This is a genomic window from Scytonema sp. UIC 10036 (genome assembly GCF_009725235.1).
In genome coordinates this window covers 1-57,671 of sequence record NZ_WJFC01000028.1, presented here as the reverse complement: position 1 = coordinate 57,671, position 57,671 = coordinate 1, and the positions used below count along the sequence as shown (strand labels likewise).

53 protein-coding genes and 4 pseudogenes (1 of these 57 running past the window's edge) are annotated in these 57,671 nt (G+C 41.1%); 28 read left to right on the top strand and 29 right to left on the bottom strand.

The window, feature by feature from the left end:
* On the top strand, positions 1–129 hold the 3' portion of the coding sequence (locus F7734_RS15645) for an AAA family ATPase (protein ID WP_279239723.1). The gene continues 66 nt to the left of window position 1, outside the view; only the last 129 of its 195 coding nucleotides appear in the window; its start codon lies off the left edge, out of view; the stop codon is at positions 127–129.
* Positions 130–173: 44 nt separating this feature from the next.
* Here F7734_RS15645 and F7734_RS15640 read toward each other — a convergent pair whose 3' ends face one another.
* From F7734_RS15640 to F7734_RS15630, 3 genes are all read right to left on the bottom strand, one after another.
* Positions 174–737, bottom strand: a complete 564-nt coding sequence (locus tag F7734_RS15640) for a Gfo/Idh/MocA family oxidoreductase (protein ID WP_347566209.1) — start codon at positions 735–737, stop codon at positions 174–176.
* A 340-nt stretch (positions 738–1,077) separates the two neighbouring features.
* Positions 1,078–2,433: a hypothetical protein gene (locus F7734_RS15635; RefSeq protein WP_155745581.1), complete on the bottom strand. Its 1,356-nt coding sequence runs from the start codon at positions 2,431–2,433 to the stop codon at positions 1,078–1,080.
* Positions 2,434–2,886: 453 nt separating this feature from the next.
* The gene (locus F7734_RS15630) at positions 2,887–3,057 is read right to left on the bottom strand and encodes a Mo-dependent nitrogenase C-terminal domain-containing protein (protein ID WP_155745580.1); all 171 of its coding nucleotides are present in this window, start codon (positions 3,055–3,057) and stop codon (positions 2,887–2,889) included.
* Between the two features lie 137 nt (positions 3,058–3,194).
* On the opposite strand from F7734_RS15630, the gene F7734_RS15625 reads away from it, so the two are divergent.
* Positions 3,195–3,491 carry a hypothetical protein gene (locus F7734_RS15625; protein WP_155745579.1) on the top strand — a complete coding sequence of 99 codons (297 nt, stop codon included), beginning with the start codon at positions 3,195–3,197 and terminating at the stop codon, positions 3,489–3,491.
* 148 nt (positions 3,492–3,639) lie between these two features.
* Here the strand turns inward: F7734_RS15625 and F7734_RS15620 are convergent, their stop codons facing one another.
* A complete protein-coding gene (locus F7734_RS15620; protein WP_155745578.1) occupies positions 3,640–4,011 on the bottom strand; it encodes a hypothetical protein in 372 nt (123 codons plus the stop codon).
* Between the two features lie 172 nt (positions 4,012–4,183).
* Between F7734_RS15620 and F7734_RS15615 the strand changes: the two genes are divergently transcribed.
* Both F7734_RS15615 and F7734_RS15610 read left to right on the top strand, forming a co-directional pair.
* Entirely contained in the window at positions 4,184–4,636 is a 453-nt protein-coding gene (locus F7734_RS15615; RefSeq protein ID WP_347566208.1) for a methyltransferase domain-containing protein, read from the top strand.
* 232 nt (positions 4,637–4,868) lie between these two features.
* On the top strand, positions 4,869–5,024 hold the full coding sequence (locus tag F7734_RS15610) for a hypothetical protein (protein WP_166481930.1): 156 nt from the start codon (positions 4,869–4,871) through the stop codon (positions 5,022–5,024).
* Here the strand turns inward: F7734_RS15610 and xisF (F7734_RS15605) are convergent.
* A complete protein-coding gene (xisF, locus tag F7734_RS15605; RefSeq protein WP_155745575.1) occupies positions 5,008–6,378 on the bottom strand; it encodes a fdxN element excision recombinase XisF in 1,371 nt (456 codons plus the stop codon). The genes F7734_RS15610 and xisF (F7734_RS15605) overlap by 17 nt on opposite strands.
* Before the next feature lie 39 nt (positions 6,379–6,417).
* On the opposite strand from xisF (F7734_RS15605), the pseudogene F7734_RS15600 reads away from it, so the two are divergent.
* The 4 genes and pseudogenes from F7734_RS15600 to F7734_RS15585 all read left to right on the top strand — a co-directional run.
* A pseudogene (locus tag F7734_RS15600) lies at positions 6,418–7,167 on the top strand (nitrogenase iron protein); the annotation flags it as partial.
* A gap of 207 nt (positions 7,168–7,374) precedes the next feature.
* Entirely contained in the window at positions 7,375–8,802 is a 1,428-nt protein-coding gene (gene nifD / locus F7734_RS15595; RefSeq protein WP_155745574.1) for a nitrogenase molybdenum-iron protein alpha chain, read from the top strand.
* A 333-nt stretch (positions 8,803–9,135) separates the two neighbouring features.
* Entirely contained in the window at positions 9,136–9,567 is a 432-nt protein-coding gene (locus tag F7734_RS15590) for a GNAT family N-acetyltransferase (RefSeq protein ID WP_155745573.1), read from the top strand.
* A gap of 12 nt (positions 9,568–9,579) precedes the next feature.
* A complete protein-coding gene (locus F7734_RS15585) occupies positions 9,580–9,840 on the top strand; it encodes a hypothetical protein (protein WP_155745572.1) in 261 nt (86 codons plus the stop codon).
* Positions 9,841–10,122: 282 nt separating this feature from the next.
* On the opposite strand, the gene F7734_RS15580 is transcribed toward F7734_RS15585, so the two are convergent.
* On the bottom strand, positions 10,123–10,332 hold the full coding sequence (locus tag F7734_RS15580; protein ID WP_155745571.1) for a hypothetical protein: 210 nt from the start codon (positions 10,330–10,332) through the stop codon (positions 10,123–10,125).
* A gap of 385 nt (positions 10,333–10,717) precedes the next feature.
* Positions 10,718–11,449 (bottom strand): zinc-binding dehydrogenase, encoded by a 732-nt coding sequence (locus F7734_RS66120; protein ID WP_347566206.1) that lies wholly within the window; start codon positions 11,447–11,449, stop codon positions 10,718–10,720.
* A gap of 196 nt (positions 11,450–11,645) precedes the next feature.
* Between F7734_RS66120 and F7734_RS15570 the strand changes: the two genes are divergently transcribed.
* Entirely contained in the window at positions 11,646–11,996 is a 351-nt protein-coding gene (locus F7734_RS15570) for a helix-turn-helix domain-containing protein (RefSeq protein WP_155745569.1), read from the top strand.
* A 237-nt stretch (positions 11,997–12,233) separates the two neighbouring features.
* A complete protein-coding gene (locus F7734_RS15565; RefSeq protein WP_155745568.1) occupies positions 12,234–12,515 on the top strand; it encodes a hypothetical protein in 282 nt (93 codons plus the stop codon).
* 99 nt (positions 12,516–12,614) lie between these two features.
* Here the strand turns inward: F7734_RS15565 and F7734_RS15560 are convergent, their stop codons facing one another.
* Positions 12,615–14,096 carry an amidase gene (locus tag F7734_RS15560; RefSeq protein WP_155745567.1) on the bottom strand — a complete coding sequence of 494 codons (1,482 nt, stop codon included), beginning with the start codon at positions 14,094–14,096 and terminating at the stop codon, positions 12,615–12,617.
* A gap of 92 nt (positions 14,097–14,188) precedes the next feature.
* On the opposite strand from F7734_RS15560, the gene F7734_RS15555 reads away from it, so the two are divergent.
* The 8 genes from F7734_RS15555 (at position 14,189) to F7734_RS15515 (ending at position 21,557) form a co-directional block, all read left to right on the top strand.
* Positions 14,189–14,782, top strand: coding sequence for a TetR-like C-terminal domain-containing protein (locus F7734_RS15555; protein ID WP_155745566.1), 594 nt, complete (start codon positions 14,189–14,191; stop codon positions 14,780–14,782).
* A complete protein-coding gene (locus F7734_RS15550; protein WP_155745565.1) occupies positions 14,772–15,443 on the top strand; it encodes a hypothetical protein in 672 nt (223 codons plus the stop codon). Before F7734_RS15555 ends, F7734_RS15550 begins: the two co-directional genes overlap by 11 nt.
* A 124-nt stretch (positions 15,444–15,567) precedes the next feature.
* Positions 15,568–15,960: a hypothetical protein gene (locus tag F7734_RS15545; protein ID WP_243146902.1), complete on the top strand. Its 393-nt coding sequence runs from the start codon at positions 15,568–15,570 to the stop codon at positions 15,958–15,960.
* 113 nt (positions 15,961–16,073) lie between these two features.
* The gene (locus F7734_RS15540) at positions 16,074–16,910 is read left to right on the top strand and encodes an Rpn family recombination-promoting nuclease/putative transposase (protein ID WP_155745564.1); all 837 of its coding nucleotides are present in this window, start codon (positions 16,074–16,076) and stop codon (positions 16,908–16,910) included.
* A 726-nt stretch (positions 16,911–17,636) separates the two neighbouring features.
* The gene (gene ppsA / locus F7734_RS15530) at positions 17,637–20,261 is read left to right on the top strand and encodes a phosphoenolpyruvate synthase (RefSeq protein WP_155745563.1); all 2,625 of its coding nucleotides are present in this window, start codon (positions 17,637–17,639) and stop codon (positions 20,259–20,261) included.
* Between the two features lie 207 nt (positions 20,262–20,468).
* Complete coding sequence (locus tag F7734_RS15525; RefSeq protein ID WP_243146901.1) at positions 20,469–20,735, top strand: hypothetical protein; 267 nt, start codon at positions 20,469–20,471, stop codon at positions 20,733–20,735.
* A gap of 9 nt (positions 20,736–20,744) precedes the next feature.
* Positions 20,745–21,197, top strand: a complete 453-nt coding sequence (locus F7734_RS15520; RefSeq protein ID WP_155745561.1) for an HNH endonuclease — start codon at positions 20,745–20,747, stop codon at positions 21,195–21,197.
* A gap of 69 nt (positions 21,198–21,266) precedes the next feature.
* Complete coding sequence (locus tag F7734_RS15515) at positions 21,267–21,557, top strand: DUF3303 family protein (RefSeq protein WP_155745560.1); 291 nt, start codon at positions 21,267–21,269, stop codon at positions 21,555–21,557.
* Here the strand turns inward: F7734_RS15515 and F7734_RS15510 are convergent.
* Both F7734_RS15510 and F7734_RS65305 read right to left on the bottom strand, forming a co-directional pair.
* Positions 21,554–22,132, bottom strand: a complete 579-nt coding sequence (locus F7734_RS15510) for a hypothetical protein (RefSeq protein WP_155745559.1) — start codon at positions 22,130–22,132, stop codon at positions 21,554–21,556. The two genes, F7734_RS15515 and F7734_RS15510, sit on opposite strands and share 4 nt — an antisense overlap.
* The gene (locus tag F7734_RS65305; RefSeq protein ID WP_279239722.1) at positions 22,105–22,236 is read right to left on the bottom strand and encodes a hypothetical protein; all 132 of its coding nucleotides are present in this window, start codon (positions 22,234–22,236) and stop codon (positions 22,105–22,107) included. Before F7734_RS65305 ends, F7734_RS15510 begins: the two co-directional genes overlap by 28 nt.
* A 135-nt stretch (positions 22,237–22,371) precedes the next feature.
* Between F7734_RS65305 and F7734_RS15505 the strand changes: the two genes are divergently transcribed.
* A complete protein-coding gene (locus F7734_RS15505) occupies positions 22,372–22,518 on the top strand; it encodes a hypothetical protein (RefSeq protein ID WP_155745558.1) in 147 nt (48 codons plus the stop codon).
* A 1-nt stretch (position 22,519) separates the two neighbouring features.
* Positions 22,520–22,780, top strand: coding sequence for a prolyl oligopeptidase family serine peptidase (locus F7734_RS15500; protein WP_155745557.1), 261 nt, complete (start codon positions 22,520–22,522; stop codon positions 22,778–22,780).
* Here the strand turns inward: F7734_RS15500 and F7734_RS15495 are convergent.
* Entirely contained in the window at positions 22,727–24,028 is a 1,302-nt protein-coding gene (locus tag F7734_RS15495; protein WP_155745556.1) for a site-specific integrase, read from the bottom strand. The genes F7734_RS15500 and F7734_RS15495 overlap by 54 nt on opposite strands.
* A 607-nt stretch (positions 24,029–24,635) precedes the next feature.
* On the opposite strand from F7734_RS15495, the gene nifK reads away from it, so the two are divergent.
* From nifK to xisF (F7734_RS15475), 4 genes and pseudogenes are all read left to right on the top strand, one after another.
* A complete protein-coding gene (gene nifK / locus F7734_RS15490; RefSeq protein WP_155745555.1) occupies positions 24,636–26,174 on the top strand; it encodes a nitrogenase molybdenum-iron protein subunit beta in 1,539 nt (512 codons plus the stop codon).
* Between the two features lie 194 nt (positions 26,175–26,368).
* A complete protein-coding gene (locus F7734_RS15485) occupies positions 26,369–26,692 on the top strand; it encodes a Mo-dependent nitrogenase C-terminal domain-containing protein (protein ID WP_155745554.1) in 324 nt (107 codons plus the stop codon).
* 169 nt (positions 26,693–26,861) lie between these two features.
* A pseudogene (locus F7734_RS15480) lies at positions 26,862–27,431 on the top strand (nitrogenase component 1); the annotation flags it as partial.
* A gap of 53 nt (positions 27,432–27,484) precedes the next feature.
* The gene (gene xisF, locus F7734_RS15475; protein WP_155745552.1) at positions 27,485–28,888 is read left to right on the top strand and encodes a fdxN element excision recombinase XisF; all 1,404 of its coding nucleotides are present in this window, start codon (positions 27,485–27,487) and stop codon (positions 28,886–28,888) included.
* 173 nt (positions 28,889–29,061) lie between these two features.
* Here the strand turns inward: xisF (F7734_RS15475) and F7734_RS15470 are convergent, their stop codons facing one another.
* From F7734_RS15470 to F7734_RS15450, 5 genes are all read right to left on the bottom strand, one after another.
* Positions 29,062–29,328, bottom strand: coding sequence for a hypothetical protein (locus F7734_RS15470; protein WP_155745551.1), 267 nt, complete (start codon positions 29,326–29,328; stop codon positions 29,062–29,064).
* Positions 29,329–29,434: 106 nt separating this feature from the next.
* A complete protein-coding gene (locus F7734_RS15465; RefSeq protein ID WP_155745550.1) occupies positions 29,435–30,409 on the bottom strand; it encodes an SDR family oxidoreductase in 975 nt (324 codons plus the stop codon).
* A 69-nt stretch (positions 30,410–30,478) separates the two neighbouring features.
* Positions 30,479–31,384, bottom strand: a complete 906-nt coding sequence (locus F7734_RS15460; protein ID WP_166481929.1) for an AraC family transcriptional regulator — start codon at positions 31,382–31,384, stop codon at positions 30,479–30,481.
* Positions 31,385–31,513: 129 nt separating this feature from the next.
* On the bottom strand, positions 31,514–31,759 hold the full coding sequence (locus F7734_RS15455) for a hypothetical protein (protein WP_155745548.1): 246 nt from the start codon (positions 31,757–31,759) through the stop codon (positions 31,514–31,516).
* 280 nt (positions 31,760–32,039) lie between these two features.
* A complete protein-coding gene (locus F7734_RS15450) occupies positions 32,040–32,327 on the bottom strand; it encodes a hypothetical protein (protein WP_155745547.1) in 288 nt (95 codons plus the stop codon).
* Positions 32,328–32,698: 371 nt separating this feature from the next.
* Here F7734_RS15450 and F7734_RS15445 point away from each other — a divergent pair, with 371 nt between their 5' ends.
* On the top strand, positions 32,699–34,804 hold the full coding sequence (locus F7734_RS15445) for a CHASE2 domain-containing serine/threonine-protein kinase (RefSeq protein WP_155745546.1): 2,106 nt from the start codon (positions 32,699–32,701) through the stop codon (positions 34,802–34,804).
* Here F7734_RS15445 and F7734_RS15440 read toward each other — a convergent pair.
* From F7734_RS15440 to F7734_RS15430, 3 genes are all read right to left on the bottom strand, one after another.
* The gene (locus tag F7734_RS15440) at positions 34,801–38,712 is read right to left on the bottom strand and encodes a filamentous hemagglutinin N-terminal domain-containing protein (RefSeq protein ID WP_155745545.1); all 3,912 of its coding nucleotides are present in this window, start codon (positions 38,710–38,712) and stop codon (positions 34,801–34,803) included. The genes F7734_RS15445 and F7734_RS15440 overlap by 4 nt on opposite strands.
* 115 nt (positions 38,713–38,827) lie before the next feature.
* On the bottom strand, positions 38,828–42,043 hold the full coding sequence (locus F7734_RS15435; protein WP_155745544.1) for an S-layer family protein: 3,216 nt from the start codon (positions 42,041–42,043) through the stop codon (positions 38,828–38,830).
* Between the two features lie 379 nt (positions 42,044–42,422).
* Positions 42,423–42,590, bottom strand: coding sequence for a hypothetical protein (locus tag F7734_RS15430; RefSeq protein ID WP_155745543.1), 168 nt, complete (start codon positions 42,588–42,590; stop codon positions 42,423–42,425).
* 596 nt (positions 42,591–43,186) lie between these two features.
* Between F7734_RS15430 and F7734_RS62015 the strand changes: the two genes are divergently transcribed.
* Positions 43,187–43,939 (top strand): PEP-CTERM sorting domain-containing protein, encoded by a 753-nt coding sequence (locus F7734_RS62015; RefSeq protein WP_207714108.1) that lies wholly within the window; start codon positions 43,187–43,189, stop codon positions 43,937–43,939.
* A 155-nt stretch (positions 43,940–44,094) separates the two neighbouring features.
* Here the strand turns inward: F7734_RS62015 and F7734_RS15420 are convergent, their stop codons facing one another.
* The 7 genes and pseudogenes from F7734_RS15420 to F7734_RS15390 all read right to left on the bottom strand — a co-directional run bounded on the left by F7734_RS15420 (position 44,095) and on the right by F7734_RS15390 (position 53,736).
* Positions 44,095–46,905 (bottom strand): CHAT domain-containing protein, encoded by a 2,811-nt coding sequence (locus tag F7734_RS15420; protein WP_155745542.1) that lies wholly within the window; start codon positions 46,903–46,905, stop codon positions 44,095–44,097.
* 10 nt (positions 46,906–46,915) lie between these two features.
* A complete protein-coding gene (locus F7734_RS15415; RefSeq protein ID WP_155745541.1) occupies positions 46,916–48,685 on the bottom strand; it encodes a ShlB/FhaC/HecB family hemolysin secretion/activation protein in 1,770 nt (589 codons plus the stop codon).
* A gap of 220 nt (positions 48,686–48,905) precedes the next feature.
* The gene (locus tag F7734_RS62010) at positions 48,906–49,106 is read right to left on the bottom strand and encodes a hypothetical protein (RefSeq protein ID WP_155745540.1); all 201 of its coding nucleotides are present in this window, start codon (positions 49,104–49,106) and stop codon (positions 48,906–48,908) included.
* Between the two features lie 123 nt (positions 49,107–49,229).
* Positions 49,230–50,147, bottom strand: a complete 918-nt coding sequence (locus tag F7734_RS15405; protein ID WP_155745539.1) for a DUF928 domain-containing protein — start codon at positions 50,145–50,147, stop codon at positions 49,230–49,232.
* A gap of 404 nt (positions 50,148–50,551) precedes the next feature.
* Positions 50,552–50,728 (bottom strand): annotated as a pseudogene (locus F7734_RS63480) (HNH endonuclease signature motif containing protein); the annotation flags it as partial.
* A gap of 32 nt (positions 50,729–50,760) precedes the next feature.
* The gene (locus tag F7734_RS15395; protein ID WP_155745538.1) at positions 50,761–52,536 is read right to left on the bottom strand and encodes a hypothetical protein; all 1,776 of its coding nucleotides are present in this window, start codon (positions 52,534–52,536) and stop codon (positions 50,761–50,763) included.
* A 453-nt stretch (positions 52,537–52,989) separates the two neighbouring features.
* A complete protein-coding gene (locus tag F7734_RS15390; RefSeq protein ID WP_155745537.1) occupies positions 52,990–53,736 on the bottom strand; it encodes a hypothetical protein in 747 nt (248 codons plus the stop codon).
* 193 nt (positions 53,737–53,929) lie between these two features.
* Here F7734_RS15390 and F7734_RS15385 point away from each other — a divergent pair, with 193 nt between their 5' ends.
* A complete protein-coding gene (locus tag F7734_RS15385) occupies positions 53,930–54,355 on the top strand; it encodes an AAA family ATPase (protein WP_207714110.1) in 426 nt (141 codons plus the stop codon).
* A gap of 165 nt (positions 54,356–54,520) precedes the next feature.
* Here F7734_RS15385 and F7734_RS15380 read toward each other — a convergent pair whose 3' ends face one another.
* From F7734_RS15380 to F7734_RS15375, 3 genes are all read right to left on the bottom strand, one after another.
* Positions 54,521–54,793 carry an S-layer family protein gene (locus F7734_RS15380; protein ID WP_155745536.1) on the bottom strand — a complete coding sequence of 91 codons (273 nt, stop codon included), beginning with the start codon at positions 54,791–54,793 and terminating at the stop codon, positions 54,521–54,523.
* 123 nt (positions 54,794–54,916) lie between these two features.
* Positions 54,917–55,048: a hypothetical protein gene (locus F7734_RS65300; protein ID WP_279239721.1), complete on the bottom strand. Its 132-nt coding sequence runs from the start codon at positions 55,046–55,048 to the stop codon at positions 54,917–54,919.
* 393 nt (positions 55,049–55,441) lie between these two features.
* On the bottom strand, positions 55,442–56,578 hold the full coding sequence (locus F7734_RS15375) for a patatin-like phospholipase family protein (RefSeq protein WP_155745535.1): 1,137 nt from the start codon (positions 56,576–56,578) through the stop codon (positions 55,442–55,444).
* A gap of 274 nt (positions 56,579–56,852) precedes the next feature.
* On the opposite strand from F7734_RS15375, the pseudogene F7734_RS15370 reads away from it, so the two are divergent.
* Positions 56,853–57,671, top strand: a pseudogene (locus tag F7734_RS15370) (nitrogenase component 1); the annotation flags it as partial.

Genomic DNA, 57,671 nt, shown 5'->3' with positions numbered 1-57,671 from the left:
TCTCAAAATACCCTTGCCGCTATGGCAGAAATGGGTCAGCGCATTATGATTGTAGGTTGTGACCCCAAAGCTGACTCCTGTGGTTTTTACAAAATAAACATAAATGCCACTGTTACGTACCGTTTTTAGGGTAGGGGTGAGGGGCAACCCTCAAACCTGACCCACTCTACTTATCAAGACTTGCCTGATGGATCGGCTGCGTGAATTAGTTCTGGCTCTTGTTCAACAGGTGGACGCTTGATAGACTGATTCATATCAGGGCGTCGATCGCGCTGAATAGGTTGAAGTTTCACAAAGCCACCAGTCTCGATTGACTTATATAGTGCTTGAATAATGCGAACATCAATCAAGCCTTCTTGACCTGATGGTTCCGGTTGTTTGTTCTGCAAAATGCAATTTGAAAAGTAAACAAACTCAGCCGCAAGCTGATCTCGTCCGGCAAACGATTGCTCCTGAGTTTTACCGTCAATCGTCAAATAATGCTTAATTTCACCGTCTCCAGCATAAGCAGGATTGACTCGCAAATCGCCTTTCGTTCCCACTACTTGATAGGTGGAGACTTTTGCAGCACCAAAGCTCAATGAAAATGCTGCTAGTCGATCGTTGGGAAAGCGAAGAATTGCACTCGTCATTTCTGCCACTTCACGAAAGCGGGGTTGATTTTTGCTAGCACTAGTGGCAAAGACTTCAATCGGCTCATCTTGAAACAAATAACGAGCAGCGTTAATGCAGTAGATACCGATGATTTTTTGTGACCAGTCCTATCGGTTTGCAAATATGACTCGTGCCAGGGCTTGAGTATTGAATTCTTGTGGTGAGAGTTTTAGCATACAGTTGAGGACTCATGCCTTCATAAAAATCTCCTTCCTAAGTGCCACTTAGTAACGTTTTTATTCATAGATTTGACCCTAAAATAAACAACATGAGCAGGACAAAAATAAGCGTAATCTACGGGTTCAAGCATACTTTAACCAGCAAGATTATTTCTTTCCTCTTACTCATGAAAGATTCCATCATCCACATAGACGTAAATTGCCAACTGAGCGGTGATAGTCATTTTACTTTCACTCCAATTGACTAAAAGCCAACAACTTGAAAGTCTTCTCTATCAATGACCTCAATTATGTGTTGGGTGGGGCTGATAAAAATCCACACTTCATCTGAGTCATTGCCAAAGTCTGCAACACTAACAAATTGACAGCCACTAACCCAAGGTGCGCTCAATCCCTCTTGGATATCCCTAACTTTAAAGGATAAATTTTTGAAGGCTTTTTCTAAAGACGGGAGTGGTACCCAATCATGCTGATGCAATCGAAGTGCTTCAGAATTAGTTTCTAGACAAGCTGTTAAGTGCTTTACTAGTACCTGCTTTTCCTCGATGCTCCAATCCTTTACCGCCTCGGCGAAACGATTGCGATCGCATTCCGTAAGCTGCTCAATCTCTTGCCAGTTAACTGCCTTTTTGAGTGAATCGGAAAGGCTAGCGTCATCTATCTCTGGCTTAGCTATATGGTTATTTAGTTTTGCTTGTGCGACCGCCTGTTCGTTTGCAGGCCTTTCAAGTTGGCTTTCGCTAACTGCATCATTGCTGGAAAACATTTCATCTATCTGCTGTAAGGGAGTATCAGAGCTTGCGGGAATATTGAGTGCAGCAGTTGTTGCGATCGCCTGTTCTTCAATGTTCAACTTTGTATGAGTATTAGCTTGCTTATCATCAGCAATAGAGACGAGAGGAGAGGGAATAGCGATCGTTTCTTGAGAAGTAGAAGTTTCTGGTGCGATCTCATTCTTTTTGATATGAACGTTTGGTTCTGCTAGAGGTTCAGTATTGCTAGTCGCAATCGGCTGGTTTGTCCTTTGAGCTTGATATTGGGAAACAGCTTCACGCAAAAATTGCGTCTGCGATACTCCATCTTCCACAAAAATGCGCTCTAAGTTCGCGATCAGTTCTTGGTCATGAATTTTAGCGAGCTGACCATATCGCTTCCCACCCCCTTTTTCTCGTTTCAAAATTGAGCGGGGATCGGATGCAGGCTTTGATGCTTTAGCTGTTTGACGTACTTCTTTTTGGAGGGCGGATAGTGTAACTTGGGTTAACTCTTCCACATTTTTCATTGCTTCCCATACCAGAGCATTGCTTGGAGTGGTCAACGAGAACATCATTGTCCCCAGTTCCGCCAAATCTTCAGCACTGAAGCCGTGGGTCTTAGCTAGTTTTGCCAGCTTAATGAGCTTATCTGCTTCTTTTTTCTCCTTTCCATGCTCTCCTAGCAACGCCCTATATTCTTTTGCACTGAGACTCTCTTTGCGTTCTAAAAGGAAAAAGGCATATTTTAGCTCGGCAAATCCCGCCAACTCAGAATATTCAAAACCTTCACATTCAACAATGAACTTTTTCTCTTGGGAGGGAGCATTCGCGTGGAGTACTTGCATATGTTACTGTGGTAGTAGTTTTGATTAGTTGCGCTTCCCAATCGGGTTGCGCGTTTTCATTACATTTATTATAAGTATTGGGTGTTACTCATTTTTTGTTGACCTATTAGATTTTATCGAAAAAATTGTTATGAGAGACGACGTGACTCTATGTACCAAGAAGAAGGCTGGCAGGAAGTCAGTGCTTGGGATCAAACATGGTGAACACCCCATAACCTTAAAATTACCAAGCTGGTTAAAGGATGTTCTTACGGAAAATGTTCCCAACAAATCCAAATTTATGCGCGATGCCATAATCGAGAAACTGCAAAGAGAGGGAATCCTGGAATCGGAAAACCCTCCGAAGGCGGGGTAACTATGGTTGTTGGTGGTGTAGTATGCGATCGCTTCAGTAACTGACATATCAAAATCTTTTACGCTTTTATTAGCAAGAAGGCAACTTTTCACTTTTCTTCAGTGGCTAGAGAGATACTGAAGAGCGCGAAATCGTAAGCCCATCAATCGGTTGTAAAGAGGATTAATGCTGCATAAAGAGGGAATGTTGATGGCATATCCCATCAATACCAACCAGATGCGACAAAATCTTCTGGGTTCTATTGCTTCTGTGGGCAAGTTATTTTGCATGATTTACCTTTAATGTGAAAACTGTACATATTAAAAGATAGCACTTTTTTCATTTTTAGCATGACTTGCATTATTAAAATTTTTAATGTAGTAAGTGCTAAAGAAGGATCGCGTGCTAAAGACGATAAAGTAGAAAAATGGCTAATTCTCCGACCCGAACTACGCTCAACCTATCAGACCTAAGCGATCGCATAGAACGTCTTCGCTCTGATTCTGCTTGGAAAATTCTTCCTCTATCAAAAAAGGTGATAGTTCTTTTAACCGAGTATTTAAACTTACTAGAATCTGAAAAATCCTTACAAAAGAAAGACAGTACCGACGATTCAAACAGCCAGCGACCAAGCGATGCTGATTACATTAGCGCGGCTCGTGAGGTAGGAATATCAGAAGAACTAGCATTGAAACTGCGCGATCGCCTATTTAACGCAAAGTAAGATATGCCAAATTTTTAGCATTTTACCAGCTTTCAGTTATCTAGTAGATGATAATGCATCGCGTGATGCATTATCATCTTTTCTGAGAATCGTCATCATTACTCTATCCACATGAAAAAACTTACTTGATAGCTGCCACATTGATGATTTATACAGTAATTGAGTGAGACTGTATTTGCGCTATTTCCAAAACCCTTGCTAACCAATCCTCTGCTTGCTGGATGACTTTAGTTTTTTCTACGGAATCAAGCCAAATTTTGTCCCAATGAAATAGCCAGCGTGTCACAACACGTCCTAAATCAACCAATTCAGCAGCTTGGTCAATATCCACCTGTACCATGTCTGGAACCGTCCACTCGATAAAATACCTACTTTCCTTGGCAAGATTAAGTATCGATTCCTGATGCCCAACTCCTGCAAATAAGTTTTTAATTTGAGCTAAATTTTCCGCCAACTGATTTAGGCGGGTAGGTATATCATTTTTGATAAAACTTTGTTGCTTTAAGGTAAAGTCTGTCATAAATTTCCCAAGAACTTGATAATTATTTGAGTGACCCTTTCTCTAATATTAGGATCTATTATTTCCAGCTCAATCTCTTGCCATGCGAGACATCGGGTTACGCGGACACCCTAATCCAGAACCACCAGTGCTACGAGAGCGATCGCTGTTTACCCGGTAGAAGCGGTCAAAAATCCTCCCTAGCTCGCACGATCAAGCTAACAATAGTTCTGCCGCTGCACTATCCAATGCTGTAACTGAAGGTGTGACAGAGCGTGTTGAAGTCAAAACAGCCGATATGCGTCAGTTGCCTTTTCCGGAAAACTACTTTGATGTTGTGCTCTCAAGTTGGGCGATTCATAACTTGGAAGCAGAAACCGATCGCAAAAAAGCACTAGATGAAATTATTAGAGTTCTCAAGCCTATTGGTCTGGTCGTCCTGGCAGATATCGTTTATCAGGTTGAGTATGCAAAATATTTTAAGCTTCATGGCATGACAAACATCCAACTTCATAACAATGCAATCCAAGATGTAATTCTTAAAGCACTGACGCTTATCCACTATTCGCTTTTTGTTGTCGGCTATTTTGGCGAAATTGGTAATTTACTGAAAATATACTCAGCAGAGTGCAGAAGATCTTTCTAGCCAAGCTAAATCAAAAAACGGCTTGCTCATTCTCATTTAGCGATCGCGTTAATATATACAGTTGGCTTGCGACGAACAAATAATTTTTTAGTCTTTGCTATTCTCAAAGTAATGCTCGGTGGAGTTCATGCCATAGAAAACTTAGTTAATAGGATAACATAAACAGACTACTAGAATCCACCTGGGCTGTTCCCAAGCAGAAACTAAAGATAAATCCAAACGCTTCATGATTATGCAGCAAGAAACAGCAGCACAGATACTACTCCGCACTGCTCAAAGATGGTACACAATTCGCCACTTAGACTCAGCTACAAGAAAACAACTTATGGCGATGACGAAAGAAGAGTTTGAAGCCGAATTTGAGAACTTAGCTAAACCAGTAGCTTGATTTCCAGTATCTTACCATTAAAAACTTTTACAAAATCAACTAATTCTTTGTAGATTGGTTGTTTATCTGCCCAAGATAATTCGTTCCAATAACCAATGTTTTCAAAGCAGGTAGTTAGCGTTTTTACCAATTCAATGCTTACCTGCTTTGCTGTAACCTCTTTTTGCTTCAGTACTTGTATCTCTAGCAAAGTTTGTTCAATTGCATTTTGAATAATTGGATTTTGTGGCAATAACTTCAGTGCTTTTAATTGCTCTTGCCTAGCGATCGCGTCTGGATCGTCCTCTTCTTTTAACGATAAATTTGCTACTGTGTATTTTTTGATTTCTTCATATCTTGTCGCTAGTGCAATGTCAACAGCTGAAATAATATCTGGTAGATAAGCGCTAATCTTATTACTACAGAAAGCGTCTCCTAGATTATCGTGTTTTTTACACCGAATTCTGTAAGTCTTCCACTTATGCTTCAAACAAAAACATTTATACCCGCAGTTATTACAAATGATTTGACCTACCAAGGGTAATGGCTCTTTAGTACTATTCTTATTGTTGCCGTAACTGTACTTGTGTCGATTGTCTTCCAATTTTTTCTGTATAAATTTAAATTTATCATTAGAGAGTAGCGGTTCATGAGTATCTTGATATACCTCCCACTTTTCAGGATTGCCTAGATTGCCTCGCATGTTGTAAGCAGTATGTCCTCGCAATACTGGACTAGTTATCCAATACCTCAACCCAGCTGCTGTCCATGAAATTCCGTAAGTTTCTAGTACATATTGTGCGGTACTTCTTAATGTGGCGTTGCCAGATAAAAAATAGTCAACGATCTCAGATGCGATCGCCCAGTTAGTTTTACCAGACTCATGCAGCGTCATGTCTGGTGCATATTTCTCGTCAACCCGCTTATACCCAAAAGGAGGACGAGGGGCTGCTTTCTTTTGTTCCCGGAAATAGTTCAACCCGTGCCTAATCCGATCCGAAAGTAACCTCGATTCAAATTCTGCCAAACCTGCCATTTGGTTAACACTGAACCACCCAAAAGGCGATGATGGGTCAACTGGAGCATCCAAGACAACTAATTTAACTTTATACTCTTCGAGGGTTACAAGCGTTCGATGAATGGTAATTACGCTTCTTGCCAATCTGTCAATACGAGTGATAACAACCTCACTTATTTTTCCTTGCTTGCACATAGCAAGCATTTTGTTAAATTCCTTACGCTTATCTGACCGTCCACTCTCAATATCTGAGAATATCAAAACAGCACCCGCCTTCTCGATACGGGCTGTCTGTTGTTCCAACGCATTTCCCTCATCCTGTTCTCTGGTACTAACTCTGACGTAACCTACTCGCATAAACGATCGTTAATAAACTGTTTCTTTTGTTAATCATACTCCACCCGTTTGATGCTACACAGCAAAGCTCAAACCACCGTATTACACCTTGCTGCTGAGCGCGGCGCAGTAGAAGATTTAGAAATCGAAGAAGTAATGCTCACTGGCTTCCGTGGTGTTCGTTGTGTAGAATCTGGTGGTCCTGAGCCTGGAGTAGGTTGTGCTGGACGTGGTATCATCACTGCCATCAACTTCTTGGAAGAAAACGGTGCTTACCAAAACCTAGATTTCGTCTCCTACGACGTATTGGGTGACGTTGTCTGTGGTGGTTTCGCAATGCCAATTCGTGAAGGCAAAGCTCAAGAAATTTACATCGTGACCTCTGGTGAAATGATGGCGATGTACGCTGCAAACAACATCGCTCGTGGTATTCTCAAGTACGCTCACTCTGGTGGTGTACGCTTGGGTGGTCTGATTTGTAACAGCCGTAAAGTTGACCGGGAAATCGAACTCATTGAAACCTTGGCAGAACGCTTAAACACCCAAATGATTCACTTCGTACCTCGCGACAACATCGTTCAGCACGCTGAATTGCGCCGGATGACTGTTAACGAGTACGCACCCGACAGCAACCAAAGCAATGAATACCGCGCATTAGCTCAGAAGATCATCAACAACGACAAACTCACAATCCCCACACCTCTAGAAATGGACGAGCTAGAAGCTCTACTCGTAGAGTTCGGTATCCTCGACGACGATACCAAGCACGCAAATATTGTTGGCAAACCAGCTTCCGAAGTTCCTGCATAAGCAACTCAATAGAAGTAGGGAATGCTTACAAAGGTGGGCTATCTGCCCACCCAATCCTCAAAGATGAAAGTATGAAAGATAAAAAATAAAGTATGAAGAATAAAGGATGCAAAACTTTTTAGATTTCATACTTCACACTTCATACTTCATACTTCATAATTCATACTTCATACCGCGTCTTACCAGTTACTAGCCACAGGAAACACCATGACATACACAGAAGGCAAAAATAACGCAGAAAATAAGGTAGAAGAACATAAAGAGCTGATTAAAGAAGTTCTTTCTGCTTATCCAGAAAAATCCCGCAAAAAGCGCGAAAAGCATTTGAACGTTCATGAAGATGGTAAGGCTGATTGCGGTGTTAAATCCAACATCAAATCAGTTCCTGGCGTAATGACCGCTCGTGGATGCGCTTATGCAGGTTCTAAGGGTGTGGTTTGGGGTCCTATTAAGGACATGATCCACATCAGCCACGGTCCAGTTGGTTGTGGTTACTGGTCCTGGTCTGGTCGTCGTAACTACTATATTGGTAAGACTGGTGTCGATTCCTTCGGTACCATGCACTTCACCTCCGACTTCCAAGAACGCGATATCGTGTTTGGTGGTGACAAGAAGCTTACCAAAATCATTGAGGAAATTGAAGAACTCTTCCCCCTCAACCGTGGTATCTCCGTTCAGTCTGAGTGTCCTATCGGTTTGATTGGAGATGATATCGAAGCTGTTGCTAAAAAAGCTTCTAAACAAATTAATAAGCCTGTTGTACCTGTACGTTGCGAAGGTTTCCGTGGTGTTTCTCAATCTCTCGGACACCACATCGCTAACGATGCTCTCCGCGACCATATGTTCCCTAGATTCGATAAGGCTAAGAAAGAAAATACTTTGTCTATCGAACCCGGTCCTTATGATGTAGCACTTATCGGTGACTACAACATTGGTGGTGATGCTTGGGCTAGCCGCATGATCCTTGAAGAAATGGGCTTGCGTGTTGTTGCTCAGTGGTCTGGTGACGGTACTGTTAACGAGTTGGTTAACGGTCCTGCTTCTAAGTTAGTGCTCATTCACTGCTACCGTTCAATGAACTACATCTGCCGTAGTTTAGAAGAATCTTACGGTATGCCTTGGATGGAATTTAACTTCTTCGGTCCTAACAAGATTGCTGCATCAATACGCGAAATTGCATCTCGCTTTGATGAGAAGATCCAAGAAAACGCTGAGAAAGTCATCGCTAAGTATACTCCAGTGATGAATGCGGTGCTTGAGAAGTATCGTCCTCGCCTCGAAGGCAAGACAGTCATGCTTTACGTTGGTGGCTTGCGTCCCCGTCACGTTGTTCCCGCGTTTGAAGATCTTGGTATCAAAGTTATTGGTACTGGTTACGAGTTCGCTCACAACGACGACTACAAGCGTACTACTAGCTATATTGATGGCGCGACCATTATTTATGATGACGTAACAGCTTTCGAGTTTGAAGAGTTCGTCAAGCACATGAAGCCCGATTTAATTGCTTCTGGTATTAAAGAGAAGTACGTATTCCAGAAGATGGCTCTGCCTTTCCGTCAAATGCACTCCTGGGATTACTCCGATTCTGCGATCGCACTTCAAAGTCAGATAGGACAATATATTTTGAAGGAATAATAAAGTTTAGCCTAACTTTAGCCTAAATTCAAGTTTTTCAGTAATTCAATGATAATATTTTTTGAACAACACATTAGATAAAATGCTTATTTAATCCACTTTATAGGAGTTAATTAAATTTCTATTAAAGAAAAACTGTAAAAAACAAAACTTTTGAATTACTACTTTTTTAGACTAAATATGAATAATTTCAACTATAATTATTGCACATCAACAGACTTTCGCATCCAATTAATTAGATGGAACAATAAATGTAGAGAATACATTAATACTTTTTATGATGGGGACATACAGAGAATATTTTGAATAAGATTTGGAGATTGTGTTGCAAAAGTGGAAGCACTAGCTTTTTCTGGAGTCAATAGTAGTAGTTATCGAGGAATTACTGATAATTTAGGTATATTACAAGCTGCAGCGATTGTATCGATTGAACAAATAGAAATTGAAACAGAATTAAAACAAGGTATTATAATTGAAAGCCTAACTAACGCGCCCTGGAATGTAATTGAGCAAACAGGTCAAGATATTATCTACAAGCGCAAAGGCGCTGCCACCTCGCTAATCGAAGGTATTATAGGAGAAAGTCAAGCAAGAGGGTTTGGTGGTATTGTAAAAGTACTTACAATTGAAAGAGCTAAGGAGTTTTATCAGAATGTTGGCTTTAGAGAAACCGATTATTCCAGAGAGTTAATAGTAACCGAGTATACAGCCAATACAGTTTTGTCAGAAATAAAGCAGCGCCGTCAACTACAACCACTTGATTAACCAGAAATCCTAATGACTCATTATCCTACTCCCGAACAACTCCAACGTTGGGCAAAATTAGATGAATTAGAAGCCACAGCTTTTGCTGGTCGAGAAATTTCCCAACAAGAATTTATTTCACTAGTACAATCTGTACTAGATGGTAGCAATTTGCTTAAGCATCTAGCAGAAATTAAAGAACGCCGACAACAATTAATGAAGGAGGTAGCTGAACTTGAAGAATATGAAAAATGGTTAGAAAACCATATTCAAGAAACTTTAGGAGAACGATAATAAATTTTTAAATACTTAAAATTTAGATTAAGAGTTATGAATGCTAAGGTTTATCTTTGAGAAAATGCCAACCTTCGGAATTTCAAATCACTACGCGCACATAACTGGGATAAACAATTGCGTCCAAACGCGATCGCGATGATGATTAACAATATCAATATCCTCCATCCCACCCAAGATGTCGCGTCGCACAGTAGTAATCAGACAACCAGAAGGCAATGTTCCATCAACAGTGAGTAATTTCGGATTTGTGAACTTGTAAATTGCAATACGGTAATACTGCTAGATGCTAGCAGTTGCAGGGGATGACGATTTATGGTCTTTCATATAGCTGCAAGCCATGCTATGATTACCACCGAAGAATATTGCAGCAATTATCGCCGTTGTAATAATTTCCGCGTCACTCATTTTACGTCGGCAATTTTTATCATGTCCAATCGCTTTTAACAAGTCGTCGATGATAGCATAGATGGTAATTATTTCATTAAGCATATTTCCCCTCCTCACTTTTCTCTCTAGAGGGAATTTTATTGCTTAATTGACACAGGAAACTACCTGAATTTGTAACTAGCAACTTGGGTTACTACTGCTGATTCTCCCAGAAAATTAGAGTTAAAGCGATCGCTACGTAATTAACCGGCAGTATAAACCTGACATTGACTTTGCAATACCAAATTACAGCCGATTGATAGTTAACCTCCAGGATTAGGAGATTGGAGCTTCTGGCTTGAACATTATGTTGATTATGCTCTGTAGATTGTGCTGAAAGATGATTGAACTCTGAGAAATTGAGTGTAGAAAGATGAAAGGTAAATGAACAATAAATTATGGATTTCTCAACAAACTCTCATTTAGGATAAAGATGGGTTAAGCTAATTTATGATGTAAATTCCAACACAATTTTCCCTCGTGTTCCTCCTCTTTCTAAACGCTGGTGCGCTTGAACTACCCGATCCCAAGGTAGTATTGAATCGATCGCTGGACGAAGCTGAGTGCGATCGATGAGTTTTGTCAAAGCATCTAACTTGGCTCGATACTGGGGCGCAAGAACAAAATGGATAGTCAAGTTCTTGCCCCATGCTTTAATCAGTGATTGCGGAGTCGCAATATCTACAATACTCACAAGCCGACCAAATGGGCGAATAATTTCTAGGCTATTCTGAATAGTCTCACCTCCGATCGCATCTAAAACTAAATCTACACCCAGTCCATCTGTTTCTTGAAGAACAACTTTCACATAGTCTTCATTTTTGTAATCGATGGCTCGATCTGCACCAAGTTCTCTAACAAAATCTCGATTTTTAGAACTACAGGTTGTAATAACATATGCCCCCATTGCTTTCGCTAATTGAACCGCGATTGAACCAACTCCACCAGCACCAGCGTGAATGAGAACTGTTTCACCGACTTGTAAATTCCCTCTAGTTACTAGACAATCCCAAGCTGTTCCTCCTGCAAGAGGAAAACAAGCGGCTTCAATATGTGATAGATTAATAGGCTTAAAAGCAACAATAGCTGCATCAGCAACATGATATTGAGCATAGCTACCAAATTTCCCAAAAACTTGCGGCGAGTAATAAACCTCGTCTCCCACCTTGAACTCTGTCACTGATTCCCCAATTCTCAAAATTCTCAGCATCACCAAATGCAGTTAATACAAATGCTTGCATGGATTTCATCAATGCTTTTGCCTCCTTGTTCTAAAATTAACGGAGAGGGTATTTCGATACCACTTAGTGTAGATCGGTTCTCTCTGACCTCGCAAGTCAGCACCGTTTGGTAAGGTAGTTACCGTTTAGTAGCAAATGCAGACATCACAGCCTCGAAGCTTGAAAAAAAATTTCTCTACTTCACAGCCAAATGTTTCCCATATTGTGGAGCACACACTTGGATGCAAATGGATGTTAGAAGTTTTACGTTTAATTCGCATAGGAGTTAACCGCCCAGGAGCAATGACTCGTGCAACTGAGGGATTAACAACTAAGGTTTTAAATGAACGGTTATCGGATCTCGTTAATTTTGGTATTGTTGAGAAAGTTGCTTATCCTGAGATTCCACCACGTGTAGAGTATGAATTGACTGACTTTGGCTCCCGTTTTGTTGAAATTCTGGATGTTATTGATAAATTAGAAGAATATCGTCAAAATCAACGCTAAATCTTTATGTTCGTGATGAAGCGATCGCTCCACGAGGTAATTTAAAAACTGGCGTTGCTGCTACAGGAGTGAGCCATACATCCCATGGTTCCAAAGCAGAGTCAATTTGAACAGTGAAGCGATCGCACTTGGTGAGAGTCTCAAAATATTCTGTTAAGCTGGAATTTAACTGAATATGTAGCTTGCGATTGCTGCAAATTTTATCTACTTTTCATAGTTAGGGCAAAGTGAGGTGTTATGAATACGGAAGCACTTTTTTGGACTGTCGAGGAAGTTGCCCGCAGAGCCAGAGATTTTTACGAAAATGGCATCCGTTCCTCTGTCGAACATGGAGATAATATCGGCAAGATGATTGTCATCGATGCTGAAACTGGCGAATATGCGAGCGATAAAATTGGTGTGGAGTCAGGATTAAAGTTGAAACAGAAAAACCCTAATGCCAGATTATTTACCATGCGAATCGGTTATGATGTCGCTGTCACCTTCGGTAATGCTCCTATGGTGCGTACAGTCGAATGATTTACGGCAGAACGAGAGAACGCAAAGCAATGATTCCCGTAACCTTTCCCCTACCCGAACAGGCAGATTTTTCCCTGGATTTTGTCATCGATACTGGATTTAACAAGAAGGCAATGGATGTTGGAAATTACCAACCACTTTGTTAAGTTCCTCAGCGATCGCCAACAATTCCATCTCTCGCCATCGCTTCCCAACAATTTGCAGTCCAATTGGTAAACCATTTTGAGTCTGCCCGATGGGAATCACTACAGCAGGATGACCGCTGAGATTAAATGGTATGGTGTAGGCTCCATTGGCGATTCCATGAGGATAGAGCTTGCCCTCAATGTCAATAGCGCTCCAAGCTGGACGATGGGTAAAAGCTGGAGTTGCCGCTACAGGAGTGAGCCACGCATCCCATGGTTCCAGAGCAGAGTCCATTTGGGCAATGAAGCGATCGCGCTCGGTAAGAGTCTCAAAATATCCTCTTAAGGTGGGATTGAGAAGTTCGGGTAAAACCCGGCTTAAATTCCCTAACTCTCGGAGTTTCTTGTCACCTTGAGTGGCTGTGCGAAAAAGTAACTCCAAGCTGCGTTGAATATTATAGCGATCTTTGGGTTGGGCGTAGTTGTTGATGTAGGCTGCTATTCGTCCGTAGAGATTCCATACTATCGAGAGATCGAAATCTTTAGGAAGCCAGCGTTCAACACGAGCACCCTCTAGAGAAAGTTTGTGTGCAGTCGCTTGGATTGCAGATCGAATTTCAGAATTCACAGGGACTTCTACCCATTCGTCAATCCAAGCAATTTTAAGGTCTTTTAAAGCCTTACCAGAAGGAGTATCCAGCGAAATAGGCGGAACATCAGGACGGCGAACATCGGCTCCTGCAATTAATGAAAAACAGAGTTGAATGTCTTTGAGCGAGCGGGCAAAACAGCCTACAGTTATCATTTGCCGGAGACAATAGGGCATTCCCGGTACTTCTGGAATCGATCCGGCTGTAGAGATACGGCGATCTGTGGGCTTTAAACCATAGACGCCACAGAAATGAGCGGGTTGGCGCACGGAACCAGCAATATCGTTGCCGATGTCTAACGGTGAAAGTCCAGCAGCAACAGCAGCAGCACTCCCTCCAGAACTACCGCCTGCTGTGTAATTAACATTCCAGGGATTATTCACCCGTGGGAAGAGAGAATTCGTACTCTGAAAATTACCAGCTAGCTCCGCCATATTTGTTTTTCCAAGGATGATGGCTCCGGATGCCCGAAGCCGAGCCACAACAGTTGCATCCTGTTGAGGAATGTAGTCTTTCAGGGGAATGTAACCTGCGGTGGTGCGGAGTCCGGCGGTTTCAAAAATATCTTTAATCGTGATGGGAACACCATGCAAAGCACCCCTATTTTCTCCTCTAGCTAAGGCTTCATCCGCAAGCTTGGCTCTAGTACGGGCGTTATCTTCATCCAACGTGCAAATCGCATTGAGCTTTGTGTTATGTTTAGCGATTTGAGCTAGATAAGCGTCGGTTACTTCAACAGCAGAAACAATGCGATCGCGAATCATCTGAGCTAGTTGATGGGCAGATAGGAAAACTAAGTCGCTCATAAGTCAATTTCTCCTCATTCGTCAAACGCCAAGGCAAGATATAAGTTAATTATATTCACTTTTAGTTAAATACTTTAACTAATTTAGCAACTATGGGTCGTCCAGTCAAGGAAAAATCATTGTCACGGCAAGATGTGATTGCAGCAGCTATCTGTTGCATAGATCGCGATGGAGCATCGGCGCTTGGAGTTAGTCGAGTCGCTCGATTTTTAGGCATTAAACCACCTGCTATTTACAAGCATTTGGAGAATAATGCAGATTTGCAGCGAGCAACAGTCATAGAACTCTGGCGACAGTACTTAACTCAGTGTCAGCAGATGATTGCTGAACGCTCAATCACTCCAGATTTGCTGAAACAGTTGGGACATTTTGCCCGCAACTTTGCCAAAACCTATCCTGCTCGTTATCAAGTCATGATGCAAGTTCAACTTCAGCCTAGCGATCCACAAGCAGGTGCAATTATTCAGCAACTCCTAAACTTCCTTCGCCAAGCTTTGAATGCTTATGATTTAACCGATACTCAGTTAATTGATGTGATGCGAATGTTGAATGCTGCAATTTACGGATTTATTGCCGTTGAGCAAGCAGGGCTAATGACTTTGGAACGCTCTACCGATCGAAGCTATGATGTCATATTGGATGCACTGATTGTTGCGATCGAACACGTTCGACGAGATGATGGTTGACTACTCAAAATATAAAAAATTAAATACGATTACAGCCAAGAGCATTTGTGAAATGGCATTAAGCCACGTTTCTAGAAGATGGACAGTACGTGAAAATTTAGACGTAGAAAGGATAGCCAATATGACATCAAGTGAATCAAACAGTAGCAATGCCATTGAAGTAGATGGTATCCGCTTTGAAACTTTAGTCCCCGAGCAAACGGTGTATCTTCCTAAATACGGGGAAGAAACTCCTATTCAGTTTGGGGTTCGGATTACTAATCAAACATCAACACCATACCGCTTTGATTTGCCCCACGTTTTACCAGAAATGTTAGATCCACAAGGACATACTATGCAAATGGATTTAAATAAAAATGCCACTAGAGAGGTAGAAGAATTTGATATTCCTCTAATCATACCTGGAAAGAGTTTAGATTTTTTAATGAATGCTAAATTTAGTTGGTATAACAAAAATTGCTTAAGGCTTTTAGGTAATGCCAGTTATGGAGGTATTTGGATTTTTTGGAATTTTAAACCCAGCAAATATCAAGTTAGGTTTACTTATGAAAGTTATCTAGCAAAGAAGAAAATGATTACTTTAAAAGAAGGAAGAACTGAAATTGATAGTTTCTGGACTGGTAAAATTATGACGTACTTTGCAGATATACGTCTCAGATAAAACTTCATTTCTTCTACAAAGTTCTGCCTCATCTAACAGTGAACTGAATTTCCATTAGCATTTCTATTCATTGATAACGCTGACTTGTTCCTTTCCCTTGCGTTCCCTACTAGGTCAAGAACAGATGGGCGATGGCTTACTCTACTGGATACTGATTGCAATCTTCACCCTCAGCAATACTCTACTACTGAGACTGCACTCAGAGCTAGCGCGATCGCAACTTCAAGGTTTGGTGATTGGTGGCGTTGTCCTTGCCATCAGCATTTTCCCTCAAGTTATTGACTGGAAAATTGACTACACCGCGACAATGGGTCAACTTTTCAGAGACAATATCCTGGCAAGTACCATTTTCCAAAACCAACAGCCAATCGGTTTGTACTCCCACAGGGGTCATGCATCATTTGTGCTTGCAGCCGTCGCGATCGCAACAGTTGTGAGTTGGCAGTGGCAGTGGATAAATACTCTGGCTGCGGCTGTAGCCAGTGTCCTCATTATCCCTGCGCTATTAGACGCTTGAGAATCGCGAATCCAAAATTCGGGAATTAGTTCTAGGGGAATCGAGGACGAGGCGATGTGAAGGAATATGTGATTAAATGAAATGCAGATTTTATCAATTCAGTAAAATTCCTCATGCGGAGAGATTCGATTTTTTACAAACTGTTTCAACAATCCCCCAGTTTACTCTTTGAACTATTGACAGAGCCACCAGAAAATGCGGGAGAGTACAAATTTGACTCGGTAGCTGTCAAAGAACCGAAATTTGAGATTGACGGTGTATTTCTCCCACCGGAAAATGCAGGTGCTGGAGTTGTGTATTTCTGTGAAGTACAGTTTCAAAAAGATGAAAAGCTGTATGAACGGCTATTTGCAGAATCCTCATTATATTTTTATCGCAACCGTGACAGGTTTAGCGACTGGCAAGCAGTGATAATTTATCCAACACGCAGTATCGAACAAAGCGATCTTAATCCCCATCGCTCATTCCTGAATGGTGGACAAGTACACCGGGTGTATTTAGATGAGTTGGGAGATATTGACTCGTTACCTTTATGGGTAGCATTGATGGTGCTAACTACGGTAGAAGAAACTCAAGCACCAGAACAAGCAAGGTATTTGTTATCCAGAACCCGTGGAGAATTACCATCACCACAGAGTCGCGCCATAATAGAGATGATTATGACAATTATGGTGTACAAGTTTGAGCAATTAAGTAGAAAGGAGATAGAATCAATGCTGGGGATAACAATCAAGGAGACGCGAGTTTATCAGGAAATTAAGGAAGAAGGACGACAGCAAGAGGCTGCTAATCTGATTGTTCGACAGCTAACAAAGCGATTTGGAGAACTTTCTGAGGAAATGCGCTCTTCAATTTCTACTTTACCTTTGCCTGTTCTAGAAGATTTGAGTGAAGCACTGTTAGATTTTACCAGTATGGCTGATTTGCAGTCGTGGTTAGCAGCACTTTAGAGTTAAGATGACGATGCATTTCCGCCAGGATCTAAACTGTAAACGGCTAACAACTGTTCTTTTTCGGAATAGTTTTACAGCACTTGTAGGGGCGCGGCGGCCTTGCGCCCCTACGATTGTTGACAATTGTTAAAAAGTCAGTTTAGAAACCGTTTTTGGTAGAAAATGCGACTCAACGCTTTCAGTCCGCAAAGAGAGACACGCGATTCCCGTTCCAAGAGGGTTCGCCAACGCTTAGCCCGGATACTAGTACAGCTTGGCATCAGAAACATACCATTAGAGGTTACGAAAATTAAATTGCTTGCAGTGTCGAGAACAGTATGCGTATTGACGCTGCTCTGTACTAGCCCGCTCGTAACTGCAAGGTTTGATTATTGGTGGCGTCGTCCTTCCCATCAGTATTTTCCTTATAATGTTACTATATCCATATATCAAAAATAAAAAACTTACAATAATGCTACTTCCACCAAAATTACACAATTTGCCTAATAATCTACCACTTGAAGGAGCTGTTCGTATCGAAATTAGTTGAAGGAATTCCCATCTTTCGGGCTTCCAATACAGTTCAAAATCATATAGAAGAATTATTGAAAAAATTATCCACTGAATTCTGAGGAAGAGCGCGAACTTGACCTTTACGAAGAAGTTGATGATTATCTCAGCTTTATAAATCGAACTATTCGCAATGCTTTCTTAACACAAACAAGTATCTGATTTTTCTAAAAAATGAAAAATAAGAGTGCCTACATACTCAGTTTGCAGGAAATTGATAACACAAAGCTTGCAATGGTCGGGGGCAAAGGTGCTAACCTGGGGGAACTTACTAAGATTGAAGGAATCCACGTACCGGATGGCTTTTGTATTTCTACTGAAGCTTTTAAAAGAATCATTGGGGAAACGCCGTCGATCGCCGAATTACTCGCTCGGTTATCGCTTATAAAGATGGAAAACCGAGATAAAATTGGCGAACTTAGTGCTGAGATTCGTAGGGTCATCGAAGCGATCGCCATTCCGCAAGACATTAATGAAGAGATCGCCCGCTTCCTCTCCAGGTTTGATGAAAAAAATGCCTATGCAGTACGATCCAGTGCAACTGCCGAGGATTTACCGACGGCTTCCTTTGCAGGGCAGCAGGATACGTATTTGAACATTATCGGTCATGTGGCAATCTATCAGCATATCAGCAAGTGCTGGGCTTCGCTATTTACCGAGAGAGCAGTAATTTACCGTCTTCAAAACGGCTTCGACCACCGTAAAGTCTACCTATCTGTGGTTGTTCAGAAGATGCTCTTTCCGCAGACGGCAGGAATTTTGTTTACTGCCGATCCTGTCACTTCTAATAGGAAAGTATTATCCATTGATGCTAGCTTCGGACTTGGTGAGGCTTTGGTTTCCGGTTTGGTGAATGCTGATATCTATAAAGTGCGTAACGGCAAGGCGATCGATAAGAAGATATCCACCAAGAAGCTGGCTATTTATGCCTTAAAAGATGGCGGTATCAAAGAACAGGAACTAGATCCTGAGTTGCAAAACACACAAGTGCTAACGGATGAGCAGATCTTGCAGCTCGATCGCATGGGCAGAAAGATCGAAGAACATTTCGGTTGCCCCCAGGACATCGAATGGTGTTTGGTTGATGATACATTCTATATTGTCCAGAGCCGTCCCATCACTACCTTATTTCCCATTCCTGAAGCAAACGATGGGGAAAATCGCGTTTATGTATCTGTCGGTCACCAACAAATGATGACCGACGCTATGAAACCATTGGGAATATCTTTATGGCAACTAACGGCTGCCAGACCTATGTATAATGCAGGTGGAAGGTTGTTTGTTGATATTACACAGGAGCTGGCTTCACCTGTCAGAAGAGAAATTTTAGTAGGCGTCCTTGGAAAATCCGATCCGCTCATAAAAGACGCATTGACGACTATCATAGAGCGAGGTGATTTTATACAATCGTCACCAGAGGATCGAGAAGAACAGATTCCCGGTAAAAGCAATAAAGGGAGGTCACTTGCAGATTTTCAAACACTAAACGAATACGATCCGGCGATTGTTGACGATTTGATTAAGCGTAGTGAAACATCAATAGAAGAGTTAAAACAAGACATCCAAACGAAATCAGGAACAGATCTATTTGATTTTATTGTGGAGGATATTCAGCACCTAAAGAAGATTTTACATGACTCGCAAAGTTTTGGTGTGATTATGACTGCCATGAATGCTTCATCATGGGTCAATGAGAAGATGAAGGAGTGGTTAGGTGAAAAAAACGCAGCAGACACGCTTTCTCAATCTGTACCCAACAATATCACTTCGTCCATGGGTCTGGAGCTATTGGATGTCGCAGATGTGATTCGCCCTTATCCAGAAGTCATTGAGTATTTACAACAGGTAAAAGACGATCGCTTTTTGGAGGAACTGGTTCAGTTTAATGGTGGACTCGAAGCCCGGAATGCTATCCATGCTTATCTCAACAAATACGGAATGCGATGTGCCGGAGAAATCGATATTACAAAAACCCGTTGGAGCGAAAAACCAGCTACACTTATCCCATTGATTCTTAATAATATCAAAAACTTAGAACCTGGTGCAAGCAAGCGGAAGTTCGAGCAAGGGCTACAGGAGGCTTTGAACAAAGAACAAGCGTTATTAGATCGATTAACGCAATTGCCGGATGGCGAACAAAAAGCCAAAGAAACAAAACGAATGATTGACCTAATTCGGAATTTCATCGGTTATCGTGAATATCCAAAATACAGTATGGTTAATCGCTACTTCGTTTATAAGCAGGTTTTACTGAAAGAAGGCGAACAACTCGTACAAGCCAACATTATTCATGAAAAAGAAGATATATACTATCTTACTTTTGAAGAACTTCGCGAAGTCGTATGCACAAATAAACTGGATTACCAGATCGTCAGCAAACGAAAAGACGAGTACAAATTATATGAAAAACTAACTCCACCACGTGTGATTACGTCTGATGGTGAAATCATTGCAGGTGAGTACAAACGAAAAAATCTTCCAGCCGAAGCTATTGTAGGTCTACCTGTTTCTTCCGGGGTTATAGAGGGACGGGCGCGTGTCATCTTAAATATGGAAGATGCCGATCTCGAAGATGGAGATATATTGGTCACCTCCTTTACTGACCCTAGCTGGACACCATTGTTTGTATCCATAAAAGGTCTAGTCACCGAAGTTGGTGGACTGATGACTCATGGAGCAGTTATCGCACGTGAGTATGGCTTACCAGCAGTCGTCGGAGTAGAAAATGCTACAAAGCTAATAAAAGATGGGCAGCGAATTCGCGTGCATGGAACAGAAGGGTATGTAGAAAACCTTTAAACCAAACGTTACCAGCAACCAATCAGCACATTATACTATGGCAAGATGTTTCTGTTTGGCAATAACTTTCTTCTTTATGCTGATGAAAGTAATAAGTACTATTTTGGAAGAGTGAAAGTGACTAACTATTGGTGACATCATCTTCCACATTAGTATTTTCCTTATATGTTACTATATCCATATATCAAAAATAAAAAACTTACGATAATGCTACTTCCACCAAAATTACAAAATTTACCTAATAATCTACCACTTGAAGGAGCCGTTCGTATTGAATTAGTTGAAGGAATTCCTATCTTTCGGGCTTCCAGTGCAGTTCAACATCGTATAGAAGAATTATTGACAAAACAAAAAAAATATCCACTGAATTCTGAGGAAGAGCGCGAACTTGACCTTTACGAAGAAGTTGATGATTATCTCAGCTTTATAAATCGAACTATTCGTAATGCTTTCTTAACACAAACAAGTATCTGATTTTTCTATATGGCTGTACGTCGTCTAATTCCTAAAGATATCCAAACTCTGGTACGTCAGCGTGCTAATTGCCTTTGCAAATACTGTCATACTTCTGAGCAATGGCAATATGTAGAGTTTACAATTGAACACATTATCCCATTAGATAAAAACGGATTAGATGCGATCGATAACTTAGCACTAGCCTGCTTTCACTGTAACCGTAAAAAATCTGATAAAACAACAGCTATTGATTCTGATTCTGGTGCTGAAGTTTCTCTATTTAATCCAAGAATAAATAATTGGAACGACCATTTCATTTGGTCAGCAGATAAATTATATATTATTGGTTTAACTGTTATTGGTAGAGTAACAATAGCTGCATTAGCATTGAACCGCGAACGTGTAATTAGTATTCGCTCTGCAGATAAACTTATCGGGCGGCATCCTCCAGTGGACGATCCAATTTTAGTAGAAAATTGAAAGAGTATTGAAAATTCTAACTTCGTTAAGATTAATTAAGTGTGTTAGTTAGGATTGAAGGACTCTCGAATGTTATTCATGATTATTGAACGCTTCAAAAATAACGATATGTTGCCAATCTATCAGCGTGTTCGTGAGGAAGGAAGAATGTTTCCCGAAGGTCTGAAATACATTGATAGTTGGGTAGAACCAAATTTTAGTAGATGTTTCCAGCTTATGGAGTGTAATGATTTGCGCTTACTTCAGGAATGGATTCTGAAATGGCGTGGTTCAGGAGCAACTTTTGAAATTGTTCCTGTTGTGAGTAGTAAAGAGACTCAAGAAGTCGTTAATCCATTCCTCGATCGCTGGGAATTCTAATCTGGAAAAGCCACACCAGTCAATGGGTCGCGGATATATAATCCTAATGTGAGACTACGCATCACTTCATCCCAAACAGGTGTTAGCTGTTCTGCTTGGTCTACCCAATAATCGAAGGTAATCAAGCATTGAATGTTCGACCCTATACCGATGCAAGTCCGCGAGAAAGCTTCTCGTGGCTCCTCTTGAGTGTCTATGAACTTAATCTCTGTCCAAACAATCTTGGCAGTTTGGCGTTTGACGGTAATTATGTCTCCTTTGGCAATGACGTTGCGAGTTTCATTTTCCACCACTTTTCTCAAAGTTGATTTCAGGGGAAACTGACTCCAGTCATGAGGTGGTAGACGATTGAAAGAGACTTCCAGACAGCAATCCTCGTCAGGTGGTTCTTTATCGAAGAACTTAAATGATTTTTCTTGTGGCGCAAAAGCCCAATCACGAGGTATGTTGAAGCGCACTGCTCCTCGATCTGCCACAAATATTTTATAACCAGGTGGACCTTCCCAGTGATGGTCTGGTTTTAGTTCAAGCGTTTGTTTCATCCACTCTAGATTGCTTTTTTTACGCTTTGCCATAGTGTTTTTGCCAATCCGATACTGCGATCGCCCACTTTGTTAATGTTATCAAGTTCTCCTAAACTCAACAACTGAGATTTTCTGTGAGTTACAGCAATTTTCATTATAAATAAACTACGCCGTTGGTAAGGGTGCAATGCCTTGCGCCCCTACGGCTATTTTTACCTGAAAATGGTTATAAATTGAGATGGTAATGAGAAGGCGAAAATGGCAAACTCAACCTTTTGGAGGAAGACAATATGCTTGAAAACCCAAAACCACCTGTTGCGCCAGTCCAACCTGTTACAGACGACTACTTTGGTATCAAGGTTACGGACAACTACCGTTACATGGAAAACTTCAAAGATGAAGAGGTGCAGAAGTGGGTAAAAGCGCAAGCCGAATGAAATGGACGCTTTTTTGCACATCGAAGATGGAGTTCATTATCTAGCAATAATGATTATACATGGCATAACTGACACGCGCTGTGAACCTTGGCAATCAACTAAATTTGCAGCACGAGTTCAAGCTGCATCTGTCAGTGGCAAACCTGTCTTACTCCGCATTGACTACGAAGCGGGACATGGCGCGGGATCGACAATAGCGCTTGATTTCTTAACTCCGCTTATAAACAAGCTCCATTCTCAACTTTTCAATCTCCAACTTTAACTTCTCATTTTCCATCCTCAACTTACTATTCTCCTCTCGAACAAATTCAATTTCATTTCTCTTACTCAGAGCTAGATCCATTGCTAACTTACGCATATCTAGCGAGAACCAACGTTGATAAGTTTGGGTATGAACTTGCACGCTATGCCCTAAATTATCTGCGGCTGCTTTTATTGGTATCCCTAAAATATGCGCCCGAATTGCCCAAGCATGACGTAAATCATAGGGTTTAAAATCCAATCCAATTTTACGAAACCACCAACTGATTCTTTGAGTTAATGCTGTTGTTTCTGCATAGTTATTCTTATCTTTCTTTCTAATTGCTGTTGCTAACATATCTAAATATTTAGGATTTCTTAAATCAAAGTCATCAATCCATTGTTTGTATAACGGCAATGCTTGTCTTTCTCCTGTTTTACAATCTTTATGCACTTTCCAAGTCAAATCCTGGTTTTCTTGGCTTAACCACCAATTGATATCGGGATTGGTAAAAAGTTCTCTTGGTCGCAACCCAAAAACTGCTAGCATTCCATATGTCCAACGCCAAAGTTGCCAACTATCTTTGACTTCTTGATTGACCTGATTTCCCCGAATAGTTAAATAATCTTCAAATTTCAGAATTCCCCTACATATTTCTTCATCTGAAGGTATCTTGCGGGAGTTGCACTCAGGCATTTTGGAATATTTGGATAAATCAATTTCGATTTTGAAAGTTAGACAAAAGGCTGCGATCGCACGAACCGCATTATATCTCGACCATTCCTTATCAATTTTCTCAATGGATTCTATAAAATTTTCTGGAGATGCTATATCATTGGGATTGGTAAACCGTTTTGTTCGAGAAAAATAATAAAAAAAACTATGTTCGCTCTTTGTGGTACGCTGATGAGTTTTAAAATACTCTTCTTCAAATTTTTCCAATAATTCTCCGATAGTGAGAAAATTTTTCTTAGTAGCTTCATTTCCTAAATATTTATCAGTCCATTGAAAGCTATGCCTTGCAATTAACTTTCCTAATTCATAGGCTTCTTCCTCAGCAGTCCTTAACCCATCTAGGTTAGCTGGAATATTTAAACTGAGATTATATTGTTTTCTCCCCGTACCTCTTGTGTTCTTATCTCCTGGTTTAAGTGGTAACGTAGCGCGTAACTGTAAGCTTCCGTTAGATTCCCTAATTGTTACTTTTGTTTTTGCTAACTTCAAACGCTGATTAACTTTTTCTAATTCCAGTAATACTTTATTTTGCATATGCTTTCTTTGTAGCCGTGCTTGCAGACTTGAGCCAAGAAAACTGCACTTAGTTGACGAACCTAGCTCTAAATCTTCAAAAAACTGCCGATATTTATCATTTCTATCGGGAGTGTTTTTAGCCTAAATTTAGTTTAAAAATAAATGTGTTACTCGCAAACACTGTTTAGCTTTGACATTGCTTGCAGCAAACATTACACAGCTAAAAACTATCAAAGCATAAAAAGAATTACTCCGGTCCTTATCACGGTTATGACGGTTTCGCAGTTTTTGCTCGTGACATGGATTTGGCTCTTAACAGCCCAACTTGGGATATTATTCCTACTCCTTGGAAGAAAGAAACTGCTAAGGCTAAAGTTAGTGCTTAATTTCTAAATTAGTTACCAAGCTAACAGCTTGGTAGCTAAAGATGAGGCAGCAGCCCACACTAATGCATTCCCAGGCTCAGCCTGGGAACGAGGATGAGACAGCAACTTCCTGTTTCACTAAGTATTCTCAGGTAGTACCTGAAATCAAGGGGGACTAGGGACTAGAAAACAATTTTCAATTCCTAATCCCCAATCCCCAATCCCTACAACATACAACCCAGCAAGCTTGGAGAACATCAATGCCTCAGAATCCAGAACAAATTAAAGACCACGCAGAGCTGTTCCAACAACCAGAATACCAAGAGTTATTCAAGAACAAGAGAGAACAGTTTGAAGGCGGACACAGTGACGAAGAAGTAGAACGGGTTTCTGAGTGGACAAAAAGCTGGGAGTACCGCGAAAAGAACTTTGCTCGTGAAGCGTTAACTGTTAACCCTGCAAAAGGTTGCCAACCCTTAGGAGCTATTTTTGCTGCTGCAGGTTTTGAAGGTACTTTACCCTTTGTACAAGGTTCTCAAGGTTGCGTTGCTTATTTCCGTACTCACCTCAGCCGTCACTACAAAGAGCCGTTCTCCGCCGTTTCTTCTTCCATGACTGAAGACGCTGCTGTATTCGGTGGTTTGAACAACATGATTGAAGGTTTGCAAGTTGCTTACCAACTTTACAAGCCCAAAATGATTGCTGTTAGCACCACTTGTATGGCAGAAGTTATCGGTGATGACTTGGGCGCGTTCATCGGTAATGCTAAAAATGCAGATGCAATTCCCCAGGATTTCCCCGTACCTTTTGCTCACACTCCTAGCTTCGTTGGTTCTCACATCACTGGTTACGACAACATGATGAAGGGAATTCTGTCTAATTTGACAGAAGGTAAGAAGAAAAATACCACCAACGGTAAGCTGAACTTTGTTCCTGGATTTGATACCTACACTGGTAACAACCGCGAAATCAAGCGGATGCTGGGCTTGATGGGAATTGACCATACTATCCTGGCCGATAACAGCGATTATCTGGATTCACCAAACACTGGTGAGTACAATATGTACCCAGGTGGTACCAAGCTAGAAGATGCTGCTGATTCCATCAATGCAAATGGAACCGTGTTCTTACAAGGATACTCCACTCAAAAGACACAAGAGTATATCAAAGAAAAGTGGGGTCAACAAACCAAGGTATTACGTCCTTGGGGTGTTAAAGGCACTGATGAATTCTTAATGACATTATCAGAATTAACTGGTAAGCCTATCCCTGAAGAGTTAGAAATCGAACGGGGACGCTTGGTAGATGCCATGACAGACTCCTATGCTTGGATTCATGGTAAGAAGTTCGCAATTTACGGCGATCCAGATTTAATCATCAGTGTAGTTAGCTTCTTGTTGGAGTTGGGTGCTGAACCAGTACACATCCTCTGCAACAATGGCGATAACGAATTCAAGAAAGAAATGGAAGCAATCCTCAGCGCTAGCCCCTTCGGTAAGCAAGCTACTGTTTGGATTCAAAAAGACTTGTGGCACTTACGCAGTCTCTTGTTCACCGAACCTGTAGACTTCTTCGTAGGCAACTCCTACGGTAAGTACCTGTGGCGCGATACCAAGATCCCAATGGTGCGGATTGGTTATCCTCTCTTCGATCGCCACCACTTGCACCGCTACCCAACTGTTGGTTACCAAGGTGGTTTAAACCTACTCAACTGGATTGTTAACACAATTCTGGATGAGTTGGATCGTAACACCAACATTACTGGTAAGACCGATATTTCCTTCGACTTGATTCGCTAGAAATTGTGTTAGCCTGCGACGTGCCAAAAAGGGAAAAGGAAAAGGTTAATGGTTAATGGTTAGTTGTTAGTTGTTAGTTGTTAGTTGTTAGTTGCTGATTAAATTCTCTACTAACTACTAACCACTAACTACTAACAATACCCCAATCACTTTTCTTTTTCCTTTTTCTTTTACATTTTTTCCGATTGTTTATTATGGAAACTGTAACTCACACCCACACTCATCCAAACTATCATCCACCAAACAAAAAATCAGGCTCCTTTGATATTTTATATCCTTTGCGCCGTTTGGTAGATAAAATTCAAATTAGAAATGCTCGCCTCGCTCATCTTCTTTGTCAACTGATTCCTTGCTGTTGTCCTTTTGAGCGAGATATTAAATTATTTGGACGGACTTTCCACATTCCGCCTCTTTGTAAACTTAATCCTTTGTATGACGAGTTTGTTGCTTTGCGTTTCCGTGCTTTATCTTACTTGGCTGATGAATGTGGAGAAGATATTACGAAATATATTTGCTAGTGGTTAGTGGTTATTTGTTAGTTGTTAATAGAATAACTATCCATTAGCTACTAACTATAGGAATTCTCTCAATTTTTGAAATATACGTAGGTAGGGCTAAAGTCCACCCTACACCACCAACCACTAACTACTAACCACTAACCACTAACATTCTTAAGAGAGGAATCAAATGAAACTTAACCAAAGTAAAATTAATGAGTTGCTGACTCAGCCCGGTTGCGAACATAATAAAACCAAGCATGGCGACAAGAAAAATAAATCTTGCTCCCAATTACCTAAACCAGGTGCTGCTCAAGGGGGTTGTGCTTTTGATGGTGCTATGATTGCTCTAGTACCTATTACCGATGCCGCTCATTTAGTTCACGGACCGATCGCTTGTTCTGGTAATTCTTGGGGGAGTCGCGGTAGTTTTTCCTCCGGTCCTACTCTTTACAAGACTGGCTTTACCACTGATATGGATGAAACTGATGTCATCTTTGGTGGAGCTAAAAAGTTGTACAAAGCTATTTTGGAAATTGAAAAGCGCTACCATCCTGCTGCTATCTTTGTTTACTCTACTTGTGTCACCGCCCTTATTGGTGAAGACTTAGATGCCGTGTGTAAAGCGGCAGGAGAAAAAATCAACACTCCTGTTATCCCTGTTAATGCTCCAGGTTTTATTGGTAGCAAGAATTTTGGCAACCGTCTTGCAGGCGAGGCTCTCTTAGATTATGTTGTCGGTACACGTGAACCTAAACACTTACAACAACACCTTTTGTGATATGATTTTGGGACTGATTTGAACGGATTCTCATGAGAGTTTACGGTTACGCCCGCGTTAGCACACAAGAACAAGCAGAGGAGTTTGATGCACTCAATCAGCAAATAGCTAGATTAAAAGCGGCGGGTGCAATGGAAGTATTGATTGATATTGAGTCGGGACGCAACGATGCAAGAAAACAATTTAACGAGTTGCTGAAGTTGGTACAACAAAATCAAGTTGACGAAATTATCATAACTCGTGTCGATCGCCTGGGTAGAAGTGTGATTACTATTCATAAGACGATTGACATTTTCGTGAGGCATAATGTCAATCTACGGGTACTTGATGCGCCCGTCGATCCAAATAGCCCGTTTGGATGGTTTAGTATCAACCAAATGTCCGGGCTTGCTGAGTTTGAATCAAGGCTATTATCCCAACGGGTTAAACAAGGAAACGAGTATTTTCGGCAGCAATTAAAGTTTTGCGTTCCTCCATTTGGATATGCCAAAGACGAAAATCATCGATTAACCCCTAATAAAAATATTCACGAAAAATCTGGTAAAACCTATTTTGAACTAGCCAAGATGATTATCGATTTAATTTTGGAAATGAGATCGCTTAAAGATGTATGTAACTATATTTACAATGAATATGAAGTAGTTTTTACTGTTGCAGGCTTGCGAGATTGGGTCAAAAACTTGGCACTGCAAGGACATACAGCCTATTTCATGAAAAAGAAAAAAGGTATTAATCGGGAACCCATAATCAATTTCAATACCCATGAAGCCGTAATTACATCAGCTACAGTAGACGCAATTCAACAGAAATTGTTAGCAAATAGAAAGTATCGGAGTTCGGAAAAATCAACCCGTGGCGACTATCCACTTGCAGGCTTAATTAAGTGTACCCATTGTGGGGGAGGTATGTATCGTAACTTTTCCCGACACAAAACCAAAACCGAGTATATGCGCTGCGTGAATTACAACAAACCAGGAAAGTATCACTGCGAAAATTCAAAATGTACCCGACTGCGGGAAATCGTAGCCAAGACGCTCGCAGCTTTATGCAAGTATGCACCGAAATTAATCGAGCATCTGGAAAATCAATCGGCGACGACACAAGTCATCAATACCAAACAAATCGAAAAGTTAACCAACGAATTGTCCGTTCTGCGGGGACTTCGCAGTTCCAACCCAGACATAATTCAAGCGATCGCCAAAGTAGAAGCGACGATTGGTACCCTATCAATCCCAAGCAAAATTGTTGATACGGATACTTTTGAGAATGCCAAGAGGAAAATAGTCATTGCTTCTCAAGCTACATTCTGGGAAAGATTGGATGACTCGGAACTGCGAGCTGCACTAGCTGAGTTTGTAGAGAAGGTTGAGGTAGATTCAGAAGGGGTTGTATCTCCCAATTTTAAATTGCCAATACCTGATTTGACTTTTTTATAGATATTCCAAAAATTCCAGAAATACCAAAGCTTCCAAAGGAAATTCAGAACCCGTCGCCTATCGTCCGTGATAAGCACCACACGCTCGACAATCTTCTAACGGGAAATGAGTAGTCCCCTATCAATCTAAGGGGATACCTTTGAGAATACCAAGAGGAAAACAGTTATTGCTTCTCAAGCTACATTCTGGGAATCATTGGATGACTCGGAACTGCGATCGGCATTGGCTGAGTTTGTAGAGAAGGTTGAGGTGGATTCAGAAGGGACTGTAACTCCTAGTTTTAAATTGCCATGAATTCTATCATCAATACATCCATAGGTTTTGATGAATTCTTCAGGAGACATATCTCCAATCTTCAAGTTCCCGTAATATCTTTCATAAGTTTCAAGTAACTTGTCATTGAGCATTTTTAGGACTTTTTGAGAACGTTCTGAAGCCATAAAACATTCTGTAGCGATGTTTCTAGCTTATTCATTAGCTAAAATTTTTCTGTTAACAGCGAACGAATAAGCATCGCCCATACCGTTTTATGATAAGTTGAAATTTTCAAGCTGTGTATATCGTGTTGTAGCCGAGTGCTACATCTATCACCTCGCCGGAAATAAAGCGGGCATGGTCACTAGCCAAGAAAGTGGCAGTGTCGGCGATGTCTTGTGGATCGAGGGCAGGCTTAGCCTTCAAAGGTAACATCGCACCGACTACCTTGTCTTGCTCTTCAAAACTTTTCACTCCCGTTGAGCGTAGTTGTCCTTGTGAGCGATACAAAGGAGTATTGACAGGTCCTGGAGCAATGGAATTGACGGTAATGTTGGACGCTCCAAATTCAATGGCGGCTGATTTAGTTAGCCCAATCACAGCCCACTTAGTGGTGCCATAAGCACCATTGCCCACTACACCCTGACGACCGCCAATAGAGGAAATTGTTATGATGCGACCGCCCTGACGTGCTTTCATGTGCGGGACAACTGCCTGAATTGTGTTGAATACGCCGTTGATATTGACATCAATTGTATCGCGCCACTGCTGCTCGTTTGAGCCTTCGATTGTAGTCCAGATAGCGATGCCAGCATTGGCAACCGCAATATCTAGACCGCCGAGTTCGCGTGCAGTGAGGGCTGCGGCTTCCTTCATCGCGTTATTGTTGCGTACATCAACCTTGAGCTTAAGTGCTTTAACTCCAAGCGCACGTACAGCCGCCACAGTTTCATCAAGCTCGCTCTCATTGGCAAGGCGGTAACCTGAGATTGGCATTCCTCCAGTGGGGTCAGCAATATCAAGCAAAGCAACATTAGCACCGTTTTTAGCGAAATCGATAGCGATCGCTCGTCCGATACCGCGAGCTGCTCCTGTTACCAAAGCGACTTTTCCAACAAGAAGTCGAGAAGTCCCTTCTTGTGGGCGAGCGTTGGTTTGTTTCTGAGCGGGGGCTTCCTGGGATTTAAGAGGCGACATTGTTCCTAGAACCATTCCTGTGGCAGTTAGAGCAGCACTTTTGATAATTTCGCGGCGATGTTGCGTCATTGCTTTTTCCTCATGAACTCTAGAGTAAGCTTAAGGGCGCAACCACTCAGCAAAATAGTAAATTCTTGCTTAAGAAGCTCGAAGTTTGGCAAAAACCTTGGGAGAAACACCTACAGTTCGTTTGAAAGCTTTACCAAAATGAGTTTGGTCGTAAAATCCAACCTGTAAGGCTATATCGGTTAAGTTAGTATCAACACAGACAGTTATTAACTTTTTGGCTCGTTCCACCCGATTTTGAAGGACATATTGGTGAGGAGATAGTCCCAAAGAATTTTTAAACAGACGAGCAAAATGGAAAACACTTAAATTCAAAAGTTCTGCTAGATGAGTGAGACTAAGTTCCTCTGACAAATTAGCATGAATATATTCAATTATTTCTCTTAGTTGCAGCGACGAGAGCTTACCGCGTGGTTGTGAGAATGATTTGGGACAAACACTATGCTGTTGAAGTAGATAAAGCGCAAACGCTAACGCTAATGATTCACCATAAAGCACTCCCCCATAACTTCTTGAGATCAACTCAGCTTGGAATCGTTGAGCAAAATCTGCAATTACAGGATCGAATGCAGCACGTTGTTCTTGAAAGCAAGTACCTTCTTTTATACCACTGTCTTGAAAACTGCGGTCAACAAACGTAGGATCGAGGGCGATCGCTATAAATTCAAAGCGATCGTGCCAACGGGGAAAGTTAACTTCTCCGTGGGACTGCAAACAAAACTCACCTGGATGTAACAGCTTGCTTCGCCAATGGCTGTTGTCCTTCCACTCATACTCGATCGGTTGACCTGCATGAACTATAAGGCGATGTCCTTGAACGTAATGCTCGGGCAGTTCCATCGGTGGAATGCTGTGCATTTCTACAACAATACCGCGCCATCCTACTTCGGCACTTGATCGCCGTACACACCCTTGAGGTGCTGCCGAAAATGGTTTTTCAGTAACCGTGTCAATCAGATGGATTTGACTTTCAGACATTAATGTTTCTACAACATTTCTGGGATGAGGGAATATCATTATGAAATATAGCAAGAGTTCGTGCAAATAACCAGAGTGCGTAGATTTCGATTAAACGTTGGTGACGCTTCAACTTCAATCACTGGTTGCTCAGACATTCTCCAGTCCTTCCCAAACTCGCTCGATAGGAATCGTTTGTCCTGTTTGAGCTTCATGCCAAGCTTGACGAAAATCTTCTAAGATTGCTTCATTAGGTGTATCATCCTCATCGTCTTTTGTCTCTTCTGGAATAAGAACAATTACTTCAACACGACTGTTCTTATCTATCATTATGGGGCAATCTAACGTCAGTTGCCCATGTTCATCAATGCTTGCCATAACTTTGATTGCTTTCATTTGGTTCTCAAAATTCCTATAGTATAATGGCTCGCGATGCCTGTTTATTCTAAGCTTACACAAATTCTGAAAGATTATGCTGATTTTTTAGGCAAGCATAAGTAAGTTATTCCCTCTACCTTTCTGGATATGCAGCGATAAGCCTTTATGCTTAACAATTAAAGCCGTATTGCGAAGACAAGTGTAGAATTTAATGAGTTAATAAGTCATCAGGCAAGCCATTACGGTTAACGCTTTCATGGCTATGACTCGGCGACCATAACTTGCTCAATGATTTCATTTATTTACCGCGCCATAAATGAACAGCCTCAGGATTGATCTGAGATCTCACCTGCTGCCATTCTTCAAGAAGATAGTCATCATCGACGATTGATTCATGCTTTTCATCCTTAAGGACAGCTAACACATGAACACCAGATGGATAGATAACGTGACGAATTTTTGGTTCATAACCTAATTGTTCAAGTGTAGCTAAAACCTCATCAGTACTACCTGCAATTGAAAGGTCTACCGCTAACAAGATTTGACCTACCTTAGCCCCTGGTTTTACACACTCTAGAACAGCCATTATTCCTTCTCCTTATAATTGCAGCGATATATTTGGGGACGATTCTTTACTTTGCGAGGCTCAGTTACTGATTCCAGTTCAACGCCTTATTTATTAGCCCGTTTCTGACATTCCTTCGAGTTACCTGCTAAGTGCAGATGCGATTTTAGCAGAATTTGGTTATTCACTCTCAGTATTACACATATCTTTACCTAAAATCCCCAAAAATAACGAATTCAACGAAATCACGTTGTGTTCATTTTAAGCGATGAGGTAACTTTACATTGTGCTGTTTTCGACTGCAACCGGAATTATATGACTGGGTGTAAGATCTGATGAGATACTGTATTTCAGTGATAAATATTATAATTTGAACTTGTACAGCAAACGTTATGAAAAATTTACTCACTTTGTCAACAGTTTTTTCTAGCGTAATTGTCACAGGTTTACTGTTTGCCGTTCAACAACTAGGAGTGCTAGAACCTCTAGAAATAAGGCTTTTTGACCAGATGATGCAAATGCGAGTAAATTCTGGTTTAGATCGCCGCCTGTTGATTGTTGCAATCACTGAATCTGACATCAAAAAATGGAAATCACCTACTTCAGACCGTTTATCAGGGCAAGTTCTCGATCGCCTTTTGGACAAACTGGAGCAATATCAACCGCGAGCAATTGGTTTTGACATTTTTCGTGACTTACCAGTTGAACCGGGTCACGATCGGTTATTGAAACGTTTGCAACAGAGCGATATCATTATTCCAATTTGCAAACATCGCGATCAAGAGTATGGAGTATCGCCTCCTGAGGGAATTGAGCCATCAAGAGTTGGATTTAGCGATGTTGTAGAAGATTCTGATGGCACAATACGTCGTAATCTACTGTTATTCTCCTTAGCAGCGAATGACGATTGTGCAGCAGAATATTCCTTAAGTCTCCAATTAGCACTAAAATATTTGGAAACTGGAGGCATCCAACCGCAATTTACTTCAAAGCAAGAGTTGCAACTTCGCAATACTGTATTTAAACGTCTAGAAAGTAATTCTGGTGGTTATCAAAACATAGATGCTCGTGGTTACCAAATTCTCCTAAACTACCGTTCTTCTCACGTAGCTGAAAAAGTGACTCTGACAGATGTGCTTGAGGATAAGGTGAATCGCGATCTAGTGAAAAACCGCATCATCTTGATTGGTACAACCGCACCCAGTTTGAAGGATATTTTAAATACACCCTATAGCACTGGCAAGTCAGACACATCTGGCAGTATGGCGGGAGTGGAGATTCATGCCCAAAGTACCAGTCAAATTCTCAGCGCCGTTCTCGACAAACAGCCTCTGTTTTGGTTTTTGCCTGAATGGGGTGAAGTGGTTTGGGTATTGGTATGGAGTTTAGCAGGAGGTATAATTGCATCACGCATTCAGCATCCTCTACATCAAGCAATTGTCGGTGGGACAGTTCTTGTAGTATTATTTACTGGTAACTTTTTTATTTTTAACCAAGCAGGATGGATTCCAGTAGTCTCGGCAGCACTGGGGTTGGTGTTAGCAGCTGGTAGCGTTCTTGCTTACACCGTATATCAAAGTAAGCAAGAGAAAGAAAAAATAGCACAACAGATTCACCAGCAAGAAGAGGACAATACTTTAAGTCCAACAATACCCGAGCGAATTCCCTCCAACACGCATTTGCTGAACGGACGCTACAGAATCATCGAACCTCTAGGTTATGGAGGATTTAGTGATACTTACTTAGCTCAAGATACTCAGCGTCCCAGTCATCCTCTATGTGTTGTCAAGCAATTACGACCCGCTCGTCAAGAAGAAGCTTTTTTAAGTGTTGCTAGACGACTCTTCAACACTGAAGCAGAAATTTTAGAAATTTTGGGTAAGCATGACCGGATACCTCAACTATTGGCTTATTTTGAAATAAATCAAGAATTTTATTTAGTTCAAGAATTTATCAAAGGGAATTCCCTAGAAAAAGAGATTACTCCTTATAAAAAGTTTGCAGAAGCGAGGGTTGTATCTCTACTCAAAGAAGTTTTGCTGATACTTGTTTTTGTTCACGATTATAATGTCATCCATCGAGATATCAAACCTAGTAATTTAATCAGGCGGGAAAGTGATGGACGGATTTTTTTAATTGATTTTGGTGCAGTCAAACAGATTCAAACTCAGCAGCAAAATAGTACGATCGCAATTGGTACTCCTTGTTATATGCCTCCCGAACAAATGAACAGACAACCGAGACTAAACAGCGATATCTATGCGTTAGGAATACTGGCTATTCAAGCCTTAACAGGGACACATCCTAATACGTTCCAAAGAGACTCAAATACTTTAGGGGTGGTTATACCCTTGCAAGATGGTACCTTGCAGAATTGGCACAATTTAGCAGAAATCAGTGACAAATTTGCTGCGGTATTAAATAGAATGGTGAATCAAAACTCCAATTCAAGATATCAGTCGGTTACAGAGGTATTAAATAGTTTAGAAAGTCTTTAACGAAGATAGCATGACTGGGAAGAAGCAGCTAATGTTTCAGCAGTAGCATTGGGCATTTGGGAAACCAGCGTCACGTCACCCTTACCATTGAATACCCAACCCGTAGCAGGTGTAATTACAGTATCAGACTCCGACTGTGGTTTTGTTGCCGTAGTCTTGGAATCTAGACGCTGTGCTGTTGTCGCCCGCAAACGAGTATCTTCCCACACTGCATTACTGCTGAGAGTTTCATCAGGACTCGGAGGTAAACCACCGCGTCCAGTCACTTTAAAGTCACTCGCAGTTGCTTCATCAAAAGCAGCACAACCTTGGGCGATTTGGTTGGAGGGGTCAATCACATCTACGGGTAGGGAGACTAAACCGTTATTCGGGTCAACATCAGGGTTGTTGACGGTAATTTGACCATCTAATTGCGGTCCTCCTTGTTGGGAAACAGCACTAATGTCATTTGTGAGTAATTCACGAGGATTTGAATTAGCGTTTAATCTCCGTAATTCTGCTCCACTCAAAAGCTGTAACCCATAAATACCAGATGTGTTAATCGTGACCTTACCACCAGAACCTGTGAAAGCATTGGCGATGATGTCGCTATTTTCGTTTGGGATGGCGACGAGAAATTGTGCGTTGAGATTAATGTTACCACCATCGCCGCCTTCTTGGTCAGTACCAGCACTGGTGGAAATTTGAGCGCCACGCCGCATTAAGAGTAAGTCGCTTACTTGCAAGTTGATATTACCACCGTTACCGAATGTAGATTCGGCGATGAAGCGTCCGCCGTTGTCTAAGGTGATTTTAGGTGAATTAACTTCGATATCACCTGCAATCCCTGAACCTGAAGAGAGAACGAAAAAGCCGCTAGCAGCGTCTACATTTGCTGCTGTTGTACCAAATTTATCAAGTCGGTCATTGAAAGTAGCATCGGTGCCATTAACAATTACTCTATCCTTAGCATTAACCGCAATCTTACCAGCATTTCCTGTGCCAGAGGTGACCGAGAGTAGTTGTCCGCCGTTGAGAGCTTCAAAAAGATTGGCATTGATTGTAATGTTACCGCCCTTGCCATTGTTGCTAGTACGTGCGTCTAATACAGCACCATCTGATAGATGAAAGACGTTTGTATTGACATTGATATTGCCGCTTTTGCCTGTGGTATTGGTATTTGCAAATAATCCACTAGAGTTTCCATTTTTAGAATTAGTACCAGAAACGTTGAAAGTATTAAAAGTTATAACTTCAATATTTCCTGCATTTCCTTTCCCGTTTGTAGTGGCAATAAATCTGGCACCATTCAAGATAGATAGTTCACTAGCAGTAATGTGGATATTCCCCCCATTTCCTGTACCTGTAGAATTGACGCTAGTAAAGATAGCACTGGATGTATTGCTATTGCTTACTCCGTCAAAGAAGACACGCTCTTTTGCATTAACAATTATATTACCTGCATTTCCTTGTCCATCAGTACTAGCGCTTAGTTCACTATCATTTTTAACTAAGAGTTCAGTAGTAGTAATGTTGATATCCCCGCCCTTTCCTTCTATGTAACGTCCCAAACTAGTAGAGGCTGTACCATTATCGAAAATAACGCGATCGCGGACATTGATAATAATCCCACCTGCATCTACCTTTCCAACAATAATATTACTTCGATTGAAGTTTCGACCTTCTGTGTTTGCTGCGGCAGTAATTGAGCCGTTATTAATAACTGAAAGTTCACCAGTAGTGATGCGGATTTCACCTCCCCTAAGTGTGTTTGATGGCGCTCTGCCAATAAAAGTATTTATGATGTCTAGTGGTACTAGCCTAACAGAGGTAGAAGCTTGACCTCCATCAAAGATAACGCGATCGCGAGCATCAATAATAATATTACCTCCATCTATACTTCCTAAAAATGAATCAAATGTAGAAGTAGAACTAATTAAGGCACCATTGGTAACAGAGAGTTCTCCTGTAGTGATGCGGACATTTCCTGGTTTGTCACTTGTACCTCTGTCGAAACTGCTAGTGATATTACTTTCTTCTCCATTTAAAAAAACACGGTTTTTGGCATCTACGATCAAGTCGCCTGTAGTGAAACTAGTGTCTATTAAGGACAACAAGCCAGTAGTTATATTAGTATTGCCACTCGACAAAACAGAACTCTTGTTGAACAAAACACTGTCTTTGGCATTGATTATCAAACTACCAATCTTCTCTAACTGCCACAAAACACTGTTTTCCGCTGATAAAGAGTTAGTAGTAATATTAATATTATCAGTATAGACATTGCTTAGATTAAATAATACAATTTTACTCGCAATATTGATGTTGTCACTAGTGACTTTATCATCCTTGAATGATAAAGAGTCAGTAGTAATATTAAATTGACCAGTGTAGATTTGATTTTTCTCAAAAAAAGCGCGTTCCTTGGCATCGATAATTACACTGCCAACATTACCTCTTTCATTACTGCCACTATCGAGAATGGTGTCGATTAATGACAACGAACCAGTTTTAATATTAACGTTTTCACTTTCAATTCGTGCCCGATCAATTTTTATAGCTTCTGTAGCATTAAGTAGTGCAATATTTCCAGCTTGACTATCAATTCCCGTAAGTCCAGTTCGTAGTTCACTGCCTTCTACAATATCTATATTGCGTGCGTTAATTGTAATATTATTTCCTCCATTAGTTGTAATCCTATTACCATTCTCTACAAAATCGGTATCCAAAACATTGCTTTGTGAGGTCGTAGTATCCATAATAGTTTTTCTCAGTGATAGTGAATCAGTAGTAATATTGATGTTGCGACTGAAGATCCTACTATCATTATCAGAAGAAACAAGTTTGTTGGCATTAATATTCAGACTACCTCCATCTCCTTCTTCATCAATACCAGTATTTAAAATATTGTTCCTAAATAGTAATGAATCAGTAGTAATATTGACATCATTACTTAAAATCTCTGCCTGTTCAAATTTTATAGTTCCTGTGGCATTAAGCGTAAGATTTTCAGCTTCAATATATACGTAACTGCTTTCTAACTCTGTCTCATCTATCAGAGAGCTACCTCCCGGAACATCTATATTTCCTGCGTTAATCGCAATACTACCGCTATTACCAACAACGCCTAATATAGCTCTATTAATTAGAGATACATCTGCTCTCGGTACATCAATAGGAAAACTTAGGCTAAAAATATTACCAACTGTATTAAGTCCAATTGTTCCTGCTGCTGCTAATCCTCCCAACTCCACTCTCCCACCAGGAGCAATTAATCTTCCACCATCCATACTGACATTACCGCCAACCAGTAACAAACTCCTACCTTCAGAAACTTGCAAACCAGTAGTAGTAGCATTATTTTGAATTGATGCAGCATTAATTTGATTGACAAGTAAAACGGAAGGATTAACCGTTAACAATTGGGAAGGCGCTTGTGGACTAGAAGCGCTGAAAAATCCGTTCTGACCAAACCCAATAGCATTCGCAGTCGTCCCCACAAACGAACCCGCAACATCTAATCTTGCATTCTGCCCAAAAATGATGCCATTAGGATTAATAAAAAATAAATTGGCGTTACCATTTACACCCAATAAACCGAATATCTTCGAGGGGTCATTACCCGTCACACGACTCAAGATATTTTCAATCCCTGCTGGATTTGCAAAGTAAACTCGCTCTCCATCCCCAACCTGAAATTGAGAAAAACTTTGGAATAAATTTACACCTCTAATCGCCCCTCCTTCAATCAGCTGTCCTGGCAATCCACGCAGGTTAGGATTATTTGTGACTTGTGATTTTTCATTCCCCAACGTGTTGTCAGGAACAATCTGCGCCGAAGCAGAATTCCCAAACCCAGTAATTATTGCATTGCATACAACGAAAAAGCCTAGCAGCTTCCAAAAACTTTGCCACCGATCTTGAATCATTCCTGTATTTACTCCGATTAATTTTGTTTCAGGAAAATGGCTATCAATTTTTGATTAATGGTTCAAAATTATACAATTTTGACTGTCTCAGTAAATTAACGTCGAAATAATAACTTTAATGAAGATAGCATGACTGGGAAGAAGCAGCTAATGTTTCAGCAGTAGCATTGGGCATTTGGGAAACCAGCGTCACGTCACCCTTACCATTGAATACCCAACCCGTAGCAGGTGTAATTACAGTATCAGACTCCGACTGTGGTTTTGTTGCCGTAGTCTTGGAATCTAGACGCTGTGCTGTTGTCGCCCGCAAACGAGTATCTTCCCACACTGCATTACTGCTGAGAGTTTCATCAGGACTCGGAGGTAAACCACCGCGTCCAGTCACTTTAAAGTCACTCGCAGTTGCTTCATCAAAAGCAGCACAACCTTGGGCGATTTGGTTGGAGGGGTCAATCACATCTACGGGTAGGGAGACTAAACCGTTATTCGGGTCAACATCAGGGTTGTTGACGGTAATTTGACCATCTAATTGCGGTCCTCCTTGTTGGGAAACAGCACTAATGTCATTTGTGAGTAATTCACGAGGATTTGAATTAGCGTTTAATCTCCGTAATTCTGCTCCACTCAAAAGCTGTAACCCATAAATACCAGATGTGTTAATCGTGACCTTACCACCAGAACCTGTGAAAGCATTGGCGATGATGTCGCTATTTTCGTTTGGGATGGCGACGAGAAATTGTGAGTTGAGATTAATGTTACCGCCATCGCCGCCTTCTTGGTCAGTACCAGCACTGGTGGAAATTTGAGCACCACGCCGCATTAGGAGTAACTCGTCTACTTGCAAGTTGATATTACCACCGTTACCGGATGCAGATTCGGCGATGAAGCGTCCGCCATTGTCTAGGGTGATTTTGGGTGAATTAACTTCGATATCACCTGCTATTCCGGAACTATTAGAGAAAACAAAAAAGCCGCTAGCTGCATTGGGATTTCCAACTATCGTACCAAATTTACTAAGTCGCTCATCAAAAGTTGCATCAGTGCCATCAACAATGACTTTATCGGTTGCATTGACTGTTATCTTACCAGCACGTCCACTACCAGAGGTAGTTGTCGTAATAAGTTGTCCACCGTTAAGAGCTTCAAAAAGACTGGCATTAACTGTAATATTGCCACCATTGCCACTGGTGAGAGTTCCTGCATCTAACTTACCACCATCTGTGACACGAAAGACATTGGTATTTACGGTAATATTACCGCCAGAACCTGTGGAAGCCGTATCTGTAAATAAAGTACTCGAAACTCCGCTTTTTGGATTGCTTCCAGAAACCGTAACGGAATCTTTGGCATTAATTTGAATATTTCCTGCCCTCCCTTGTCCGTTAATATTAGCAGCAAGTAAAGAGCCATTTGTCACTGAAAGCGTTTTGCTTGTCACACGGATGTCACCACTATTTCCGATACCATTTTCTAGGACACTAGTTATGGCATTACCGTCATCAAAGGAGACGTTTTCACGAGCGTTAATAATGAGATTGCCTGCTGAACCCTGTCCAAGGCTGCTAGTCCCAATTACAGAGACATTGATAACTGAAAGCGATTCTGTAGTGATACGGATGTCACCGCCGTTGCCGATCGCATTCTCTCCCACGACTGTTGAAGCATTAGCTTTATCAAAGAGGACGTTTTCAAATGCATCAATAATGATACTGCCCGCCGAACCTTTTCCAAACATAGTGGTACTCAATGTAGCGCTATTGGTCACAATAAATGACCCTGTAGTAATGCGGATGTCACCACTATTTCCAATAACATTCGCGCCCACACTAGTTGTAGGAAAACTTGCATCAAAGAGGACGTTTTCACGGGCGTTAATAATGATATTGCCTGCTGAACCGCTTCCAAGGTGAATAGTCGTGAATTCAGATCCATTAGTTGCTGAAAATGATCCTGTAGTAATGCGGATATCACCAGTATTACCAACACTATTTTCTGACGCACTGGTTGTGGCTGTACCTCCATCAAAGAAGACATTATCACGGGCGTCAATGTTCACACTACCTGCTGAACCTTTTCCAAAGGAGCTTGTAGCTAAAACAGCACCATTAGCCACTGACAGTGTTTCCGTGTTAATACTGATAGTACCAGCGTTACCGACACTACCTTCTACTGTACTAGTGAGGACATTGCTTGCGTTAACAAAGACATTCTGACGAGCATCGATAATTACATTCCCCGCTGAACCTTGCTCAGAAGTGCTAGTGTTTAGTTGAGCACCATCGGTCACAAAGATTGACCCCGTGGTAATGCGGATATTACCGCTATTACCAGTCGCTCCAGAAAAAACAATGTTTCCAATAATGCTTCCCTGTTCAACTTTGATTTGTTCCGTCGAGTTGAGGATAATATCTCCCGCTTGACTATCAACGGTTCCAATTGTTGAAGCTATCCCAGCAAAAAGAGAACTTCCTGAAATATCTAGATTTTTGGCGTTGATTGCAATACTTCCACCTCCAGAAGATACCACACTCACGATCGCATTGTTGCTGAGAGATACATCTGCTCGTTGCACTCCCTCTGGAAAATTGAGACTGAAAATATTGCCATTTGTGCTCAATCCAACTGTTCCATCAGAAGCTAATCCTCCCAACTCTACTCGCCCACCAGGAGCAACCAATATTCCACCATCCATGTTGATGTTACCGCCAACCAAAAACAAGTTCCTACTTTCAGGAACTTGCAAACCTGTTGTAGTAGCATTATTTTGAATTGATGCGGCATTAATTTGATTAACAAGTAAGACTGAAGGATTAACCGTTAGCAATGGGGAAGGCGCTTGTGGACTAGAAGTGCTAAAAAATCCGTTCTGACCAAACCCAATCGCATTCGCAGTCGTCCCCACAAATGAACCCGCAACATCTAACCTTGCATTCTGCCCAAAAATGATGCCATTAGGATTAATTAAAAATAAATTTGCGCTACCATTTACACCCAATAATCCAAATATCTTCGAGGGGTCTTGACCCGTGACGCGACTCAAGATATTTTGGATGCCCACTGGATTTGCAAAGTAAACTCGCTCTCCATCCCCAACGTTAAATTGAGAAAAACTTTGGAATAAATTTACACCTCTAATCGCCCCGCCTTCAATCAATTGCGCGGGCAATTCACCAATGTTAAGATTATTTGTGACTTGTGAACTTTCATTTCCCAAGGTGTTGTCAGGAACAATCTGAGCCGAAGCAGAATTCTCAAACCCAGTAATCATTGCATTGCATACAACCAAAACGCCTAGCAGCTTCCAGAAACTTTGCCAATGGTCTTGAATCATTCCCGTATTTACTCCGATAAATTTTATTTAAGGAAAATGGCTATCAGTTTTCTATTAATGGTTTATAATTATACGATTTTGAGAGTCTCAGTAAATTAACGTAAAAATAACTTTACCGAATACGGCATGATTGGGAAGAAGCAGCCAATCTTTCAGCAGTAGCATTGGGTGTCTGGGAAACCAACGTCACTTCACCCTTACCGTTGAACACCCAACCCGCAGCAGGTGTAATGTTTACTGTATCAAACTCTGACTTTGATTTTATTGCCGTAGTCTTAGAATCACGGTAAACATGATATTAGATTAATAGTATTGGTGAGATAAAATTCACGCTCTGCACAAGCTAAAAAGCTTGGCGAGCCTTTGTTTTGAACAGGACTTACGCAACTGGCATAAAGTGAGGGCAAGCAGGCAGAGCAATTATCTCTCTCACATGACTTGCACGGAGGTAGTATGGGAGATTTTCCGCATTTCTCACAAGTATGCGATACGGCTTCAGCCCGTAGGCAGCTGGCTTATCGCTATTACCAAAACCTTTATCCTGCATAGAGTTTGAGCGTTTTAGACGAGCGCGTGAATTATGACAGTACGTTGACAAGGTATTTTATCTCAAATCTAGGTGGCATAAGCACCTTGGGTAAGTCGTTGAAATCTTTGTGAGAAATCTGGGGTAAGTCCTGTTGAAAAAGCTTTTAGCAGGAGACACATTATGGTGAAAGAAAAGTTGGTCAAAATTTCAAAACCTACTCTTGTTTTTAGGTAAATTTTCATGAATGGACGTTTACGCACTTAATATCCACCAACGTCAGTAGACCGAAAACTTTTGTAAGTTGACGAAAGAATAAGAGTTTGGGGCGACGTTTCTGGGAGCCAGGAGAGCGATCGCTTACCTCAGATGGAGAACCGATCTACAACCCTATTGCTCAAAACGCAGATGATACGGGCATTCTGGCGGATTGTATACAATCCGCCAAATGAACGAATGGTAAGCCTTCTAGAAATCTTTTCGGTCTACTGACTGCAATTAAGGGAATAGATTCTGGCTAACTTTCCAAGTCGTGTTAAGTTTAAAGACAAGCACTGTATTGATCGCGAAGGATAAGATAATCTCTCTGTTAAAAATGATTTTTAAGTAGTAGTAATATGCTTCAACGTTTTGAAAGTAAGCTTCTTGCCTCAGCAGCATTGATTGTTGGTATATCGTTGGCTCCAACATCTGCTAGAGCCGCAACCTTGGGCTTCGCTGATGTCGTTTTAGAATACTTTGCTGCGGGTAATAGTCCAAGTCCATTACCAGAACCTTATGGGTCAACAGGTAGAGCTATTCTAGAACCCTCAGAAAATGGAGGCTTTACAATTGAACCCGTCAGTCCAGATGTAATTTTAGGTCCGCCACCTCCTTCTCCTGTTAATAGTAGATTAAACCCTAACGTGGACTGGTTGGCTTTACCACAAGGGTCTTTTGTTACTGTCGGATTCACTAATGAAAGAATTGTTGACGGTCCTGGAAATGATATTTTCATCGGGAACTTAGAGGACTCGGCGGGAGAACAGGCAGACATCTTTGTTAGCGCCAATGGAAATGACTTTGAGTTCTTAGGACGTATAGGTGAGGGAGGTGTTCGCGAACTAGACTTAGCCACTATTGGATTTACTGCCCCAGTTGAAGCCATTAAAATTGTTGGAATTGATAACTTTGGTAATTCTCCAGGTTTTGATTTAGTCAGCGTCGAAGGTTTACCAGGTAGTATTGAACCAAGATTCGAACCTGCTTCGGTTCCGGAACCCACTTCTACATTAGGTCTACTAGCCTTTGGCGCTTTAGGCGCAGATTCAGTACTGAAGCGCAAACAGAAGCAGCAGAAACTCAGTAGATCGAAAACTTTTGTAAGTTGACGAAAGAATCAGGGTTTCAGCCGACGTTTTTCGGCTGATGATCGCGATCGCTTGCACAGTACACAACAGACACATGACAATCATATGTTGACAATCAGCACTGACAACGATAAGTTGACAATTTTGCCAACTTATCGTTGTTGTCCCACTTCAATTTATTGCCAGTTACCAACTAAAATATATGGTGCCCAAAAGTAAGGATGTCTGTGATTTTTCAGAAGATTTACCTGAGCCTGACGCAAAGCTTCTGCTTTAGGCATTTTTTTATTAACTAAATTGTTGTAAAACTCAGTCATTACCGTCGCAGTTGTGTCATCGGTGACGCTCCAAAGAGTTGCCAATGTACTACGCGCTCCTGATTGTATAGCAACTCCTGCTATTCCTAAAGTAGCTCGGTTATCTCCTTTAGCTGTTTGACAAGCACTCAAAACGAGGAGCTCGATTGCTTCTTGTTGCTTTGTCTCCCTCGTTCTCAGTACAGATTTTAACTCATTAACATTGACTTCACCGTTCCAAGTCAGAATAAATGTATTTTCTGCCTGGGAACTAAATTGACCATGAGTTGCTAGATGTATTACAGGTGCATTAGAAGACTTAACCGCCTCTGTGATTGTTGTTCTCGTAAATTGATTGTTAAGTAGTCTTTGTCGAACAGGAATTTTCACTTCTTTTGCAATTTGATTCACTTCGTCTGCGACTTTGGGTAAAGCATTAAATCTTCCCGAATATTTTTGTTCAATCCCTTTAGGTAATTCGCTAAGTCCAGCAATGACTGCTCGTCTTTCTAATCTTTCTGCGGTCAGAGGAGTAATAGTTGGTAATAACTGTAAACCTGGTGTTAGAGCAAGATTGTATTCTTTTTCAATCAGAAATTGTTTGCCATCATAAAGCGCTGCCATTGGAATATTTCGTAAGGCTCCATCTAAAATAAACACAAGATTTGTGCCTTTTTTTAAATCAGAGTCTAAAGTTTTTTGAACTAACCATTTATAGAAATTATGTAAATCAGGTAAAAATTCCCCACTGTTTCGATTTGACAATTTTTGGCTCAGTTCTTCAATGGTTTGTTCCATTTTATCTGAGGTAATAAAATTACCAGATTCATCTTTGGGAAAATCAAATGTGTAACGGCGCTTGGCTCCATTAGGAAGGGAGGCAATAACTGCCAAGCGGTCAGGCAATATTAAAGGATAAATAAAAACTGTATTGTTTTTCTTATCAATCTCGTCAAGTTGAACAGTTTTAGCATCTACACAAGCTCTGCGGAAAAAGTTATCTAGCTCTGCTACTTGTAGTGAGTCAATCACTTCTGTAGCTACCCTAATACTTTCTTCACTAGAGTTTCCTTCTAAAAGAAAACTCACATATTCTCGATAGACAGGTTCTACTTCATCTCGAAAAGAAAATTGCACATCGCGGTTAACGACGGCTAAATCATTCCGCAGGGACTTGAGGTGATTGATTGCTTGTTGATAGGAAGCTTTAGCTTCTTCATTATCGCCTCTAGCTCTAAGGATACGACCTAATTGCCATCGCCAACGATAAGCAATATCAGAGGCAGAAATTCCTTCGCCAAGTTTCACAGCTTGCTCTGTGAGGTTTTGAGCTTCAGACCATTGTTGGGTTTGCTCGTACAAGTTGCCGAGAATACCCAAGGCGTGAGAATAGGCGCGGTTATCTTGTAATTGTTGAGCTTGGTTAACACTCACTTTAACTATCTCAGCAATTTCTCGCCAAGAGATGTTACTACTATTGTTCTTTTGCTTTAGTTTAATCAGACTCTGGGCAAAGTTAATATGAGCGTTAATACTGCTACGACTAGGTGAGACAGTAGCAATTCGAGATTGAATTTGAGGAAACAATCTCTGGTATATATCTGAAAAATTATTTTGTACTTCTTGTGATATTCTTTGAACTTGTTCTGATAATTCTTTTTTCTCTGGTTCTGACAATTTGTTTTTATCGGCTGCAGCTAATTTCAATTGTATTTTGCGCTGTTGGTCTAATAACTTGTCTACTCCCAGACGCAAAAGTCGTAGTTCATTGAGTTGTGATTCTAGTTGAGTAAGGGCTTTTTCAGAAGTGCTTGCTGCTTGACGATAATAATTCAAAGACTTTTGAATATATCCCTTATTTTTCTCTTCTTCGGTTTCATTATTGGCTAAAGCTTGGGCTGTGTTGCCTAAACTTAGCTGAATTTCTGCAACCTTTTCTTTTGATTGCTGTCTTTGAGCGATAATTAAACTTTTGAGCAAAACTTGCTGTGACTTGCCTAAATTTCCCACCACTCGTAGAGTATTACCGAGACTAAGCAATCGAGTTGCTTTCATGATGGAGTCAGATTGCTTGTCTGTGCTTTGCTCTACAGCATCTAGAGTATTATTAGCACGGCGGTAAAGTCCTAATGCCTGGAGTGCCTGAGCTTGGTTAATCTGGCTACCAGTGGAACCCGCTTCATCGCCAATTTGCTTATAGACTACCGTCGCTTCTTCCCAACTTTTCAGTGCTTGCTCTGGTTGTCCTTGTACTAATTGCAACTTTCCTTTAGTATTTAAAGCTTGAGCGCGGATAGATAAATACTCTTTGGAACCATTTTTATTATGTAATAGTGCCAAGCTGTTGTCAATCGCTTTTTCAGCTTTAGCTAATTCTCCTAACTGTTGGTGAGCCAAAGAAAGATAGTTTAATGCCAAAGCTTGGTTCAGCTCATCTTCAACTGCTTGAAATGCCTGAGATGCCTGTTTGAAAACCTTGACAGCATCAGCAAATTTTTCTGCTTGATAAAGTTGCAAGCCTTGTTGCAAGAGTTGTTTGGTATCAGTTTGTGATGGCGATTGGGTTAAAGTCCACCGCCCGAAGGGCGATCGCACGACTGCTGGTACAGTCATTTGGGAAACTGGTTGAGCAGCTAAGGGAAGGGGAGTCATGATTTGAGATAATGTAGCTAAAGTCAGAATGACAGACATAGTTCCTCACTTAGAAAGGTTGCGTATAAATAATAGAGAAATAGAGTCCGTTCTCTTGCCAAGAATCTTTTTGCTCGGACGAGACAGAGACAAGAGGAATACCCCAATCAAAGCGAGCACTCAGGCGATCGCTCTGTTGCCATAGCAGCCCCAATCCTGTTGATACAAGAGTTTGCTCCTCAAGGGGTGTTCTACCAGCGCTAGAGCTATTCCAAGCAGTGCCAAAATCAATAAATGGGGTAATCTGAAGTACGCTTTGAATCTGAGGTATGCGTAAAATTGGATACCGTAACTCAACAGAAGCCAAAAAACCATTGTCGGCTAAAAGCAAATCCTGACGATAACCCCGTACAGTAGCTTGTCCACCGATACCAATTTGTTCTGAAGGTAGTAATGCTCTGTCTGCTAACTGAATATCGCCACGTACAAGTAATAAGGTTTCTGGAGATAAAAGTCTTACCCACTGTGCTAATCCGCGCCAAGCGAAAAATTCACTATCTGGACTTTTCTCGTTATTTGTGGCGTCGAAGACATTAACACCTACACTAAATTGCGATCGCGCTGCAATAACTTGTCTGTTATTGCGTTGTGTCCAGTCTTGAAAAAACCGGACTGCGGATACTTTAGTCTTGCCATCTTCCGCACCGGGCGAAGGATAAGGAATTCGCCTTCCAACCAACGCTTCCAAGTAACCAATATCACTAGAGCGACGATTGGCGGTGATTCCCAGTGTAAATTCCTGAGTTGGGGTTTGTACTAGAGGCTGACGAAAGGTAATTCCATACTCTTGGGAATCTCCATCAATATCTAAAATATCAAAGGGTTCTTCAATAACGTTTGTAGATGAAGTGCTGTAGTTTAACTGTAAAGTGCCGTTGCGGGGATTCACTGGCAAAGTATAGCTAAAATCCCAACTATTACTGCCATCAGTATTAGCATAAGAAATGCTTAAACCATCTCCGAATCCCAGTAAATTCGCTTCATTCAGTTGGATTTGGCGTTGAACGCTGCCGACAGTGGGTGCCCGATTATTGTCTAGTTTAGCTTGGATAGAACGAGTTTTTGCCTCTGTAACCTTCACCTCTAAGATACTAGTGCCAGGACGCGGGCCTGTTCCCAACTCTGCGGAGATATTTTTAATGAGTGGATTGAGTTGTAGCAGTTGCAGTGCTTGCACCAATTTATTTTGATTTAAGGGTTTGCCTGTAGCAATTGCTAGACGACTACGCACGTAGTTAGGGTTAAGCCGCCTTATACCCCGGACTTGGATAGTTTCTAACTTACCTTCAATGACCGTGATTTTGACTATACTGCCCTCTACTTTGAAAGTTTGATTAGCTCTTATAAAAGCGCCAGAGGAAATATAGCCTGCATCAAGGTAGAGTTGAGTAATGGCATTAGCAGCCTGTAGCAGTTCGGTAAAAGTGATGGGTTTGTTGGTGAAGTCTTTGGTAACTTCCGCAAATTTCTTTTCATCAAAGACGGTACTACCTTCTACCACAAAGCGTTCAACCTTAATTTTTTCTGAAAATTCACTAGGAACTGCTTCTGGAGTCGTTGGCGTAGGAGTTGTTGCGGGAGGAGACGGCAATAAATCTTCTGGGGGTGGGAGTTTTTCTGGTGTTGGGATTGTGGGTGTAGGTGGTACTCCTCGTTGGATATCCGATCCTGGCGGGTTTACCTGTGCTTGTGCTTTTAGCAACGCAGTAATAAACAAGTTGACTAGTGTACAGGTCAGAATAAACAGACTTAATCTGATATGATAAGTATCTATACTCATTTTTAAACGATTTCGATTGATGATAATTCGGTTTGAGGTCAGTGGAATATATTTCAATACGTGTTATTTAACACGCTTTGGTACGCGATAAGTAGAACAACTAAATTAAACGTAAAATTCACCCAACTGTCGGTTCGCTCATTTCCGATATCTCACATCTTGTCCCAAGAAAAATTGATGTTATTTTGTTACTCAGTATTAAAGCAAAATCCTTTATTTATCAATAAAAGCCAAGAAAAATAAGGTAGCTTTTTCGCGCATCTTTTGACGTTATCTGTGTTTGTACGGTGAGGTGCAAGATATGAGATATCGCCAGCTTTACCTTCACCCCTAGATACGTGACTGAAAATCTTGCTGTTGTCCAAAGAGACAGTGCCACCATTTGTCCGAAGTTCCACAGTTCTTGCATCTCCTTTGCCACAAGTTAGGGCTTGTAGCTGAGCATTATTTGTTAAAGAGACTGTTAAAGATATTTTTTAATAGCTGTAGAGACGTTGCAATAAAAATGCCGTGTCCCTGTATCAACTATGAAACAATCATCTGATTACAGCACAGATGCGTTGATAACCACTTGTTCGAGGTTCACTGATTGCAACAACTCTTCCCAGTATTTCTTAACTTCTGTATAGTTAGAATTCTGGAGGCGTAAATCGGCCAAAGTTCTCAGAGCGTCTTCCCAATATTTGTTCTCAACATAGATTTCTATACGCTCTTGTGGTGCTGCTGTTTTCAAGTCAACAGTTAAATTTTCATCAGGCAAGACTCGTTTCACAGAGCCTTGTAAAGATAAATCATTGTCTCGGTTTTGGAAATCACAAATCACTGAAAAACCCCAAGTATACTGTTTGTTAGGTTCGAGAGGTTTCCCTGTTTTGGACGTAAGATTAACCCTAACAATACCAGCTTTTCCACTGGGATTTAAAGAAACTTTTTGTAAAGTTTCAAACTTGCTATCGTCCCGTATAACAAGTTCCAGCCCCTTTGCTTGCTGTATTTGAGGAACATAGAAAAATAGGGAAGGATACTCTGCTGTCGTTAGCAAAGTTTCCCGATCTGATGGTATGAGGGGAATAGGGGACTGTTCCTCCTTCAAACAACCTCCCCGTGTTGCTGCTGCTCTTCTTCTGGAAGGATTACCAACATTGAAGGCAAGACGAGGAAGGCGATTGAAGTCAATGTAACCTTGAACATTTCTAATTGCCCTAGTGGCATACCTATCTCCAGAACGTGCCTGTAGCGCTTGTTGAAAGAAAGATAAAGCTTTTCGATAGTTTCTCTTTTGAGCTTCAGCATAGCCCAACTGCATATATCGATCGTAACTAGACTCGGTTTGAGCCACTAAATAGACAGAATTGTCAATTTTACCTATTGTTAATGCTAAAACCTTGGAGTAGGTAGCGGATACTAGAGAGGAAAGCAGCAAAACAGTAAAAAGATACTTGAAGCAAAAAATTTGTTTCATGATACTTCTTAGCTTACTACAAATAAATATACTTACTAACTACAATAATCTTTACCAATTTTCTTGAAAAGTAGGCAAGAAAAGATATTGGGGATTTCCAAGAAATGGATTGTTCATCTTGTGGTATAGGAGCAGCGCCGTACCGAGGTTCTCCCCCTTGAGACGACTGTAGAGTGTCCCCCGTCCTGTGTTTGTGGCGGGTGAGGACGCCCGCACTACAAGGAATTTTGAGAGTTTTTGTTTGCAGTATACATTTCAGCCTGTAGCAAAAATTGACGCTCCTCAACTCGGTCACGACGATTCAACTGCAATAGTCGAATTGTGACGCGACCCTTGGCTGTTAAGGGGACAATTTCAGCACCTTTGAATCCAAAATGCTCACGCCACAAATCTTGACGAGGATGCTACAGTGGCACAATCTCTCCTGTTTCTGGATCGATGGATGTGAGGTCACTTCCTTTGTGCTTGTTGCATAAGGTGCAGGAAAGGGCTAAGTTTTCGGCTTCAGTCAAGCCCCCGTGTTTTTCTGCTATGATATGGTCAATCTCATGAGGCGCAAAAGTGGCTAAATCTGATATTAAGCAATATTCACAGCAGCCGTAAGCCTAGCGAGCTAGATTTTCCGCAAGCCTACACCATACCCGAAGGTGTTGGTGTAGGTAGTTGACTTCTGAGTTGTCACACATTCTGCCTGAAGTACAATCAATCTCTCAGTCTCTACTACAGAACAACGCTTTAGTGTGCTGACTATAGCTGGGGCATTTTCCTGCTCTAGTGTAGCTAAAATATCTTTTGCTATGAGCCGCCACTGTTTCAGCCAAGGATTAGTGTTGATGTATTCAGGTGTAAATGCTGTGCGATCTAACAGGAAAAAATCTACCCCATACGTCTGAATAAAATTTTGAACTTCTGCTAAATTTTGAGTGTATTGAGCGCGAATGAGATCGGTAGCTCGTTGTCTAATTTGGCGATCGTATCTGGTATGGTAAGGAACTGCATATTCCCAACCAACCAAGATAGCTCGCTGAGAAAATGTCGGCAGGTTGTCTGTTTCAGGTGACAACCCAGCAATGAGAATATCTTTCGGTTGTTTCCGAAAAAACTCATATACGACTGGTGCTTCACCTCTGATGTAATTGCTGTTTGGAAAGTGTGACAATAACAGGGGATAAAAAACAAGCGTAGTTCCTAATAAGACTGTTAACCCGAAGGCTAAAAACTGTCGATGTTTTGGTGGAAATTGAGTAGACCTTTTGCTCGTGCGAAAAACAGCATCCAGTATCGCTGCGATCGCTATTCCGGCAGCTAGAATGATAACAAACTTGAGTGTATATCGCGTATAACGGGCGGGGGCGAAGAGTTTGTAAAGCGTGAAATGAGCAGCAAAAAACATTCCCAAAGATACCAATGCAATCTTTGGTAAAAGTCTGACGTTGCTGGTCACTCGTTTAACTAAAGGAAAGCGTTTGGGATAGCGCAGCAGTATTGGTAATAAAAAACCCATTGAGGAGAGTGGGTGTTCTAATATATTTGGCAGAAGACCACTGTGCTGTCCTAATAGCCAAAACTGAAAGGGATTGTCATCAAAAAAAGGTATTCGTCCTGTTTCAGAAAATTCTGGTAATGCTTCAACTGCATTCGGTGTAACTACAGAGCCATACTCAGTAGAACTCAAGGCATAAGGTAGCATCATAATTAAGGCAAGTCCTAGCCCAGTCATGCTAAATACATAATCTTGGCGATTCTGGGATAAACGGGGGAGCTTGTCTTGCCAATGCCATACCCTTAAGATTAAGATTCCAGATAAAATAAACAACAACGGTGGGTAAAACAATCCAGAAAGTGCGATCGCGCCCAGACATAGAAGTGAATTGCCTCGCAGCAAATAGTATACAAACGCTAGAAACAGCAAATAAATAAAAGATCTAGGCGTAGCAGAGACCAAATCATCTCTCATTACCAGATTTTGACTGAACAGCAACGTAGTCATGAATCCTACGGCTGGAACTGGCAATATCTGCATACAGACGGCAAAACAGTAGCTTGTTGTCAGCAAAAGCAACAAAACTGGCAGGATTTTGCTTGAGAAAAGTGGATCGATCCCCACAGATGCTATGAGTCGATAGAGAGCAGCATATCCAAATGGTGTTACTGATTGAAAATAGTCGCCAAGCAAATCATTTGGCAGTAAGTCTGGCTCTAAAAATCTTTGCATCCAAGATACATACACCCGCGCATCGTCTTGTACTACGTAAGCACTACTGAATGCCTGCTTTAGCTCTAAAAGACTATAAATAATTGCAAAAGTCAGACTTAAACTGAACCAAAATACGATCTGAGATTTATACCTTTTGGTAGTTAAAAAAATTTGCAGGCGTGTTATTGACATACGTACAGCAAGGGGATACTACTAGTTATTTGTTGGCTGTTACTCTTCTACTTGAGAAGTCGTTTGATTGCTAACAATCTGCAAATACACCCAAAATTAGCGATCTCAATGCTAGGCGATCGCCTAAGCTTTTTCAAGATGAAGCGCCAGAATAAAGAAGATTAAAAGGTTATAGAGTTTTCTATTTAAAAATTCAATGAAAGAGGTGGAACAATAATGTTCCTCTCGACCCTGTCAACTCAGTATTTCAAGTTTGAACAGCAATGCATTACATAAATTTTCAATATGCGCTAGTCGAAGGAATTGATAACTGATTCAGTCAATAGTTAGGGCTAAATCATGGTAATATTACTGTAGTTTGCAATTACAAACTACGAATATTATGCCCCAAGATGCTGCGGTCAATGAATGTATCCACTCTAAAGAATACGAATTCTGGATTTTTTCTATAGCTCAAAAGCGCAAGGTATTAATAAATCTAATCAGTTCTTTTTCTCCCTCTTTATCTTGCACTGTTCTCAGCATTTTTAAAGCTTCTTCGGCTGTGCGTAATGCTTCACGATTTTTGCCACGTTTTTGTTGTGTGGTAGCAATGAGATAAAGACTGTAAGCATCTTTTTTTACATCTGGTTGCACTTGGTTTTTCTCAGGTTTACGCTCTACATTACCAATTCCAGAGCCAAGCGAGCCTATGCGAATCTTTTGTATTTCGCCTATTTTTCTGGTAATTTCTAAAACTTGAGTATAATTCCCCCGATCGGCATAAATAGTTCCCAGAGCAATTAGTAGTTCGGGTTCGATGAAAGATTTTTGCTCTGCCGACAAATTTGACTGCTTGAGTTTTGTTTGGGCTAATTGTAAATATTCGAGTGCTTTTGGGTATTCACTTAATTCAGTATAAGTAATAACGAGAAGATTTAGTGTTTTTATTTCTTGAACAATATCACCATTTTGTTGATATTTTTTTAAGTCTTGTTGTAATGTTGCTAATTGTTGTTGCCACTGATTTTTTTGAGCTAATGAATTGGCTGATTCTTGTAGTTTTTTTGGGGATAAATTTGTTGTTTTATCTAAGTTTGAGGGATTTTTAGCCTCTTGTGCAATCTTGTTACTTGTACTCAGTAATGCTTGACTAGTTAAAAATATAGTTCCTGTGATAATCGAAGCTATGGAAAAGATAGTGATATAGTATTTACTCATTTCTTTTATCTATATAGTTAGAGACATAAAATAGTCATGCTTTGCTTACAGAAGTTGACGATTGCACCTGACACTACACCTCACGCCATCACCGCAAGCAATACAATCAGCGAAGTCTTTTTGTGGCGTGGATTTTAGTTAATGTTATACCAAATAATATTATAGGGTATTTTGTGGGCGTTCGCTTTCCCTTCTGACCTCTGCCCTCTGCCTTTCCCAGATAAAACCAACATTAACGATAATCGCAAGACCTAATGGCTCTGGAAAAAGTACATTTACCCGTAACACAAGAGAGTTTTTGAATGTACCATCTATCGCTCCAGATGAGGAAGCTAGAAAAATCAGACCTGACGCACCAGAATTAGCATCAGTGGCTGCTGCTAAACAAGCTATCAAACTAGCTCGCAATTATCTAGAGAACAACCAAAGTTTTGCCATTAAAACTACGCTTTCAGGTAATACATACTTGAAAATGATGAGGGAAGCAAAACAAAAAGGATGGGTTGTAAACCTCGTCTATATCGGTATTGATAACTTAGAAGTTAACATCGATCGCATAGCTCAAAGAGTATTAGAAGGAGGACATAACGTTCCAATTGAAGATATCAAACGCAGGTAAGAACGCCGTCTAGAAAATCTACCAATAGCATTGCAACTAGCCGATAATGCTTCAATCTATAACAATTCAAGCCCCGAAGGTCCTCAAAATCTACTAACAGAATGTACACTATGCTCATTCTAACGCGCCTACATAAGCGATCGCATACTTTTACCGCACATATGTTTAAAGACACTCTCGACTCATGACTAATTTCCCGTTACCCAATCGATACACTCCTGTCGGCTCGACAATGGGATCGCCTTTTTTCCAAGAAGTTGAGGTGGTAGGTATTACAACCCGTACATCTCCTGTGGGATAAGATGAGATGGATAGATCCCCAGGTTTGTAAGGCAAGCCACCAGAACCCGTAATTGTGAATGTGCCTTCAGAGGAAGCAATGCGGGCAATGCAGCTATTGGCAATGAGGGCATTAGTGTCAATGGGATTTTGCGACAACTCGCTCAGACTGTTTTGAAGAGTGCTGTTGTCAGGTGTAATGAGAGCGATCGTACCTGCAATACCTAGTTCAGAACTCGCTGTAATATCACTTTTCTCAGTTTGTTGCGATCGGCCGGAGGCTTAACGGCTGAAGCCGTATCGCGATTCGAGTCCAAAGATACCTTGAGAATTGATTTGGATGTTGCCACCCTTGCCTTGAAAAGTATTGGCAATGATGTCACTATTTTCTTCCGGGACGGCAGAAGTTGCCATCTACAAAGCTGGAGTTTAGACATCTCAAACTTTTATAAGTTTTTATTATATGAAATGTAGTTGAAAACACTTGACCACACGTAGGGCTTTGTTAGCGATTACCTGTGAGAAAAACTTTTTGGTTTACTGAAAGTTGAAAGTAAAAGTTCGTCGTTGTCTTTTCTTGCACGATCAAATGCCTTATCGCGCCGAGTCAGTTGCAAAAAACTGTATTGACAAAAATCTTATACTGAGGAGCGTGGATGTGAAAGCATTTGCAGGCTTTCTTTTATGCGAGCAATACGGATGAGTGTTGTAATTGCTCGCTTAGCGTACAGTTCTTTGATTCAGTGGCTGAATTGCGATCGCTCTAGCCTAAGTGACAGAAGAGGGATAATTACGTAGCTACCTTCTTCAATGAGATTCGATAAACTGTTGAATTGCAGTTCGAACAGGAGCATTTTTTCCCTGATAGGAGACTTTTCCTGTTTTGATATAGCCTTGAGCTGCCGCTTTCAGGTCTTCACAAATAGTGGGATCGTCAATGTCTTCTTCGAGGTATATCTTATCGCCATCCTTTGTGAATATGTATTTGTTATAGGTTTGTTTTAGCAATGTCCGCAGTCTACCTGTTTCTCTTGTTTCCTCAAACTTCTCGTTTAGCTCGAAATTCAAACGCAGATAATTTTGACAACCCCAGTTTAGAAACATACGCTTAGTAATATACGCTGAATTTTCCGCAGAAGGGTCTAGGAAAATATGTGGTATATTCGTTACCCAATTCAGAAGTCCCCAGTTTTTGATTTCGCAATATGTATAAGGACGAGTTGTTCGACCAGTTCCAATGGAGAGAACGGCAATTTCATCTATCTTGGTTTTGCATTGGTCACTTCTTTGCATAGATAAAGCATGGGCGATCGCGGCCAACTCTGGGTTATTAGCTGATACCCCACCATCTATGTGGGGAAGAGATTGGTGAGAGTTGTAGGGGAGTTCGTAAGGAGGAAAAAACGTTGGCGCTGAAGCCGAAGCGGTGCATATTTTCCAGAGTTCAATATTATTTTTGTAGTACCATTCTTCTGGGTCATCATTCGCAAACCACGTTGTGTTTCGGGATAAAACGTCATAAGCAAGGATCAAGAGATTTGGTTGCTTAATCTCTGCAATTGTCGGAGATTTACCCAATTTTTGATGAATTAAGTTTCTTTTCAAGACCCGAGCTAACCCCTGCTCTCCGCGCTCGTGCGGATATAACACATCACTTCCTATAGCTTGCGTCCACCAACGCCATTTTCGCTGCCAACGGATATCATCCAGGAAAATATTTTTTCCCTCGTCAATATAAAGTTTAATCAAATCATCAGCCTTCTTCTGACAAGCAATCCCCGCAGCCAGAATCGATCCTGTGGATGTCCCAGCAATCAAGTCGAAATATTCATGTAATTTCTGCCCCTTCTTTTCGCTGAGTATTCTCTCTATCTCCTTTAAAATTGTTGCCGATAAAACTCCACGGATACCGCCCCCATCTAAGCTAAGAATTTTGAACGTCATAGAACTCCCTCAAAAGTCAGTTTTTAAATTTACTATGCCTAAAGCGTTTGTGTATGGAATGCGGTCTAGAAGCCAAATGATTGGGTAATTCACACGCTGATAAATCTAACATCTACATCCTAAAGGCTCCCTCCGTGATATTGCTTAACTTTAATTAAAAACTTTAAATTGCTTTGTGCAAAAACTCTTAAGAATAGTAGAGGGAATAATGAAGTATTTTCATTGCTGAAAACGCACTGCGATCGCATTTTACAGTTGTTGTAATAAGCGTTGCGCTGAACCTGAGTATACAACACCTTATGATATTAATCTCATTGGCGAGTATAATGTTGCAGGTGAAATGTGGAGTGTTTTGCCACTCTTTCAGAAATTAGGTATTAGAGTCTTATCAAAAATTACAGGTGATGCTCGCTATCAAGAAATTTGTTACGCTCACCGGGCTAAGCTCAATGTGATGATTTGCTCCAAAGCGCTGCTAAATATGGCGACAAAAATGGAAGAGCGCTATGGTATTCCCTACACGGAAGAGTCATTCTATGGTGTAGAAGATATGAACCGCTGTCTGCGGAATATTGCAGCAAAGTTGGGTGACTCTGATTTACAAGAGCGTACTGAAAAGCTGATTGCAGAAGAAACGGCTGCTCTTGATATAGCCGTAGCTCCCTATCGTGAGAAATTAACAGGAAAGCGTATCGTTCTTTACACCGGAGGCGTGAAGAGTTGGTCTATCATTTCTGCAGCTAAAGATTTGGGAATGGAAGTTGTTGCTACTAGTACCAGGAAAAGTACAGAAGAAGATAAAGCCCGCATCAAAAAGTTGCTGGGTAAAGATGGCATCATGTTGGAACAAGAAAGCCCCAAAGAACTCTTGCGGATTATTAAAGAAACTAAAGCCGATATGTTGATTGCAGGGGGACGAAATCAGTACACCGCCTTAAAAGCTCGAATTCCTTTCCTACATATCAACCAAGAACGCCATCACCCCTATGCTGGGTATACAGGAATGTTAGAAATGGCAAGAGAATTGTATGAAGCTGTCTATAGCCCCGTGTGGGAACAAGTCCGCAAGCCTGCGCCTTGGGAAGTAGGGGAC

Excerpts from the sequence above, each read along its gene's own strand:
- F7734_RS15555 (WP_155745566.1), top strand. The coding sequence starts at position 14,189 with ATGGGTCGTCCAGTCAAGGAAAAATCATTGTCACGGCAAGATGTGATT.
- xisF (WP_155745552.1), top strand. The coding sequence starts at position 27,485 with ATGAGAGTTTACGGTTACGCCCGCGTTAGCACACAAGAACAAGCAGAG.
- F7734_RS65305 (WP_279239722.1), bottom strand. The coding sequence starts at position 22,236 with ATGAAAATTGCTGTAACTCACAGAAAATCTCAGTTGTTGAGTTTAGGA.
- F7734_RS15465 (WP_155745550.1), bottom strand. The coding sequence starts at position 30,409 with ATGACGCAACATCGCCGCGAAATTATCAAAAGTGCTGCTCTAACTGCC.
- F7734_RS65300 (WP_279239721.1), bottom strand. The coding sequence starts at position 55,048 with ATGGCAACTTCTGCCGTCCCGGAAGAAAATAGTGACATCATTGCCAAT.
- F7734_RS15495 (WP_155745556.1), bottom strand. The coding sequence starts at position 24,028 with ATGCAAAATAAAGTATTACTGGAATTAGAAAAAGTTAATCAGCGTTTG.
- F7734_RS15560 (WP_155745567.1), bottom strand. The coding sequence starts at position 14,096 with ATGAGCGACTTAGTTTTCCTATCTGCCCATCAACTAGCTCAGATGATT.
- F7734_RS15520 (WP_155745561.1), top strand. The coding sequence starts at position 20,745 with ATGGCTGTACGTCGTCTAATTCCTAAAGATATCCAAACTCTGGTACGT.
- F7734_RS15375 (WP_155745535.1), bottom strand. The coding sequence starts at position 56,578 with ATGACGTTCAAAATTCTTAGCTTAGATGGGGGCGGTATCCGTGGAGTT.
- F7734_RS15450 (WP_155745547.1), bottom strand. The coding sequence starts at position 32,327 with ATGGCTGTTCTAGAGTGTGTAAAACCAGGGGCTAAGGTAGGTCAAATC.
- F7734_RS15455 (WP_155745548.1), bottom strand. The coding sequence starts at position 31,759 with ATGAAAGCAATCAAAGTTATGGCAAGCATTGATGAACATGGGCAACTG.
- F7734_RS15610 (WP_166481930.1), top strand. The coding sequence starts at position 4,869 with ATGCAGCAAGAAACAGCAGCACAGATACTACTCCGCACTGCTCAAAGA.
- F7734_RS15525 (WP_243146901.1), top strand. The coding sequence starts at position 20,469 with ATGCTACTTCCACCAAAATTACAAAATTTACCTAATAATCTACCACTT.
- F7734_RS15565 (WP_155745568.1), top strand. The coding sequence starts at position 12,234 with ATGAATACGGAAGCACTTTTTTGGACTGTCGAGGAAGTTGCCCGCAGA.
- F7734_RS15435 (WP_155745544.1), bottom strand. The coding sequence starts at position 42,043 with ATGATTCAAGACCATTGGCAAAGTTTCTGGAAGCTGCTAGGCGTTTTG.
- F7734_RS15540 (WP_155745564.1), top strand. The coding sequence starts at position 16,074 with ATGCGGAGAGATTCGATTTTTTACAAACTGTTTCAACAATCCCCCAGT.
- F7734_RS15545 (WP_243146902.1), top strand. The coding sequence starts at position 15,568 with ATGGGCGATGGCTTACTCTACTGGATACTGATTGCAATCTTCACCCTC.
- F7734_RS15420 (WP_155745542.1), bottom strand. The coding sequence starts at position 46,905 with ATGTCTGTCATTCTGACTTTAGCTACATTATCTCAAATCATGACTCCC.
- F7734_RS15405 (WP_155745539.1), bottom strand. The coding sequence starts at position 50,147 with ATGAAACAAATTTTTTGCTTCAAGTATCTTTTTACTGTTTTGCTGCTT.
- F7734_RS15395 (WP_155745538.1), bottom strand. The coding sequence starts at position 52,536 with ATGTCAATAACACGCCTGCAAATTTTTTTAACTACCAAAAGGTATAAA.
- F7734_RS62015 (WP_207714108.1), top strand. The coding sequence starts at position 43,187 with ATGCTTCAACGTTTTGAAAGTAAGCTTCTTGCCTCAGCAGCATTGATT.
- F7734_RS15635 (WP_155745581.1), bottom strand. The coding sequence starts at position 2,433 with ATGCAAGTACTCCACGCGAATGCTCCCTCCCAAGAGAAAAAGTTCATT.
- F7734_RS15415 (WP_155745541.1), bottom strand. The coding sequence starts at position 48,685 with ATGAGTATAGATACTTATCATATCAGATTAAGTCTGTTTATTCTGACC.
- F7734_RS15500 (WP_155745557.1), top strand. The coding sequence starts at position 22,520 with ATGGACGCTTTTTTGCACATCGAAGATGGAGTTCATTATCTAGCAATA.
- nifD (WP_155745574.1), top strand. The coding sequence starts at position 7,375 with ATGACATACACAGAAGGCAAAAATAACGCAGAAAATAAGGTAGAAGAA.
- F7734_RS15440 (WP_155745545.1), bottom strand. The coding sequence starts at position 38,712 with ATGATTCAAGATCGGTGGCAAAGTTTTTGGAAGCTGCTAGGCTTTTTC.
- F7734_RS15460 (WP_166481929.1), bottom strand. The coding sequence starts at position 31,384 with ATGTCTGAAAGTCAAATCCATCTGATTGACACGGTTACTGAAAAACCA.
- F7734_RS15625 (WP_155745579.1), top strand. The coding sequence starts at position 3,195 with ATGGCTAATTCTCCGACCCGAACTACGCTCAACCTATCAGACCTAAGC.
- F7734_RS15630 (WP_155745580.1), bottom strand. The coding sequence starts at position 3,057 with ATGCAAAATAACTTGCCCACAGAAGCAATAGAACCCAGAAGATTTTGT.
- F7734_RS15515 (WP_155745560.1), top strand. The coding sequence starts at position 21,267 with ATGTTATTCATGATTATTGAACGCTTCAAAAATAACGATATGTTGCCA.
- xisF (WP_155745575.1), bottom strand. The coding sequence starts at position 6,378 with ATGCGAGTAGGTTACGTCAGAGTTAGTACCAGAGAACAGGATGAGGGA.
- F7734_RS15470 (WP_155745551.1), bottom strand. The coding sequence starts at position 29,328 with ATGGCTTCAGAACGTTCTCAAAAAGTCCTAAAAATGCTCAATGACAAG.
- F7734_RS15580 (WP_155745571.1), bottom strand. The coding sequence starts at position 10,332 with ATGCTTAATGAAATAATTACCATCTATGCTATCATCGACGACTTGTTA.
- nifK (WP_155745555.1), top strand. The coding sequence starts at position 24,636 with ATGCCTCAGAATCCAGAACAAATTAAAGACCACGCAGAGCTGTTCCAA.
- F7734_RS15390 (WP_155745537.1), bottom strand. The coding sequence starts at position 53,736 with ATGAGTAAATACTATATCACTATCTTTTCCATAGCTTCGATTATCACA.
- F7734_RS15445 (WP_155745546.1), top strand. The coding sequence starts at position 32,699 with ATGAAAAATTTACTCACTTTGTCAACAGTTTTTTCTAGCGTAATTGTC.
- F7734_RS15585 (WP_155745572.1), top strand. The coding sequence starts at position 9,580 with ATGACTCATTATCCTACTCCCGAACAACTCCAACGTTGGGCAAAATTA.
- F7734_RS15430 (WP_155745543.1), bottom strand. The coding sequence starts at position 42,590 with ATGCAGGATAAAGGTTTTGGTAATAGCGATAAGCCAGCTGCCTACGGG.
- F7734_RS15485 (WP_155745554.1), top strand. The coding sequence starts at position 26,369 with ATGGAAACTGTAACTCACACCCACACTCATCCAAACTATCATCCACCA.
- F7734_RS15570 (WP_155745569.1), top strand. The coding sequence starts at position 11,646 with ATGCAGACATCACAGCCTCGAAGCTTGAAAAAAAATTTCTCTACTTCA.
- ppsA (WP_155745563.1), top strand. The coding sequence starts at position 17,637 with ATGAAAAATAAGAGTGCCTACATACTCAGTTTGCAGGAAATTGATAAC.
- F7734_RS15550 (WP_155745565.1), top strand. The coding sequence starts at position 14,772 with ATGATGGTTGACTACTCAAAATATAAAAAATTAAATACGATTACAGCC.
- F7734_RS15510 (WP_155745559.1), bottom strand. The coding sequence starts at position 22,132 with ATGGCAAAGCGTAAAAAAAGCAATCTAGAGTGGATGAAACAAACGCTT.
- F7734_RS15505 (WP_155745558.1), top strand. The coding sequence starts at position 22,372 with ATGCTTGAAAACCCAAAACCACCTGTTGCGCCAGTCCAACCTGTTACA.
- F7734_RS15620 (WP_155745578.1), bottom strand. The coding sequence starts at position 4,011 with ATGACAGACTTTACCTTAAAGCAACAAAGTTTTATCAAAAATGATATA.